This window comes from Micromonospora sp., assembly GCF_048594385.1.
GTDB lineage: Bacteria > Actinomycetota > Actinomycetes > Mycobacteriales > Micromonosporaceae > Micromonospora > Micromonospora wenchangensis.
This window is the reverse complement of the sequence record NZ_JBMDWU010000612.1, coordinates 1-55,926: the sequence shown is the minus strand read 5'-3', so window position 1 is coordinate 55,926 and position 55,926 is coordinate 1. Positions and strand designations below refer to the sequence as shown.

General features: G+C 72.5%; 52 protein-coding genes (1 of these 52 only partly in view). 32 read left to right on the top strand and 20 right to left on the bottom strand.

From position 1 onward, the window contains the following. From ACOJTC_RS32140 to ACOJTC_RS32115, 6 genes are all read left to right on the top strand, one after another. A protein-coding gene (locus ACOJTC_RS32140) for a putative bifunctional diguanylate cyclase/phosphodiesterase (RefSeq protein ID WP_420119705.1) crosses the window boundary here: on the top strand, positions 1-749 show its 3' portion. It extends 1,102 nt beyond the left edge of the window; only the last 749 of its 1,851 coding nucleotides appear in the window; its start codon lies beyond the left edge, outside the window; it ends in the stop codon at positions 747-749. 151 nt (positions 750-900) lie between these two features. After that, complete coding sequence (locus ACOJTC_RS32135; protein WP_420119704.1) at positions 901-1,458, top strand: RNA polymerase sigma factor; 558 nt, start codon at positions 901-903, stop codon at positions 1,456-1,458. Next, entirely contained in the window at positions 1,455-2,258 is an 804-nt protein-coding gene (locus ACOJTC_RS32130; RefSeq protein WP_420119703.1) for a hypothetical protein, read from the top strand. Before ACOJTC_RS32135 ends, ACOJTC_RS32130 begins: the two co-directional genes overlap by 4 nt. An 85-nt stretch (positions 2,259-2,343) precedes the next feature. Next, positions 2,344-3,144, top strand: coding sequence for an ABC transporter ATP-binding protein (locus tag ACOJTC_RS32125; protein ID WP_363654763.1), 801 nt, complete (start codon positions 2,344-2,346; stop codon positions 3,142-3,144). Continuing rightward, complete coding sequence (locus ACOJTC_RS32120; protein WP_420119702.1) at positions 3,141-4,547, top strand: hypothetical protein; 1,407 nt, start codon at positions 3,141-3,143, stop codon at positions 4,545-4,547. The genes ACOJTC_RS32125 and ACOJTC_RS32120 overlap by 4 nt, the downstream gene beginning before the upstream one ends. After that, positions 4,544-5,134 carry a hypothetical protein gene (locus tag ACOJTC_RS32115; protein ID WP_420119701.1) on the top strand — a complete coding sequence of 197 codons (591 nt, stop codon included), beginning with the start codon at positions 4,544-4,546 and terminating at the stop codon, positions 5,132-5,134. The genes ACOJTC_RS32120 and ACOJTC_RS32115 overlap by 4 nt, the downstream gene beginning before the upstream one ends. A 75-nt stretch (positions 5,135-5,209) precedes the next feature. Here ACOJTC_RS32115 and ACOJTC_RS32110 read toward each other — a convergent pair whose 3' ends face one another. After that, positions 5,210-6,910, bottom strand: a complete 1,701-nt coding sequence (locus ACOJTC_RS32110; RefSeq protein ID WP_420119700.1) for an aminotransferase class V-fold PLP-dependent enzyme — start codon at positions 6,908-6,910, stop codon at positions 5,210-5,212. Positions 6,911-7,167: 257 nt separating this feature from the next. Here ACOJTC_RS32110 and ACOJTC_RS32105 point away from each other — a divergent pair, with 257 nt between their 5' ends. Further along, positions 7,168-7,950: an inositol monophosphatase family protein gene (locus ACOJTC_RS32105; protein ID WP_363654755.1), complete on the top strand. Its 783-nt coding sequence runs from the start codon at positions 7,168-7,170 to the stop codon at positions 7,948-7,950. Between the two features lie 31 nt (positions 7,951-7,981). Here the strand turns inward: ACOJTC_RS32105 and ACOJTC_RS32100 are convergent, their stop codons facing one another. Further along, a complete protein-coding gene (locus ACOJTC_RS32100; RefSeq protein WP_420119699.1) occupies positions 7,982-10,594 on the bottom strand; it encodes a CHAT domain-containing protein in 2,613 nt (870 codons plus the stop codon). Between the two features lie 188 nt (positions 10,595-10,782). Between ACOJTC_RS32100 and ACOJTC_RS32095 the strand changes: the two genes are divergently transcribed. From ACOJTC_RS32095 to ACOJTC_RS32085, 3 genes are read left to right on the top strand one after another with little or no spacing between them, the layout of a single operon-like run. Further along, a complete protein-coding gene (locus ACOJTC_RS32095; protein WP_420119698.1) occupies positions 10,783-12,096 on the top strand; it encodes a S8 family peptidase in 1,314 nt (437 codons plus the stop codon). Further along, positions 12,093-12,737, top strand: a complete 645-nt coding sequence (locus ACOJTC_RS32090) for an RNA polymerase sigma factor (protein WP_420119697.1) — start codon at positions 12,093-12,095, stop codon at positions 12,735-12,737. Before ACOJTC_RS32095 ends, ACOJTC_RS32090 begins: the two co-directional genes overlap by 4 nt. A 5-nt stretch (positions 12,738-12,742) precedes the next feature. Next, positions 12,743-13,207, top strand: a complete 465-nt coding sequence (locus tag ACOJTC_RS32085) for a hypothetical protein (protein ID WP_204926693.1) — start codon at positions 12,743-12,745, stop codon at positions 13,205-13,207. Positions 13,208-13,350: 143 nt separating this feature from the next. Here ACOJTC_RS32085 and ACOJTC_RS32080 read toward each other — a convergent pair whose 3' ends face one another. Next, positions 13,351-14,379 (bottom strand): hypothetical protein, encoded by a 1,029-nt coding sequence (locus ACOJTC_RS32080; protein WP_420119696.1) that lies wholly within the window; start codon positions 14,377-14,379, stop codon positions 13,351-13,353. Positions 14,380-14,641: 262 nt separating this feature from the next. On the opposite strand from ACOJTC_RS32080, the gene ACOJTC_RS32075 reads away from it, so the two are divergent. Beyond that, complete coding sequence (locus tag ACOJTC_RS32075) at positions 14,642-15,322, top strand: ABC transporter ATP-binding protein (protein ID WP_204926691.1); 681 nt, start codon at positions 14,642-14,644, stop codon at positions 15,320-15,322. Beyond that, positions 15,319-16,017, top strand: coding sequence for a hypothetical protein (locus ACOJTC_RS32070; RefSeq protein WP_204926690.1), 699 nt, complete (start codon positions 15,319-15,321; stop codon positions 16,015-16,017). Before ACOJTC_RS32075 ends, ACOJTC_RS32070 begins: the two co-directional genes overlap by 4 nt. A 41-nt stretch (positions 16,018-16,058) precedes the next feature. Here ACOJTC_RS32070 and ACOJTC_RS32065 read toward each other — a convergent pair whose 3' ends face one another. Genes ACOJTC_RS32065 through ACOJTC_RS32055 form a run of 3 tightly spaced genes read right to left on the bottom strand, consistent with a single transcriptional unit; the run spans position 16,059 to position 18,920 of the window. After that, positions 16,059-16,856 (bottom strand): glycosyltransferase family 2 protein, encoded by a 798-nt coding sequence (locus ACOJTC_RS32065; protein ID WP_420119695.1) that lies wholly within the window; start codon positions 16,854-16,856, stop codon positions 16,059-16,061. Next, positions 16,856-17,791: an NAD-dependent epimerase/dehydratase family protein gene (locus ACOJTC_RS32060; protein ID WP_204926688.1), complete on the bottom strand. Its 936-nt coding sequence runs from the start codon at positions 17,789-17,791 to the stop codon at positions 16,856-16,858. Before ACOJTC_RS32060 ends, ACOJTC_RS32065 begins: the two co-directional genes overlap by 1 nt. A 43-nt stretch (positions 17,792-17,834) precedes the next feature. Beyond that, positions 17,835-18,920 (bottom strand): polyprenyl synthetase family protein, encoded by a 1,086-nt coding sequence (locus ACOJTC_RS32055; RefSeq protein WP_420119694.1) that lies wholly within the window; start codon positions 18,918-18,920, stop codon positions 17,835-17,837. Positions 18,921-19,265: 345 nt separating this feature from the next. Here ACOJTC_RS32055 and idi point away from each other — a divergent pair, with 345 nt between their 5' ends. From idi to ACOJTC_RS32000, 11 genes are all read left to right on the top strand, one after another. Then, positions 19,266-19,853: an isopentenyl-diphosphate Delta-isomerase gene (gene idi, locus ACOJTC_RS32050; protein ID WP_420119693.1), complete on the top strand. Its 588-nt coding sequence runs from the start codon at positions 19,266-19,268 to the stop codon at positions 19,851-19,853. Positions 19,854-19,857: 4 nt separating this feature from the next. Further along, the gene (locus tag ACOJTC_RS32045) at positions 19,858-21,597 is read left to right on the top strand and encodes an ABC transporter ATP-binding protein (protein ID WP_420119692.1); all 1,740 of its coding nucleotides are present in this window, start codon (positions 19,858-19,860) and stop codon (positions 21,595-21,597) included. Further along, a complete protein-coding gene (locus ACOJTC_RS32040) occupies positions 21,597-23,369 on the top strand; it encodes an ATP-binding cassette domain-containing protein (protein WP_420119691.1) in 1,773 nt (590 codons plus the stop codon). Before ACOJTC_RS32045 ends, ACOJTC_RS32040 begins: the two co-directional genes overlap by 1 nt. Before the next feature lie 18 nt (positions 23,370-23,387). After that, entirely contained in the window at positions 23,388-24,584 is a 1,197-nt protein-coding gene (locus ACOJTC_RS32035) for a glycosyltransferase (protein WP_204926683.1), read from the top strand. Continuing rightward, positions 24,581-25,417, top strand: coding sequence for a radical SAM/SPASM domain-containing protein (locus ACOJTC_RS32030; RefSeq protein WP_204926682.1), 837 nt, complete (start codon positions 24,581-24,583; stop codon positions 25,415-25,417). Before ACOJTC_RS32035 ends, ACOJTC_RS32030 begins: the two co-directional genes overlap by 4 nt. Further along, entirely contained in the window at positions 25,387-27,525 is a 2,139-nt protein-coding gene (locus ACOJTC_RS32025) for a geranylgeranylglyceryl/heptaprenylglyceryl phosphate synthase (RefSeq protein WP_420119690.1), read from the top strand. The genes ACOJTC_RS32030 and ACOJTC_RS32025 overlap by 31 nt, the downstream gene beginning before the upstream one ends. A gap of 28 nt (positions 27,526-27,553) precedes the next feature. Then, positions 27,554-28,822 (top strand): hypothetical protein, encoded by a 1,269-nt coding sequence (locus ACOJTC_RS32020; protein WP_420119689.1) that lies wholly within the window; start codon positions 27,554-27,556, stop codon positions 28,820-28,822. Then, positions 28,807-29,622, top strand: coding sequence for a hypothetical protein (locus tag ACOJTC_RS32015; RefSeq protein ID WP_420119688.1), 816 nt, complete (start codon positions 28,807-28,809; stop codon positions 29,620-29,622). The genes ACOJTC_RS32020 and ACOJTC_RS32015 overlap by 16 nt, the downstream gene beginning before the upstream one ends. Next, on the top strand, positions 29,609-30,415 hold the full coding sequence (locus ACOJTC_RS32010; protein WP_420119687.1) for a hypothetical protein: 807 nt from the start codon (positions 29,609-29,611) through the stop codon (positions 30,413-30,415). The genes ACOJTC_RS32015 and ACOJTC_RS32010 overlap by 14 nt, the downstream gene beginning before the upstream one ends. After that, positions 30,415-31,716, top strand: a complete 1,302-nt coding sequence (locus ACOJTC_RS32005) for an FAD-binding oxidoreductase (protein WP_420119686.1) — start codon at positions 30,415-30,417, stop codon at positions 31,714-31,716. Before ACOJTC_RS32010 ends, ACOJTC_RS32005 begins: the two co-directional genes overlap by 1 nt. 216 nt (positions 31,717-31,932) lie before the next feature. Then, positions 31,933-32,430, top strand: a complete 498-nt coding sequence (locus tag ACOJTC_RS32000; RefSeq protein ID WP_420119685.1) for a cellulose binding domain-containing protein — start codon at positions 31,933-31,935, stop codon at positions 32,428-32,430. Between the two features lie 36 nt (positions 32,431-32,466). Here ACOJTC_RS32000 and ACOJTC_RS31995 read toward each other — a convergent pair whose 3' ends face one another. Further along, on the bottom strand, positions 32,467-33,003 hold the full coding sequence (locus ACOJTC_RS31995) for an AAA family ATPase (RefSeq protein WP_420119684.1): 537 nt from the start codon (positions 33,001-33,003) through the stop codon (positions 32,467-32,469). A gap of 83 nt (positions 33,004-33,086) precedes the next feature. Further along, the gene (locus ACOJTC_RS31990; protein ID WP_420119683.1) at positions 33,087-33,635 is read right to left on the bottom strand and encodes a hypothetical protein; all 549 of its coding nucleotides are present in this window, start codon (positions 33,633-33,635) and stop codon (positions 33,087-33,089) included. Between the two features lie 232 nt (positions 33,636-33,867). On the opposite strand from ACOJTC_RS31990, the gene ACOJTC_RS31985 reads away from it, so the two are divergent. From ACOJTC_RS31985 to ACOJTC_RS31970, 4 genes are all read left to right on the top strand, one after another. Further along, complete coding sequence (locus tag ACOJTC_RS31985) at positions 33,868-35,385, top strand: MFS transporter (protein ID WP_420119682.1); 1,518 nt, start codon at positions 33,868-33,870, stop codon at positions 35,383-35,385. Between the two features lie 182 nt (positions 35,386-35,567). After that, positions 35,568-36,125: a RipA family octameric membrane protein gene (locus ACOJTC_RS31980; RefSeq protein ID WP_420119681.1), complete on the top strand. Its 558-nt coding sequence runs from the start codon at positions 35,568-35,570 to the stop codon at positions 36,123-36,125. 83 nt (positions 36,126-36,208) lie between these two features. Next, positions 36,209-36,628, top strand: coding sequence for a hypothetical protein (locus ACOJTC_RS31975; RefSeq protein ID WP_420119680.1), 420 nt, complete (start codon positions 36,209-36,211; stop codon positions 36,626-36,628). Further along, positions 36,625-37,221 carry a toll/interleukin-1 receptor domain-containing protein gene (locus ACOJTC_RS31970; RefSeq protein WP_420119679.1) on the top strand — a complete coding sequence of 199 codons (597 nt, stop codon included), beginning with the start codon at positions 36,625-36,627 and terminating at the stop codon, positions 37,219-37,221. Before ACOJTC_RS31975 ends, ACOJTC_RS31970 begins: the two co-directional genes overlap by 4 nt. A gap of 132 nt (positions 37,222-37,353) precedes the next feature. Here ACOJTC_RS31970 and ACOJTC_RS31965 read toward each other — a convergent pair whose 3' ends face one another. Together ACOJTC_RS31965 and ACOJTC_RS31960 are read right to left on the bottom strand one after the other, a co-directional pair. Next, positions 37,354-37,959 carry a TetR/AcrR family transcriptional regulator gene (locus ACOJTC_RS31965; protein WP_420119678.1) on the bottom strand — a complete coding sequence of 202 codons (606 nt, stop codon included), beginning with the start codon at positions 37,957-37,959 and terminating at the stop codon, positions 37,354-37,356. Between the two features lie 283 nt (positions 37,960-38,242). Further along, on the bottom strand, positions 38,243-38,977 hold the full coding sequence (locus tag ACOJTC_RS31960) for a DUF2470 domain-containing protein (RefSeq protein ID WP_420119677.1): 735 nt from the start codon (positions 38,975-38,977) through the stop codon (positions 38,243-38,245). Positions 38,978-39,050: 73 nt separating this feature from the next. Here ACOJTC_RS31960 and rpsD point away from each other — a divergent pair, with 73 nt between their 5' ends. Then, positions 39,051-39,659, top strand: coding sequence for a 30S ribosomal protein S4 (gene rpsD, locus ACOJTC_RS31955; protein WP_357930952.1), 609 nt, complete (start codon positions 39,051-39,053; stop codon positions 39,657-39,659). On the opposite strand, the gene ACOJTC_RS31950 is transcribed toward rpsD, so the two are convergent. Together ACOJTC_RS31950 and ACOJTC_RS31945 are read right to left on the bottom strand one after the other, a co-directional pair. Then, positions 39,647-41,500 (bottom strand): ABC transporter ATP-binding protein, encoded by a 1,854-nt coding sequence (locus ACOJTC_RS31950; protein WP_420119676.1) that lies wholly within the window; start codon positions 41,498-41,500, stop codon positions 39,647-39,649. The two genes, rpsD and ACOJTC_RS31950, sit on opposite strands and share 13 nt — an antisense overlap. Further along, positions 41,497-43,185, bottom strand: a complete 1,689-nt coding sequence (locus ACOJTC_RS31945) for an ABC transporter ATP-binding protein (protein ID WP_420119675.1) — start codon at positions 43,183-43,185, stop codon at positions 41,497-41,499. Before ACOJTC_RS31945 ends, ACOJTC_RS31950 begins: the two co-directional genes overlap by 4 nt. A 99-nt stretch (positions 43,186-43,284) precedes the next feature. Between ACOJTC_RS31945 and ACOJTC_RS31940 the strand changes: the two genes are divergently transcribed. From ACOJTC_RS31940 to ACOJTC_RS31925, 4 genes are read left to right on the top strand one after another with little or no spacing between them, the layout of a single operon-like run. Then, positions 43,285-44,328, top strand: coding sequence for an iron-siderophore ABC transporter substrate-binding protein (locus ACOJTC_RS31940; RefSeq protein ID WP_420119674.1), 1,044 nt, complete (start codon positions 43,285-43,287; stop codon positions 44,326-44,328). Beyond that, a complete protein-coding gene (locus ACOJTC_RS31935; RefSeq protein WP_420119673.1) occupies positions 44,328-45,368 on the top strand; it encodes a FecCD family ABC transporter permease in 1,041 nt (346 codons plus the stop codon). Before ACOJTC_RS31940 ends, ACOJTC_RS31935 begins: the two co-directional genes overlap by 1 nt. Then, complete coding sequence (locus ACOJTC_RS31930) at positions 45,365-46,399, top strand: FecCD family ABC transporter permease (protein ID WP_420119672.1); 1,035 nt, start codon at positions 45,365-45,367, stop codon at positions 46,397-46,399. Before ACOJTC_RS31935 ends, ACOJTC_RS31930 begins: the two co-directional genes overlap by 4 nt. Further along, positions 46,396-47,283: an ABC transporter ATP-binding protein gene (locus ACOJTC_RS31925; RefSeq protein ID WP_420119671.1), complete on the top strand. Its 888-nt coding sequence runs from the start codon at positions 46,396-46,398 to the stop codon at positions 47,281-47,283. The genes ACOJTC_RS31930 and ACOJTC_RS31925 overlap by 4 nt, the downstream gene beginning before the upstream one ends. Here the strand turns inward: ACOJTC_RS31925 and ACOJTC_RS31920 are convergent. The 8 genes from ACOJTC_RS31920 to ACOJTC_RS31885 all read right to left on the bottom strand — a co-directional run. Continuing rightward, positions 47,261-48,145 carry a 2-hydroxy-3-oxopropionate reductase gene (locus ACOJTC_RS31920; protein WP_420119670.1) on the bottom strand — a complete coding sequence of 295 codons (885 nt, stop codon included), beginning with the start codon at positions 48,143-48,145 and terminating at the stop codon, positions 47,261-47,263. The genes ACOJTC_RS31925 and ACOJTC_RS31920 overlap by 23 nt on opposite strands. A gap of 29 nt (positions 48,146-48,174) precedes the next feature. Then, complete coding sequence (locus ACOJTC_RS31915) at positions 48,175-49,377, bottom strand: NAD(P)/FAD-dependent oxidoreductase (RefSeq protein ID WP_204926660.1); 1,203 nt, start codon at positions 49,375-49,377, stop codon at positions 48,175-48,177. Further along, complete coding sequence (locus ACOJTC_RS31910) at positions 49,374-50,747, bottom strand: FAD-dependent oxidoreductase (RefSeq protein WP_420119669.1); 1,374 nt, start codon at positions 50,745-50,747, stop codon at positions 49,374-49,376. Before ACOJTC_RS31910 ends, ACOJTC_RS31915 begins: the two co-directional genes overlap by 4 nt. Positions 50,748-50,751: 4 nt before the next feature. Continuing rightward, positions 50,752-52,839: a molybdopterin oxidoreductase family protein gene (locus ACOJTC_RS31905; protein ID WP_420119668.1), complete on the bottom strand. Its 2,088-nt coding sequence runs from the start codon at positions 52,837-52,839 to the stop codon at positions 50,752-50,754. A 256-nt stretch (positions 52,840-53,095) separates the two neighbouring features. Next, the gene (locus tag ACOJTC_RS31900) at positions 53,096-53,917 is read right to left on the bottom strand and encodes a PAS domain-containing protein (protein ID WP_420119667.1); all 822 of its coding nucleotides are present in this window, start codon (positions 53,915-53,917) and stop codon (positions 53,096-53,098) included. 22 nt (positions 53,918-53,939) lie between these two features. Further along, positions 53,940-54,680 (bottom strand): SDR family NAD(P)-dependent oxidoreductase, encoded by a 741-nt coding sequence (locus tag ACOJTC_RS31895; RefSeq protein WP_420119666.1) that lies wholly within the window; start codon positions 54,678-54,680, stop codon positions 53,940-53,942. Then, entirely contained in the window at positions 54,680-54,916 is a 237-nt protein-coding gene (locus tag ACOJTC_RS31890; protein WP_204926655.1) for a phosphopantetheine-binding protein, read from the bottom strand. Before ACOJTC_RS31890 ends, ACOJTC_RS31895 begins: the two co-directional genes overlap by 1 nt. Beyond that, on the bottom strand, positions 54,916-55,926 hold a 1,011-nt coding region (locus ACOJTC_RS31885; RefSeq protein ID WP_420119665.1), incomplete at its 5' end, for a cytochrome P450. The genes ACOJTC_RS31885 and ACOJTC_RS31890, both read right to left, overlap by 1 nt.

Genomic DNA, 55,926 nt, shown 5'->3' with positions numbered 1-55,926 from the left:
GGGTGGAGGCCCTGGCCCGTTGGCGGCATCCCCAGCTCGGCCTGCTGACCGCCGCCCGGTTCATCGACCTCGCCGAACACACCGGTCTCGTGGTGGCGCTCGGCCGCCACCTGCTGGAGCAGGCGTGCCGGCAGGCCGGCGAGTGGCAGCGGATCCAACCCGGGCTGTACGTCAGCGTGAACGTGTCGGTACGCCAACTCCGCCAGAACGGCCTGGCCGGGGAGGTGGCGCAGATCCTCGACCGGACCGGCCTGCCGCCCCACCTGCTCCAGCTGGAGGTCACCGAACAGGCCGTGATCGACCTGACCGGCGTGGTGGCGGAATCCCTGGCGGCGCTGATGACCCTCGGCGTACGGATCGTCATCGACGACTTCGGCATCGGCTACGCGAACCTGGCCAACCTCCGCTCCCTCCCGCTGCACGGTCTCAAGCTCGACGCCAGCCTGACCCGCCCGTCGGCGCAGCCGGTCCGGCGGCCGGGGGCCCGCCGTCCCGGCACGGACGACGACTTCCTGGGTACCGTCGTGTCCCTCGGGCACCGGCTCGGCCTGGTCGTGACCGCCGAGGGCATCGAGACCGCCCAGCAGGCCCACCGGCTGACCGCGACCGGCTGCGACAACGGGCAGGGCTGGCACTTCGGCCGTCCGGTTCCGCCCGACGAGATCACCGCCAGCATCGTCGCGCAGCGTGACCTCGACGCGGTGTCCCGGGACACCGCCCTGCCGGCGTTCCCCGCCCAGCAGCACTGACCTGCACCGGCGCGGCAGGCGGCCCGCCGACCCGCTTCGGGCGGGTGGGTCAGGATGGGGGGAGCCCGACCCGGCGACAGTGTGACGCCGGTCACTCCGATTGGGGACCCGATCCGGTGCGGCCGTCGTCTTACCAGGCGTGAGGACAGACATGGAAGCAGACGACGAGGGTGAACTCGTACGCCGCGTCGCCCGTGGCGACCGCCAGGCGTTCGACGAGCTCTACCGTCGTACTGCCCCGTGGTTGGAGGTGCGCCTGCGGCGCCGCTGCGCCGACCCGGACGTGGTGGCCGAGGTGCTCCAGGACACCTACCTGGCGGTCTGGCGGGCGGCGGGCAGCTTCGCCGGCACCCGGGCCCGCACCGGCGACGAGGCGCAGGGCAGCGCCGTGGGCTGGCTGTGGACCATCGCCGCGCACCGGCTGGTCGACGCGTTCCGCCGCCGCGCCCGCCGCAGTCAGGTGCCGCAGGTGGAGTTGACGCCGGCCACCGCCCCCGCCGCCGAGGACGAGGTGATGGCCGCCCGGATCGGCCAGGAACTGGAGCATGCCCTGCTCACCCTGCCGCCCGCCGTCCGGGCCGCCCTGCGGGCCACGGTCCTCGACGGGCTCTCGGCGCGCGAGGCGTCGGTGCTGCTCGGCGTACCGGAAAACACGGTGAAGTCCCGCGTCCGCCGGGCCCGGGTCGCCCTACGGGAGGCATTGTCATGACCACCCACCCCAACCTGACCCAGATCGACCGCTATGCCACCGGCGACCCCGGTCTCGACGAGGCCAGCGTCTGGGCGATCGAGGTCCACCTCGAAGACTGCGCCGACTGCCGCGCCCGCCTGGCCGGCAGCACCACGGCGGAGAGCCGGACCGTGATCGACCTGGTCGCGACGGCGCTGGACCGGGAGATCGCGGCCACCCCGGCCCCGGCCCGCCGCAGCCGGTCCTGGTCGGTGGCCCGGCACCGCTGGTTCGTCGGCACCCTGCTGCCCTGGCTCGTCATGACGGTGACGGCGCTCGGCTGCGCCGCGCTGCTCGGCGCGCTGTGGGTCGGCCTGCCCTCCGTGGTGCTGCTGATCGCGCCCCTGGCGCCGCTGCCCGGCGTGGCGGTCGCCTGGCACCGTCGGGCCGACCAGGCCTGGGAGCTGATCGCCGCCACGCCCGCCGCCGGCCTGACGATGCTGCTGCGGCGCACGGCCGCGGTGCTGGCGTTCGTCATCCCCGCGCTCGCCGTGGTCGGCGCCGGGACCGGGGCGTCGATGGCGCTGCTGCTGCTGCCCTGCCTGGCGTTCACCGCCGCCACCCTGCTGCTGGGTACCCTCGTCGGCGTACGCCGCGCCGCGCTCGGCCTCATCACGGCCTGGACGCTCGCGGTGATCGCCCCCAGCCTCGTCGCCGCCCGGATGCCGGTGGTGCTGTCGGCGGACAGCGCCCGCACCTGGGCGCTCGTCACGGCCGTCCTGACCGTCGTCGCCCTGCTCCGGGTCGACGGTTTCCGGCGGCTGTCCCACCGCGACTGATCCCCACCCCTGACCTGACGCAGCGGTACGGCCACCGGGCCGGACCGCCACCCTGCCCTGGAAATTACCGAAGGAGACAGCGACGATGCGTGCGGTGAGCGCGGTCGAAACGACCACCACCACCCATCCCTGGGCGATCCACGCCGAGGGCCTCCAGGTCCGGGCCGGCCGGTACCTCGCCGTCAACGGCCTCGACCTGGCCCTGCCCACCGGCGTGCACGGACTGCTCGGCCCCAACGGCGCGGGCAAGACCACGCTGATGCGCGCCCTGGCGACCGTCGTGTCCCCGGCCGGCGGCCGGTTGACCCTGCTCGGACACCCCGTCGACGGCCGCTCCGAGCTGCGGGCGGTCCGCCGCGCCCTGGGCTACCTGCCGCAGCACTTCGGCTACTACCCCCGGTTCACCGTGCGGGAGTTCGTCGGCTACATGGCCTGGCTCAAGGAGATGCCCAAGGCGGGCGTCGCCGAGGCGGTGCAGCGGGCCATCGACCGGGTCGGGCTCACCGCCAAGGCCGACGCCCGGATGAAGACGCTCTCCGGCGGCATGCTGCGCCGGGCGGGCATCGCCCAGGCCATCGTCAACGACCCACGGCTCCTGCTGCTCGACGAGCCGACCGTCGGCCTCGACCCGGAACAACGGCTCGACTTCCGGGAGCTGCTGCGTGACCTCGGCGGCGACACCTGCGTGTTGGTCTCCACCCACCTGGTCGAGGACGTGGTGGCGGCCTGCACCGACGTCGTCCTGGTCAACGAGGGCCGCCTGGTGTGGCGGGGCACGCCCGAGGTGCTGGCCGCGCAGGGCGACGCGGGTCACGCCGGTGACAGCCCGGCCGAGCGGGGCTACTCGGCGCTGCTGCGTCAGCACCGTGCGGAGGCCACCCGATGAGCGGGCGGACCATCGCCGCGCACAGCGCCGCCGCCCGGCGGCCCGACGGGAAGCGGGGTGCCCGGGTGGGCGTCATGGGGATCGAACTGCGCCGCTCCGCCGCGCTCGGAGCCGCGGTGATCACGGTGGTGGTCGGGGTCGGGTCGCTGTACGTGGCGACCGGCCGCTGGTCGACCGGCTGGATGGCCCTGGCCCTGGCCATCCGGGAGTACCTGCTCCTGCTGTGGCCGCTCGCCCTCGCGGCCGGAGCCTGGCAGGGCCGCCGGGAACACCGGGCGAAGGTCGGCGAGTTGTTCGCCACCACCGCCCGCCCCCGTGCCGCCCGGATGCTGCCGGTGCTCGGCACGATGGCCCTCACCCTCGTGGTCGCCTACCTGGTGGTGACCGCGGCGGGCATCGCCTGGATCGTCAACACCGCCTCGTACGTGCCGCTGCTGAACTTCGTCGTCGTCACCGCGGTCGGCGCGCTGTCCCTGGTCGCCGCGGCGTGGCTCGGACTGGGCGTCGGACGGCTGCTGCCCGCCCTGGTGACCGCCCCGGCACTGGCGGTGGGCGGCGTGCTGCTGGTCTTCTTCAGCACCGTCTCGACCCCGGAGCGGCTGGCCGCGGCGATCTCCCCGGCGCACGGCTCCGGCGGCTTCCACGAGTACCAGACCATCGACAGCCGGGTCAGCGGCGCGCTGGCGATCTCGATGACCACGCTCGCCGTCACCGGCCTGCTGCTGTTCGTCGCCGACGGGTGGCGGCTGCGGGCGATGGCGGTGCTGCCGGTGCTGCTCGGGGTCGGGGTGGCGACGGCGATCCTCCCCACCGACCGGGACGTGCTCACCTGGCCGGTCGACCCGGTCGCGCGGGAACTGGTCTGCACCGACGCCACCCCGACGGTGTGCGTCAGCCGGGTCCACGCCAAAGTGCTCGACACGATCACCCCGCGGGCCCGGGAGGGCCTCGCGGCGCTGGCGAAACTACCGGACGCGCCGACCGTCGTGCACGAGGACACCCGCACGATCGGGTACCGCCAGGAGCAGCCGGCCGTCCAGGACGAGGTCGTCACGATCGAGGTCCGGATCGACAGGCGGGGCCGGCTCGCCCACCCCGACCTCGTGGTCCTCGACGTCGTCAGAAGCCTGGGCGTCCCGTACGACTACGACTGCCGGAACCGCAACGAGACGGTCGAGCGGGCGGCGGCGTACTGGCTCATCGGCCGTGAGCCGCGCTCGGACGTCGGGCTGGTTCCCGGCATGATCGAGGAGGACCCGTCGATCACCACCGGGGCGAAGACCCTGTGGCAGGGCCTGCGGGCACTGCCCGAGGCCGAGGCGGTGGCCCGGGTCACGGCCGTCCGCGACGCCGTGCGGGCCTGCCGGGACTCCGAGGGCCTGTTGTCCCGGAGTGCCAGGTGACCGGGACGCTGCTCTACCTGCGTTCACGCCGGGTACCCGTGGCCCTGGCCGCGGCGGTCGGCGGCGCCGCGGTGGTCTGGGCGCTCTACCGGGCCCTGGCCAAGGACCGCGACGCCACCCCGATGCTGGTCGTGCTGACCGTCCTGATGATGGTCGCGGCGTTCGCCCCCACCCTCGTCGGCCCGGACGCGAACCTGGACCGGACGGCATCACTGCGGTGGTCCTGGCGACGCGGCGCGCACCTGCTTGCCGGCGGGGTGATCGTCCTCGCGGTGCTGCTCGCCACGCTGCACACCGGAGCCCGGTTCGGGCCGGCCGCACTGGTGGTCCGCGACGCCGCCGGGCTGCTCGGTCTGACCGCGCTGTGCACGAGCGTGGTCGGCGCCGCCCGGTCCTGGTTCCTGCCGGTGGGCTGGACCACCATCGCGGCCGTGTACCCGCAGGGCGGGACCTGGGGAGCGGTCGCCACCTGGCAGGGCCAGCCGACCGACAGCCGGGCCGCCGCGGTGACCGCGGTGACGTTCGCCCTCGCCGGGCTGGTCGTCTACGCGGTCGCCGGCCCCGTCCGCACCGACCCGGCAGAGTAGCGGCTCAGGCGTCCGGCGGCGGGCAGGAACCGCCGCCGGGCGCGGCGGGGGATGACCGGGCGGCGCGGCGCCCGGTCAGCGCGGTGACGCGGCAGCGGTACAGGCCGGCGGGAGGTGGAACCAGCGCAACGCCTCCACACCGGCCGGTAGGCCGGTGGGTCCCTCGTCGACCTGGTCCCGGCGGCCGGCCAGGATCTCCCGTGCCTCGTGCAGGTAGCCGGCCAGAGCATCCTCCCCGGCCCGACGCCGGTGTGCCGCCGGCTGCTCCCCGCCGGTCACCAGCCGGGCCAGGTCGGCCAGGCCCACCGACCGGCCCGGCCCCCGGTGGTGCTGCCACAGGCCGGTACGGGCGTCGAAGCGGTAGTCGGCCAGCAGCCGGTGCCCCTGCCGGGCGACCAGGTCGACGGCGTCGATCAGGTAGTCGGCGACCTGGTCGGACAGGAAGTAGCCGAAGGTGATCCGGGTCCACCCCGGCTTGATCCCCTCGCACCCCCGGGCGATCTCCACCCGGAACGCCCGGGACCGTTCCTCGTCGATGCCGAGCAGGCGGTGCCCGTACGGGCCCGCGCAGGAGCACCCGCCCCGGGCCTGGATGCCGAACAGGTCGTTGAGCAGCGCCACGACGAAGTTGTGGTGCAGGTGACGGGCACCGTGGCGGATCTGCACCGACACGATGGGCAGCCGCCGCGCCCGGGGGTTGCCCAGGACCACGATCCCCGGGTTCGTCGACCAGCGGCGCAGCGCCCGCGACCACAGCCGTTCCTCACGGCCGGCGATGACGTCGGTGCCGACGGACTGCTTGAGGGCGAACACCAGGCCCGCCCGGATCGACTCGACGATCGCCGGCGTGCCACCCTCCTCCCGGGCCACCGGATCGTCGAGATACCGGTGCCCCACCGGGTCGACGAACGCCACGGTGCCGCCACCGGGCACCACCGGAACCCGGTTGCGCATCAGATCCCGCCGCACCACCAGCACGCCGGGGGTCTGCGGGCCGCCGACGAACTTGTGCGGCGACAGGAACACCGCGTCCTTGCCGTCCGCGGCGCCCGGCACCGACTCGCCCATCCGGATCGGCACGTACGGGCCGGCGGCCGCGTAGTCCCAGCACGACAGCGCCCCGTGGGCGTGCAGCAACGCCGCGACCGTGTCGGTGTCGGACAGGATGCCGGTGACGTTCGAGGCGGCGGAGAAACTGCCGATCCGCAGCGGGCGGTCCGCGTACCGGACCAGGCGCTCGGCCAGCTCGGCCCGGTCGATGTGCCCGTCGGCGTCCGCGCCGATGACGACCACGTCGGCGTACGTCTCCCGCCACGGCAGCTCGTTGGAGTGGTGCTCGTAGGGGCCCACGAAGACCACCGGGCGCTGGTGCGGGGCGATGGCGTCCAGCAGGCCGTGGCGGCGCGTCGGCCCGTCGGGCAGCCGCAGTTCGAGCACGCCCACCAGCTTGTCGACCGCCGCCGTGGCCCCCGCACCGCAGAAGATCACCGCATGGTCGTCGGTGCCGCCGACGGCGTCGAGGATCGTCCGCCGGGCGTCCTCCCGCAGCCGCCCCGTCGCCCGTCCGGTGGCGGAACTCTCGGTGTGGGTGTTGGCGTAGCGGGGGAGCACCCAGTCCCGGACGGTGTCCTCCACGAAGTCCAGCGCCCGACCGGAGGCGGTGTAGTCGGCGTAGGTGATCCGGCGTGGCCCGTACGGGCCGTCCAGCACCTCGCCCTCGCCGATGACCCCGTCGCGGATCCGCGCCAGCAGCCGCTCTGTGTCGACCGTACCCATGTCGCGCTGCCTCCCCACGGCGATGGCGACGGGGCGGGTCGACGGGATGTCGGCGAGCGTCGGTTCCCCGACCGCTGTCCACAGTGTGCCCGACCGGCCGGTCCCGCCGCTCGCCGCCCGGTGTCCGGGGCCCGACGCCGCCACCCGGCCCGGGGCGGCACGGTGTCACCACCGGCGTCCGCCGGGTCGTCTGGTGCCCGCGCCCGTGCGGGTGCGACGATCTCCAACGGCCCTGCCGACGACCCGAGGAGGACGCGATGGCGACCGCTGCCGAGCTGGACGACTGCCGGCGGGTCGCCGAGGAGGCGGCCCGCCTCGGCGGCCGGGAACTGCTGCGGCGCTTCGGCGACCACGGCCGCGTCGACTACAAGACCGCCCCCACCGACCTGGTCAGCGAGGCGGACCGGGCCAGTGAGACGCGCATCGTCGAGCTGCTGCGTGCCCGCCGTCCCGGCGACGGCATCCTCGCCGAGGAGGGCAGCGACCACGTCGGCGACTCCGGGCTGCGCTGGGTCCTCGACCCCCTCGACGGCACCGTCAACTACGTCTCGGGGATACCGTTCTGGTGCGTCAGCATCGCCTGCGAGCAGCAGACCCCGCACGGCTGGCGGCCCGTCGTCGGGGTGGTCCACGACCCGGTCCACGACGAGACGTTCTGCGGCGTCCGGGGTGGCGGCGCGGCCCTGAACGGCACACCGCTGACCCGGCGCGCCGGTGTCACCCTCGGCGAGGTCGTCCTCGCCGCCGGCTACGCCTACGACGTCGCCCACCGCCGGGTGCAGGCGGCCGTGGTCACCGACCTGGCCGGTGACGTTCGCGGGGTGCGGATGCTGGGCTCGACGGCGCTGGCGTTGGCCTGGATCGCGGCGGGCCGCTGCGACGCCTACGTCGAGGACCGCACGTTCCGCTGGGACTGGGCGGCCGGTCAGGTGATCGCCGTCGAGGCCGGCGTCGCGGTCGAGGTGAGCGGCAGCCGGGTGCTCGCCGCGCCACCGGAGCTGATCGACGGCCTGCGTCCCCGGGTCGCGGCGCTGGGGTGACCCCGCACCGGCCGCGCCGACGGTCGGGACGTCACCCGGCGCCGAGACAGACGAACGCCGCCGCCGTGGCCCCGGCGGTGCCGTCGCCGGAGGCGACGAAGGCCCGTTGGGCGTCGGCGAGCGCCTGCGCCGGTCGCAGCCCCGCCCGCATCCGTCGGTGCAGGTCGAGCATCAGCGCGGTGGTGGGGTCGGCCGGCACCGGCAGCACGGTGGCGACCAGGCACCGGGCACCCAGTCCGAGCAGCACGGCGGTGAAACCCATGACCTCGTCGCCGGGGCGGACCCCGGTCAGCCCCGAGTCGCACGCGGACAGCACCACACAGCCGGGCGGACGGGTGACCCGCTCCCACTCGTAGGCGAACAGCGGTCCGTCGGCCAGCTCCAGGGTGGAGAACTGCGGATTGTCGGCGCGGAAGGTGCCGTGGGCGGCGATGTGGACCAGGCCGGCCCCGTCGAGCGCCGCGGTCAACGCGTCGGCGGTGGCGTCCGCGCCGGTGAGCAGGGTCGCCCCCGGCAGTACCTGCGCGAGCCTGCCCACCTCGGCCTGACCCGCCGGCAGGCGCGGCCCGCAGGCCAGCACCGACGGCCCGGCCGAGGGTTCGCCGTCGTCCGCCCGCAGCCAGGCCGTGGCCGACGGGGCGACCGTCACGGCGCGACCGGCGCAGGTCGGCAGACCCGACCACGCCACCGCGTGCAGGGCCCCGACCGGCACGATCACCAGGGGACGGTCGCCGAGGTGCCGGCGCAGCGGATCGAAGAGCTGCCGGTCCAGTGCGGCGGCGGCGTGCCCGGCCCCGGCCCGCGCGGTCGCCGTGTCGCCGGTGGTGACCAGCCGGCGCAGCGCGAACCGGTGCCACCGGGTCAGGTGCACCGCCTCGGCCAGCGGACCGAGGTCGTGCAGGCTGGCCCGGCCGTCGCGGACCAGCACCGCGCGCAGCCGGTCGCCGTGGGCGACCAGCTCGACCAGCACCCGGGTACCGAGTCGACCGGCGAGCACGCCCACGCCGGGCGGGTTCACCACACCGGTCCCACCGGGCACCCGGCGGGCCAGGTCCCGGATGCGCTGCTCCAGCCGCGCCTGCCGACCCCGCAGGGCGTGCGCCGGCCGGCCCGCCAGCACCTCGTCCTCCAGCAGGCTGCTGACGAGCCGCAGTTCGGTGAGCGCCGCGAACAGGTCCGGGTCGTCCGGGGGCAGCGCCGGACGCATCCGCAGGGTGTTGGCCCGCCAGCGTTCGGCCCAGGCCAGGGTGCGGGCCGGGGAGCCGGCCCGCACCGCGATGTCGAGGCCCTCGGCGGCCAGTTCCCGACCGTACGTGCCGCTGTGGGCGCGCAGCTCCGTGGCGCCGAGGGACGTGCGGTGCCGGTCCAGCACGGCCAGCCCCCGCCGCAGCGCCCGGGCCGCCCCGGCGTCGTCACCGGTGAGCCGACGCGAACGGGCCAGCGCGTACCAGCCCTGGGCGCGGCGGGAGGCGGTGCCCCGACGGCGGGCCTGCGCGGCCACGTCGAGCAGGGTCACGGCCCGGTCGACCCGGCCCGAGGCGGCGGCCAGCAGGCCGGCTTCGAGGCGGGTGGTCAGCGCCGGCCCCGGCCACCCGGTGGCGTCGAGTTCGTCGGCCGTCCGCACCATCGCGGTGAGCAGGGCCGCCGTCCGGGTGCCCCGGCGGAACTCCGCGCGCAGTTCGACGTGCCGGGCGAAGGCGGCCCAGGTGCGCCGGCCCTGACGCCGGAACCTGACCCGGGCCTGGGCTGCGGCCGCGGTCGCGGTGTCCAGGTCGTCGGCGAGCAGCGCGGCGCGGGCCTGGGCCAGCAGCGCCTCGGCGAGGTCCGAGGCCATGCCCCGGCGGTGCAGTTCCCGTACCGCGGCGGCGGCCACCCCGACCGCCTCGTCGAGCAGCGGCACCGACAGCAGCAGCTCGAACCGGTCCAGCAGCAGCGCCGGACGCGGGACGGCGAGTCGCCGGTACTCCTCGTCGACGTCGGCGAAGCAGCGCAGCGCGACGGCGATCTCGCCGCGTTGCCCGGCGGCGATGCCGCTGTTCCACCGGGCGTCGGCCGCGGCGAGGTCGAGCCCGAGCCGGTGGAAGACCGCCGCCGCCCGGGAGAGGTCGTCGCCGGGGCCACCGGAGGAACCCCGGTGCGCGTTGAGCAGTCCCCGGTTGTTGCGGGCGCGCGCCTCCAGCAGCGGATCGTTCTCGCGTTGGGCGATGTCGATGGCGATGCCGTAGTCGCGCACCGCCTCGGCGTAGCGCCCGCGGTAGTGCAGCACCACCCCCCGCTGCATCCGGGCCCGGCCGGCGTCGGCACCGGTGAGCTGGGGCAGCGCGGCGGTCACCGCCCGCAGCGCGGCAGCGGTACGACCGGCGTTGGCCAGCACGTACCCGAGGCTCATCCGGGCCAGCGCCCGGGTACGCGGGGTGCCGGACACCCGTACCGCCCGGCGCAGGTGGCGCAGCGCGCCGGGCAGGTCGTTGAGTTCGCGCAGGGCCAGCCCGATGGCCCGCTCGGCGGTGGAGCGCTCGTCGTCGTCGGCGGTCTGGCTGGCGAGCACCCGCTGGGCGATGCTGATCGCCTCGGGTGGGTATCGCTGGACGGCGTCGAGCGCCGCCTGGGCCGCCGCGGCACCGCAACCGGTGCTGTCGGGCATGCCCTAGAGAGTCCACGACGAACAGCCGCGAGTCAACGTCGAGAATCCATCGCGGGAATGTCGTCAATGGGTGTCCTGCTCGGTTGCCCCTAATTGACAAGCGGCGATGGTGCGGAATAATTGGCGGTCGGGGAATTCACCGCGCCCGCCCTGGGTGGGCACGCTTCTTTCACCAGCATGGAGGATCCGTGCCGCCGTCTGACCACCCCACCGTGCCGGGTCCGGGCGGCCCACTGTCCCGACGGCGGATCCTGACGCTGTCCGCGCTGGCGGTGGCGGCGCCGTTCGGTGTGCTGCCGCGGCCGGCCCCGGCCGCCGCCGGCGACGCGGACGCCGCCGCCTACCAGAGGGCGTTCGAGGCCGCCCTGGCCGCCGACCAGAACGTACGCCGGTACACCGCCCCCGGCCGGGAGATCCTCTACCGCCCCCGGCAACTGCTCGCCGCCGACGCCGACGCCAAACGGGTCGCCACCTGGCTGCGCGCCCACGATTATCCGGCGACCGTCGGCGCCGGATTCGCCGGCGTCACCCGGCTGCTGTTCGACCGGGAGACCGACATCCCCGGCGTCGTGCGAAAACTGCGCGACCCCCAGCAGTGGCCCGGCCAACCGGTGCCGGCGGTGCAACCCCACCACGTGTTGCTCGGGCTGGGCAACATCATGGGGAACCCGGGCACCCCGCCCCGCCCCGCCCCGGCGCTGCCGCCCCCCGACCCGACCCGGCTCGGTGAGGGCGCCGGCGTCACCGTCGGCATCTGCGACACCGGGATCTGGCAGCAGGCCGGCGCGTGCCACCCGCAGTGGCTCGGCGGCGCGTACCTGCCGCAACTCGACGACGAGGACCCGCTCTACGTCCACACCGACGTGCTCGCCCCGCAGGGCGGGCACGGCACCTTCGTCGCGGGCGTGGTCCGGCAGGCGGCCCCGGGCGTACGCGTCGACCCGGAACTGGCCCTGGACCCGACCGGGGTGGGCGACGAGTCGACGGTGGTGGCCGCCCTGAGCCGGCTCGCGCCGCAGGTCGCCGTGTTCAACCTCTCGCTGGGCGGCTACACCCTGGACGATCAGCCGTCGCTGCCACTGGCCAACGCGGTGGCGGCGTTGCCGGCAACGAGCGCCGTGGTCGCGGCGGCCGGCAACGCCGGCACCAGCCGACCACTCTGGCCGGCCGCCCTGGACCGGGTGGTGGCGGTCGCGGCGGTCAGCCAGACGACCGGCGGCCCGGTGCCGGCGGCCGACAGCTGCTACGGGCCCTGGGTGGACGCCTGCGCCCTCGGCGAGCGGCACAGCACCTACGTCGAGGGGCAGCTCCCCCTGCCCGGCAGGCCGGCACGGCAGTTCCACGGGTTCGCCGTCTGGGCCGGCACCTCGTTCGCCACCGGGCACGTCTCCGGGCGACTCGCCGCGATGATGACCGCCGGGGGCCTCAGCGCGGACGCGGCGCGTGCGAGCCTGCTCGCCGCCCCCCGCTGGCATCCCGACTACGGGGTGCTCGTCGGATGAGCCGCGTCGACGCCCCGGGCGGTGACCCGGCGACCGGTGCCAGCGCGACCAGCCTGCTGTCCGCCGCCGCCCGCGGCGACGAGTCGGCCTGGGCCGAGCTGGTCCGCCGGTACACCCCGATCGTGTACGCGGTCATCCGCGCCTACGACCTCAGCCGCTCCGACGCGGCCGACGTCAACCAGACCGTCTGGCTGCGCCTGGTGGAGCAGTTGGGTCGGGTACGCGAACCCGAGGCGCTACCGGGCTGGCTGGCCACCACGACCCGCCGGGAGTGCTACCGGCTGTCCCGGGTGAGCCGCCGCTCCCACCCCGTCGACCCGTACGACCAGACGCTGGAGCTCCAGCACGGGCTCTCCCGGGAGTTGGCCGCGATGGCACCCGCACCGGACGACGAGTTGCTGCGCGCGGAGCGCCGGCAGGCGTTGCGGGCGGGTTTCGTGCAGCTCCCGTCGCGCTGCCAGGCGTTGCTGTCGCTGCTGACGGCCGACCCGCCGGTGAGCTACCGGGAGGTCGCCGAACGGCTGGGCGTGCCGATCGGCAGCATCGGCCCGACCCAGGCACGATGCCTGCGTAGGCTGCGGGAGTGCCCGGCGATCGTCGAGTTTCTCGGAGCTTCCACCATCGGTACGAAACGGGGGTGAACCGGATGGAGCCGTGGCCGCCTGCGGATGACGAGGCGCTGACGACGGAGCTGGGTGCGGCCCTGTGGGACACCGGGCCGGTCTCGGAGGCGTACCTGAGCGCGGCCCTGGCCGCGTTCACCTGGCGGACCGCCGACGCGGAACTGGCCGTCGCCGAGCTGACGTTCGACTCGGCGGTCGACGCCGAGCTGGCCGGCATGACCCGTTCCGTGGCGTCCGCGCGGACGCTGTCGTTCCGGACCGGGTCGGTGCTGGTGGAGATCGAGGTGACCGACGCCGGGATCGTCGGCCAGCTCTCCCCGTCCGGTGGCGGGCGGGTCAGTGCCCGGACGGCCGCCGGCACCTACGACGAGGCGTCGGTGGACGCCGTGGGCTTCTTCTCGCTGGGTGTCCCACCGCCGGGCCCGGTCCAGCTGTGCGCGCGCACCGTCGGGTACGCGGTGTCCACCGCCTGGGTCTGTCTGCGCTGACCTCGGTCCGGTGGCGGTGCGCCGCCCTCTCGACGGCGTCCGAGCGTGCCGTCGGCGTCCCGGGCCCGGTCGTGGCCGCGACCCACGACGGTGGGGCGCCGGCCGCACGGCCCGCGCCCCACCGTCCTGCGGTGGTGACGGCGTTACCCCCGCTGCTCGCCCGCCAGCAGGTACTGCACCCCGCCGAGGTCGGCCCGTTCGGTGCCGTCCGCGTCGGGCCCGAACTGGGTCACGTTGAGCGCGGTCTCCTTGGCCAGGGTGGTGTCGGCCGAGAAGGACAGGGAGAACTCGATGCGCTCACCGGGCTTCAACAGCAGCCCGCTGATGCTGGCCCGCCCCGGATCGACGATCTCCAGTTCGGTCTTGCCGACCTGGCGGACTCCCGTGGCGACCTTGCCGGTGGCCTGCCAACGCTCGAACAGGGTCGGGCCGAGGTCGACGAAGACCCGGGCGCCCTGGGCCTGCTCGGCCGGCTGGGTGAAGACCAGGTCGTTCTTGGTCTCCGCGGCGGTCACGTTGCCGATGGCGAACGGCCGGACGACCCGGGGCCCGCCCGAGACGAGTCGGACCGAGTCGACGTTGCGCCAGGCGACGTTGTTGTTGTACTGGGTGTTGACGCTGGTGCTCGGCCCCTCGAAGGTCATCGGGTCGGTGGGCGAGACCCAGCGCGCCAGCAGGCAGAAGTGCCCCGGTCCGGGCACCCCGGTCCACGGGATCGTCACGGTGGTGACGCCCGGGTAGACGGGCACGCTGACCGCGCCGATCTGGGTCCAGTGGGTCGGCCAGGTGGCGCCGCCGCCCGGGGTCGTCCGGTAGACACGCAGCACCCCGTTGTCGATGCCCGAGCCGTACGGTCCGTTGTTGCGCAGCTTGATGAAGAGGTAGTTGGTGACCCCGACCCTCGGGTTCTGGCTGGTGGAGCACTCCACGGCCGTCGGGCAGACCTTGATGTCGGGGCTGGCCCACAGCGGGCTGTACGAGTGCGGCTGGATGCCGGTGTCGGCGGTGACGTCCTTCATGTAGACGTCGGTGCGGGCCGCCGCGGCGGCCTTGCCCTGCGGTGCCTCGCCGGGTGCCGCGGCGGCGGCGGTGACCGCCAGCAGCCCGGCCAGCGCCGCGCCCGTGAGGACGGCCAGCGTCGAGCGGCGGACGCGCTTTCCTACCTTGCCCATGACAGGTTTTCTCCCATCGGCGGGGGACGTCGAGTCCGGCGTGTTGCGATGCCGTGTCGACGCGATGACGTCGTTGAAGAGCCGTGAACGTGCCGGGAAATACCGTCGCGGGGTCGGCCGTCAGATGACGCCAGGACCGGCAAATAAGACACTCATCGATGTCTAACGCGCATGTGCCCCGGCCGGGTGCCACCGGAACGACACGGTCATCCGGGCGTGATCGCGACCACTGCCGGACGTAAGGGTGTACTAGGGTGCTCCCATGGATCTGAGTGACAGCGCCTCACCGGTGACAGCCACCCGGCACGGTCCAACGGAGGGCGACTCGTCGACACCGATCCGGCTCCGTGCGGCGAACATTCACAAGCGGTACGGCAAGAACCATGTCCTGAATGGCGTCGACCTGACGGTCCGTGCCGGCGAGGTGGTCGCCATTATCGGCGCCAATGGCTGCGGAAAGTCGACGCTCATGAGGATCTGCGCCGGTCTGGTCAGCCCGTCCAGTGGTGTGGTGGAGGTCGACGAGAGCATGGCCTACTGCCCTCAGCAGGCAGGACTCATGGGGTACCTGACCGCCGACGAGCATTTCGCGTTGTTCGGTGCCGGGCACGGAATGGGTCGGAGCGAGGCCCAGGCCACCGGCCGGCAGCTCGCGAAAAGCCTGGCCTGGGACGGCGGCATGGCAACGCAGGCCAGGCATCTCTCCGGCGGCACCCAGCAGAAACTCAACCTTATTCTCGCCGCGCTGACCGATCCCGACATCCTGCTGCTCGACGAGCCCTACCAGGGTTTCGACCGGGGCAGCTACATCGATTTCTGGGACTGGGTTCTGCAGCGCCGCGACGCCGGAAAGTCGACGCTCGTCATCACCCACATGTTGAATTCCCTCGATCGGGTCGACGCCGTTCTCGACCTCGGAGCGAAGGCGGCCGCCGACTCATGACCAAGCTGCTCACCGTCGCGGAGATGATGGGTCGGGATCTCGCCCGGCGGCGGGTGGCCCTCGCGCTGCTCGCATTCGTTCCCCTGCTGTTCTACATGGCCCGGCACGACGGCAATCCCGAGAAGGCGATCCGCTTCGCCGGTCTCGGCCTGGCCTGGGCGGTGAGTACGGCCGGCCTCTTCCTGAGCAACACCACGAAAGCCGTGGAGCGGCGGCTGCGCCAGATCGGCTACCGGCCGGCGCACCTCTACCTCGGCACGCTCACCGCGCTGCTGGCCCTGGGTGCCGTACTCGCCACGGTCTACTGGGTGCTCATCTATCTCGACCAGGACAACCTGGCCCGGCCCGGCGCGGTCGCCATCGAGTTCGGGCTCACGGTGGTGGTCGCCGCCCCGCTGGGCCTGCTGATCAGCGCCGTCGCCCCCCACGATCTGGAGGGCACCCTCGTCCTGATCTCGATCACCGGGTTGCAGTTCCTCGTCGAGCCGGACCAGAAACTCGGCAAGGCCCTGCCGTTCTGGTCGACCCAACAGGTCGGGACCTTCGGTCTCGACGGCGGCGACCCGGAGTACCTCCGCAAGGGACTCCTGCACGGCGCCCTGTACTGCGTGGGCCTCATTCTGGTCACGGCGGTGCTGGCCAGCGTGCGGCTACGGCAGCGCAGGCACCTGCGGATCCGGGCGGCCGTCCGGTAGGAGCAGCCGGGCGGGTGTGGCGCGCCGCGCCCGCCCGGCGCTCACTCCACCTCCTGCAGGGCGAACGACACGTCGTTCGGCGGTGCGACCAGCAACGGCAGCCGTTCTGCGGGGGTGCGGGCCTGCCGGCGGCGTTGCTCCAGCTCGGCCATGCGTCGCATGCACGCGGCACGAGCGGGTGACCCGAAGCCGGTCTCCGGCGCCGCGGTCAGCGAGGCCGCCCAGGCCCGGTAGCGGTAGAGCGGCCGACGCAGGTTGCGGATGCGGTACAGCCAGGCGACCCGCAGTTGGAAGTCCGTGTCGGAACCGAAGGCCGCGGTGCCGTCGAAGCCGTTGAGCCGGGTGAAGACCTCCCGCCGGACGACCGTCGCCGGGTGCAGCGCGACCGTCTTACGGCCGAACCGGTGCACCAGGTTCCCGTTGCGCGGCATGTGCCGTACGCCCTGAGGGTTGCCCGACGCGTCGATGACGCGGTACCCGCAGCCGACGAGATCGGCCCGGCCCCGTTCGAGCACGGCCAGTTGACGGGCGAAGCGGTCGGGCTCGCTGACGTCGTCGGCGTCCTGGAAGCCGATGTACTTCGTGGACACCGATGCGACCACCGCGTTCTTCAGCCGCAGCGGCCCGACGTTGCGGGACGCGCGCAGCAGCGTGAGCCGTGGGTCGTCCCGCCAGGGTGCGAGCGCGGTGATCCAGTCGTCGTCCGGCGAGTGGTCGTCCGCGACCACGAGCCGCAGGTCCCGATGGGTCTGCCCGAGTACGGAGGCGACCGACTCCGGCAGGTAGGTGGCGCAGCGGAAGTGCGGCACGATGACGGTCAGCAGGGGTTGCCCACCCATCAGGCGCCGACCGGCATCGACTCGCTGCGTACCGCGTCGATGTGCGCCCGCAGCCCCTCCCGCAGGGAGACCGACGCGCGGAAGCCCAGCGCCTCGGCCGTGCGGGTGACGTCGGCGCGGGTGGACACCACGTCGCCCGCCCGGTGGGGCTCGACACGGACGTTCGCCGGGCGTCCCATCAGCTCACTGATCAGGTCGATGATCCCGGTGACCGAGATCTGCTCACCGGTGCCGACATTGCACACCCGGCTCGGACCCGGCGCGTCGACGGCCGCCGCCACGGCGCGTACCGCGTCCTTGACGAAGACGAAGTCGCGACGCTGCGAGCCGTCGCCGAAGACCCGGATCTCCCGGCCGTCGCGGACCGCGGAGATGATCCGGGAGATCAGCATGTCGGGTCGTTGCCGTGGGCCGTACACCGTGAAGAACCGCAGGGCCACACTGGTCAGCACGGAGGCGGGACGCGCCGCGTAGGCCAGCGCGAGGTGCTCGGCCGCCAGTTTGGTGACCGCGTACGGGGAGATCGGCGCGGGCGGTTGGTCCTCGTTCATCGCCCCGTCGCGCTGGTTGCCGTAGACGCTGGACGACGAGGCGATCACCAGTCGTCGTAGTCCGGTCTGCACCCCTGCCTCCAGGAGCCGCCGGGTGACGATCACGTTCGACTCGACGTAGTCGTCGAAGCGGTCCCACGAGGGCCGGACCCCGGGCAGCGCGGCGAGATGGACCACCGCGGACACCCCGTCGAGCAACGGACGGATGTCCGTGGTGCGCAGATCGGCGACGACGTGCCTGCCGGCCGCGCCGGCCGGCCGGGGCCGCAGGTCGACACCGATCACCGGCTGGCCACGGTCGGCCAGGTGCTCCACCAGGTGTCGCCCGATGAACCCGGCGGCACCGGTCACCAGCACCGTACGCCGTGGGTCGTGAACCGTCATTTCCGTGCCCTCCCTGGTCTGGGACGTGCCTGGCGGTGGACTCTCAGCTGCGCCGGACCGACAGCGTGTGGGCCAGGTCGGTCAGCGCCGTGCGCACCTGCGCGGCGATGGGCAGGGAGTCGAGCGCCGCCACCGCCTGCTCGGTGCGGGCGTGGATCATCTCTTCGACCGTCCGCAACGCGCCGGTGTCCCGCACGATGTGCCGCAGCCGCAGTGCCTCCCGCTCGCCGAGGCGCGGGTTGCCGTGCCACCGGGATATCTCGGCGGCCTGGGTGGCATCCGCCCGTTGCCTGGTCAGTGCCATGAGCACGGTGGACTTCCCGCTGCGCAGATCGCTCAGGGTCGACTTGCCGGTGACCGCGTCGTCGCCGAACACGCCGAGGATGTCGTCACGCAGCTGGAACGCCTCACCGATCGGAACACCGAACCGGGAGAGCCGGTCCACCTCCGCCCGGGGCGCGCCGGCCAGCATCGCGCCGATCTGCAGCGGACGCTCCACGGTGTACTTCGCCGACTTGTAGAGCAGGATCGTCAGGCAGTCGGCCAGGTCGGCCCGGACGGCCTCGCCACGGACGTCGAGATACTGCCCGAGCAGCACCTCGACGCGCATGCTCTGGAGCAGTCCGGCCGCCGCCGACACCCGCTCGGCAGGCAGGCCGCAACCGTGGAACGCCTCGTCGGACCAGGTCAGACAGAGGTCGCCCCAGAGGATCGCCGCGTTGCGACCGTAGTGTTCGGGGTCGCCGCGCCAACCGAGCCGGCGGTGCGCCTGGGCCATGGTGACGTGCATGGTCGGATTGCCCCGCCGGACGTCGCTGTCGTCCATGATGTCGTCGTGCACCAGGGCGAAGAGGTGGAACAGTTCCAGCGCCGTGGCGGCCATGATGATGCCGGGATCCTCGTCACCGCCGAACGCGCGCCAACCCAGGCAGCAGAACGTCGGCCGGGTGCGTTTGCCCCCGGCGAGTGCCAGGGCGCGTAGGGCGTCGACTCCGTCGCGCCACTCGGGGTTGGCGTTCATGTCCCGTCGGGCGGTCAGGAAACTGTCGATCGTGCGTTCCACCTCGACCCTGAGCGCGGGCCCGGGGAGGCCGGGCGCGCCTCGGGCGGTCTCGCTGGTGGCGGTCATCTGTCCCCCGTCCGGTCGCAGGCGATGTCGACGGCAGGTAACCGGTGTCCGGTCCCGCCGGGGTGAACGATCGCGCAGGCTGAATGCGGCAGAGCGGGGCCGACCCTCGATGTGAAGGGATCACGGTCAGTGACGGCCTGGGTGGGGTGGCCTGCGCTTACGTGACCCCTCGTGGCTGGCTGGGTATCCACTGTAGCCGATCGATGGGCATCCGGAACCCCCTACTTTGCTTATCCGCAATTTCCCGTGTGGGCGTTTTGTTCTTGTAGGGGGGTTGACTGGAGTCGATTTACCGTGGATTGTTGTGCGAGCGAAATTGACCGATCCGGATGGCGGGGGAGCGGTATGGAGCAGGTCGTGCTACTCGACCAGGATGGCCAAGTCGTTGGTGAGCAGGACAAATACGCCGTCCATGATGGAGGCACCCCGCTTCACCTAGCATTCTCTTGTTACGTGTTCAGCAATAGTGGGTATTTCTTGATGTCGCGCCGATCGTTGCGGAAAAAGACGTGGCCAGGTATATGGACCAACAGCTTCTGTGGCCATCCCGCCCCAGGTGAGGCGATGACCGACGCCGTTCACCGACGGGCGTCCGCTGAGCTGGGCCTCACGCTGAGCAACCTTCGTCTGGTGCTGCCCCGTTTCCGCTACCGCGCCGAACTCGACGGTGTGGTCGAGAACGAGATGTGCCCGGTGTACGTGGCCCGCGCGGTGGGCGACCCGGTGCCGAACCCGGACGAGGTCGACCGGGTCGACTGGGTCGACTGGGACTCGTTCCGGGAGCGGGCCCGAACCGACCCGGCCCTGTCCCCGTGGTGCCGGTTGCAGGTCGACGAACTGGCGGGGCTCGGCCCCGTGGCGGGTGACTGGCCCACCGGCGACGCCGCCGAACTGCCTCCCGCAGCCAGGGTCGCGGTCGCCGGGCACGGCTGACCAGATGGCGTCTCACGAGCCGCGGACGGCTGCGACGAACTGGTCACGCTATGTGGCCTACGTCGGCGGCCACCGCCGCTGGTTCCTGCTCCTGGCCGCGCTCATCCCGCTCGACGTCGGCACCCAGTTGGTGGCGCCGCAGGTCGTACGTCGGTTCATCGACGCGGCGGTGGGCGGCCGGTCGCAGACCGAGCTGGCCGGGTACGCCGTGGTCTTCGTGGCGCTCGCGGTCGTCCGGCAGGTGCTGTCGACAGGCACCGGCTGGGTCTCCGGCCGGGTCGCCTGGCGTACGACCAACGAGGTGCGTCGTGACCTGCTCGCGCACGTCCTGCGGCAGGGGCCGACGTTCTTCCTCCGACACCCGCCCGGGGAACTGGTCGACCGGATGGACGGCGACGTCACCCGGTTGGCCAAGCTGCTGTCCGAACTGGTGCTCGACATCGCCGTCCAACTGCTGATGATCATCGGGATCGTCGTGGCGCTGTTCCTGCTCGACTGGCGGTACGGCGCGCTCTTCACCCCGCTCGCCCTGGTGATGCTGCTGCTCCTGCGGCGGCTGCTCGGCCGCGCGGTGCCGCTCATCGCCGACCGGCAACGGGCGGAGGCGGGCCTGCTCGGTTACCTCGAGGAGAACCTGACCGGGCGGGAGGACCTGAACGCCAACGGCGGGACGACCCACGCCCTTCAGACGGCCTGGGACCGGATCACGCACCACTACCGGCTCGCCCGGCGGGCCGCCCGCGTCACGGTCACCTGGCCGGCGGCCGTCCAGGTGCTCACCGCCGTCAACCTCTGCGCGGCACTGGCCACCGGTGTGTGGCTCAGCCAGAACCGGGGAGTCAGCGTCGGCACCGTCTTCGCCGGGCTGTCGTACGCGATCCTGCTGCGGATGCCCCTGGTCAGCATCACCTCGCGGTTCCAGGACGTGCAGAACGTCCTGGGCAGCGTCCGCCGCGTCGAGGAACTGTTCGGCGAGGCCCACATCGTCCCCGACGGCGGCGGCACCCTCGCGCCCGGACGCGGCTCGGTGAGCTTCACCGGCGTCACCTTCGCCTACGAGGACCGTCCGGTGCTGTCGGACGTCTCGTTCACGATCCCGGCCGGCCGACGGGTGGCGCTGGTCGGACGCAGTGGCGGCGGGAAGTCGACCATCCTGCGGATGCTGTTCCGCCAGTACGACCCGCAGGCCGGGACGGTGTCGGTCGGTGGGGTGGACGTCCGGCGGTTGGACGTCGGCGCGCTGCGCTCCCGCATCACGCTCGTCACCCAGGACGTGCACGTCATCGCCGGCACGCTGCGCGACAACCTGACCTTCTACGACGACCGGTGGCCCGACGAGCAACTGCTCCGCTCGGTGGAGGAGGTCGGGCTGGGCACCTGGTACGCCGCCCTGCCCGACGGCCTCGACACCCGGCTCGGGCCGGGTGCAGCCGGGCTGTCGGCCGGTGAGGAGCAACTGCTCGCGCTGGCCCGCGCACTGCTGACCGACCCCGACATCGTGCTCCTCGACGAGCCGTCGGCCCGCCTGGACCCGCATGCGGAGCGGCGGCTGCGCCGCACGATGGAGCGGTTCATCGAGGGCCGTACGGCGCTCGTCATCGCCCACCGGCCCGAGACGCTCACCATCGTCGACGACGTGATGGTGGTCGAGGAGGGCCGGGTCGTGAGCCTGACGCCCCGCCCCGACCCGACCGACGGCACCGACGGGCCGGTCGACCAGCGGTTCTTCGTAGGGCGGTCCTGATGACCACGACGAGCGGCGGCCGGGCACGCCTGTTGTTGGCCGGTCGCGGACGCCGGTACGCCGTGCTCGCCGCCGTCTGGGCGGTCCTGCGCCTGGGCATGCTCGCCCTGGGACTGTTGATGCAGACGGCGTTCGACTCCCTCAGCGGCGAGTCGGCCGCCGGCCTGAACCTGTGGAGTGTCGTCGCCCTCGTCGCCGGCATCGAGGCCGCGCGCATCTCGCTGCAGTTCAGCACGGTCGTGCCCTGGCTCGAACCGCGCATGCAGTACCACACGGTCGGCGCGTTGCGGATGTCGCTGTTCGAGTCGCTGCTCGAACCGCCACCGCAGGCCGGAGGCGGCAGCGTGGGCGAGGCGGTCGCGACCGTCGGCACCGACGCCGCCGACGCCGGCTTCTTCGTGGTGTGGTCACCGATCAACATCGCCCGCTGGCTCTTCGCGGTCGCCGCGATCACCATCATGATGCGCATCGACGTGCTCATCACCCTGAGCATCCTCGGGCTCTTCGTGCTGATCGTGGCGCTGATGCGCCTGGTGCACGGGCGGATGGTGGCCTACCGCGAGCAGAGTCGCGCCCAGACCGCACGGGTCACCGAGGCGCTGCGCGAGGTGACGGGCGCGGCGCTGGGCGTACAGGCCGCGCGGGCCGAGGAGGCGGTCACCCGGCACCTCGACCGGCTCAACGCCGACCGGGCCAGGATCGCCATCGCCGAGGAACTCGCCGTCGCCGTGCAGCGCAGCACCCTGCTGAACGCCGCTCCGCTCGGCACCGGGATCGTGCTGCTGATCGCCGCGCCGGCCATCAGCAGCAACGAACTGTCCATCGGCGACATGGTGCTGTTCACGTTCTACCTGCAACTGCTCGTCGACACGCTCGCCTCCCTCGGCGTGCTGACCGTCCAGTTGCAGCGCGTGCTCGTCGCGCTGCGCCGGATGACGGCGATCACGGGCGGTCGGCTGCAGCCCCGGCACGGGATGGACCTCGACCGCGGCCGACCCGGTGCGATGACGGGCGTCCCACCGCGGCAGCCGCCCCCGCCGCCCGCCCCGGGTCCGCCCACGATCACGGTCACGGACCTCACCGCCCGGCACGACGGCGCGGCCCACGGACTGGTCGGCGTCGGCTTCACGATGCCGGCCGGGCAACTGACGGTGGTGATGGGTCAGGTCGGCTCGGGCAAGACCACCCTGCTGCGCACCCTGCTCGGCCAGGTGCCGGGGGCGACCGGTGAGGTGCGCTGGGACGACGTCCCGCTGCCCGCCGACCGCCGCGCGGTGCTCGTGCCGCCCCGGTGCGCGTACACGCCGCAGGTGCCGCGACTGTTCACCGGCACGATCCGGGAGAACATCCTGCTCGGGCTGCCGGAGGACCGGGTGGCCGTGGGGGTGTCCCGGTCGGCGCTCGACCCCTACCTCACGACGATGCCCGACGGGCTCGACACGGTGATCGGGCCGCGCGGCCTACGCCTCTCCGGTGGCCAGGCACAACGGGTGGCCGTGGCGCGGATGCTCGTGCGCCGCACCCCGTTGGTGCTGTGCGACGACGTCTCCAGCGCCCTCGATCCCGAGACGAGCGACGCCCTGTGGGAGGGGATCCTCCGCGACGGCGGGAGCACGGTCCTCGCGGTGTCCCACCGGCCCGAGGTGCTCCGTCGGGCCGCCCTCGTCGTCGTCCTGCACGACGGCCGGCTGACGGCGGTCGGGGCCCCGGCGGACCTGCTCGACAGCTCCGACGAGATACGCCGGCTCTGGTCCGCCGTGGCCCACGACTGACCCCATGCGGAGGCACCGATGTTCGAGCTAGTGACCCGGCCCGTCCGGTGGGCGATCCGGCGCGGCTACCAGCCCGCCGAGGGTGATCCACCGCCCACCGGGTGCCTCGTGGTCCGCCCCGGACCGACAGTCGTGCGGTCCGGAATCCCGGTCCGGGATGTCGCCGCGACGCTCGGCGACGGCTTCGCCGGTGGGCTGGCCCTGGTCCTGCCGACCTACGTGGGTCGCGCACCGCTGTCGAGCCACCGCGAGAGCGTCGAGGAACTCGTCAGCCAGCTCACCGACCTCCCCCCGACGGTCGCCGCCCGCCCGTTGGTGCTGGTCGTAGGCATGCAGTACCGCGACGACCAGCACGACGAGGCGGTCGAGCGGCTGCGCCGGCTCAGCGAGGTCGCCGCCTCCCCGGGCGGGCCGACCTTCGTCGGCATCGCGATGCCCCAGGCCGGGAAGAGCCGCATGCTCAACGCCGCCTTCGCCATGGCCACCGGCCTCGGCCTGGCCGGCGTGGCGTGGGTCGACGACGACGTCACGTTCAGCACCGGCTGCATCGGCCGGCTGTTCGAGGACTTCCTCGACCGTGGCGCCCGGGGCTCGGTCGGGGCGAGCAAGGTCCCCCAACCCAACCCGTACGCGGCGGCCCGGTTGCTGCACCGGGGCAAGGGGATCACCAAGACGCCGAAGTTCAGCTACCCGCACGGGTGCTGCATGGTGGTCGACGCCGACCTGGCCGCCCGGGGCATCCCCGACCGCTACACCTGCGAGGACGACTACTTCTGCTTCGCGCTGCTCGACCCACGCGACGAGAACCCGCTGCACCGTACGCACATCGTCGCGGACGCCGTGAGCTACCACCTGACCGGCGGCCCGGCGGGCGAGATCAGACAGCGCGTCAACCGTTCGCTGCTGACCGCGGCGGTGCTGATGGCCGACTTTCCCGCCGACGTCGCCGGGCGGTACTGGCGCATGTACTTCTACGGACTGTGGCCGCTGGCCCCCGCCGCCCGGGGCCAGGGTTTCCGCTTCGCGGCGAAGAAGTGGCTGCTCAAGTCGGTCCACTTCGGCTGGTTCTCGACGGTGGCGCTGGGGCTGGCCGTACGCGGCGTCGCCGGTCGGCCCCGCCGCGAGATCCCCTGGTCGGCATACACGAAGCACGCCAAGCCAACGGCCTCGTCGGTCCCGTTGTCTCCCACGATCTCCGGAGGGGAACGCGCATGACAGACATCGCGAAATACATCAAACAGCGTGCACAGGGCAAAGGCGTCCTGAACGTGCTCAGCGGGGTGTCCCGCACCTACCTCAACGGCACCGGAACCAAGACGCTCAGCGACGCCGCCTGGCTCAAGCAGAAGTCCAGCCGCACGCCACCGCAGTTCAGCATGATCGCGATCGAGACGATGAGCGGCTGCAACTACCGCTGCTCGTTCTGCCCGATCGGCACCATCAAGATGCCGTCCGGCCGGATGTCGATGGAACTCTACGAGTCGCTGCTCGACCAGCTCGCCGACTTCACCGGCGTCATCCACCCGTACCTGTTCAACGAGCCGTTGCTGGACCGGCGGCTGCCCGAGATGGTGCGGATGGCCAAGGAGCGCACCAGGGCGTCGATCTCCATCCAGACCAACGGCTCCAAGCTCACCGAGGAACTGGCCGACGAACTGACGAAGTACGCCACCGTCGTCGTCAACGACTACACCACCGACCTGTCGGTGCTGGAGAAGGTCCGTCGGTATCCGGCACGACCCGAGCTGGTGCTGGTCGACCGCGACCCGGACGCCACCCTCACCAACCGGGCCGGCAACGTGCTGGGGCGGCCGACCGTGCTGCTCAACCAGTTCTGCGTACGGCCGTTCAACGAGTTCTACATCACCCATGACGGCCGCGTCGTCCTGTGCTGCCAGGACTGGAGCGTGCAGGAGGTCATGGGCAACGTCAACGACAACACCATCGAGGAGATCTGGAACAACGAGAAGTACACCGCCCGCCGCGCGAGCCTGCTGCGAAAGGAGCGGACCGACCTATGCGCGAAGTGCGACTTTCCGGGAATCTGAGCACGGTCCCGGCTACCGCCCCGGTGCTGACGGCGCTGCGGGCGCAGGCCCCCGGGCTCCTGCACGTCGTGGACCCGTACAAGGTGCCGCTGGCCGAGGCGGTCGAGAAGGCACGGGCGATGGCCGATCTCGGTCATCCCGCGCTGCTGGTCGGCAGCACCGACAACCCCGCGTTCGACCAGCAGGTCGCCCCCTACGTCGCCGAGCTGCGCGAGCGGACCGACCTGCCGCTCATCCTGCACTTCCCGTCGATACCCGGGCGGGGCGCCCCGCTGTGTCCGGGCGCCGACGCCGTGCTCGTGCACGCGGTGCTGAACTCGGTGCGGTCCTTCTTCGTCACCGGTGGTCTGGCCGCCACCGCCCGCACCGCGACCGCGCTCGGGCAGCACGGACCCGAGCTGCTGCGCTCGGCGTCGTTCGCCTTCGGCACCGACGGCAAGACCCACGAGGCGGTCGGCGCCCGGCCGGCGGCCGAGGACGGCCTGGAACTGCCCCGGCTGGTGGCCGAGGTCGCCGCCGCCGACTTCGACCTCGCCTATCTGCTCTACCGGCACGGCCGGGTCCCCGACCGGGTCCTGCGTGCCTACCGGCGTGGCCTGGCACCCCAGCAGTTGCTCTTCGTCGGCGGCGGGGTCAGCTCGTACCGTCAGGTCCGCGAGTACCACGACTGCGGCGTCGACTGGGTCGTCGTCGGCAACGGGCTGGAGACCGCCGACTGGCGGGACACCCTGCGCGGCATGTCCGGTCGTCCGGGTGGACGGCCCGGCGGCGTCGGCGACCCCGCCGTCCCCCCGGGGATCGCCGCCGAGTTGCAGCGCGGGCTGCGCCGGCCCGTACGGTCCGATCCGGCCGGTCGGGCGGCGTACGCCACGAACGTCGGCCGGTTGCACCACCTGCTGCCGGCCGTGGTGACCCCGGTGACCTCGGCGGAGGAGGTCGCGCACGTCCTGCGGACCACCCGGGCGGCCGGTACACCCGTCGCGGTGCGGGGCAGTGGACACTCGTTCGGCCGGCAGGGCCTGTCCGACGGCGGGGTGCTGATCGTCGGCGAGCCGGGGGACCCCGCCGTCCGGGTGCTCGACGACGGCACCGCCGAGGTGTCCGCCCGGGCTCCCTGGTACGCCGCCGAGCTGGCCCTGAACGCCCAGGGACGCAGCATCCCGGTGCTGACCAACCACCTGACGGTCTCGATCGGCGGCACCCTGTCGGTCGGCGGCTACGGCGAGGGCACGATCACCCACGGCGGCCAGGTCGACCTGGTCGAACGGTTCCGGCTGGTCCTGCCCGACGGGCAGCCGCGGTGGTGCTCGCCCACCGAGTCGCCGGAGCTGTTCCGCTACGGCATCGGCGCGCTCGGCACCCTGGGCGTGCTGGACCGGGTGGTGCTGCGCACGGTCGAGCACCAACGGCTCACCACCATCGCCACGCAGCGGCATCCGTCCCTGACCGCCCTGGTGGCGGAGGTCGGGTGGCTGGCACAGGAGCAGCGCTCGCCGGTCGACCTCTTCTCCGCCCAGCACTACGAGGGAGGTTTCGTCGCCACGTACGGGATGCGCGGTGGTGGCCCGCTGCCGCAGCGGCTGGCGGGGCGGGCCGAGACCCGGGTCGAGGCCGACTGGCCGCTGCGGTCCATGCGCGAGTCCCGGCGCAACCCGGCCGACCCGTCGGTGCACTTCATCTGGGCCGACTACTGCCTGTCGTTGCCGGCCGCGGCCGAGTTCGCCCGTTTCCTCGACGTCGAGATTTTGGCGAGCACCGGCTACCGGGAGGGCGGTGGCCGGCTGCTCATGCTCGGCGTGCACCGGCCCGAGCAACGTCCGGGCGTGCCGTTCACCCCGGCGGCCGGCCTGCGGGGCCTGGCGCTCGGCTTCGGGCTGTACTTCAGCGTCCCGCGCGGGGACCGGCCCGCCGTCGACCGGGTGCAGGGCCTGCACCGTCGGGTGCTGGCGCAGTGCCTCGCGCTCGGCGGACGGCCCTACCTCGCCGGCTGGTACGACCTGACCGAGGCGGACCTGCAGTCGATGTACGGCGACGACCTCACCGCCCTGCGCCGGCTCCGCCGGGAGCTGGACCCGCAGGGTCTGTTCAACCCGGGACTGCTGGCATGACACCGCGAGCGCGACGGAGGGAGTGGGCATGACCCGCAGCGTGCAGGTCATCTCGATGCGCACCTGGGGAGAGCTGGGGAACCTCCTGGCCGGCCGGACACTCGCCGCGACCCTGGCCGCCGGCCTCGACGACGTCGACGTCACCGTCGTCGAGGCCGAGACGATCTTCCCGCAGTTCGCCGAGGCCGGGGCCGCCATCCGTGAGCTGGTGGCGGCCCGGTTGCCCGCCGACGAGGTCCGGGCCGGCTACCTGAGCCTGATGGCCGACTTCACCGGCCGGCTGCCGGGCGGCCTGGACGACGACCCGGTGCCGGCGGCGACCGCCGACCGGCTGGCCGCCGTCGTCGAGCACTTCGCCACGACGAAGCCGGACCTGGTGATCGGCACCAAGGGGGTCATCTCCCGGCTGAGCCGTGCCGCGCTGCGGATCGCGGACCTGCCGACCCCGGTGGTCAACTACGTGACGAACGAGGGGCTGCTCCGGCTGCCGGTGCACCGGGCACCCCACCTGCCCGTCCACCTGGTGCAGTTCGACCGGGCCCGGGACTATCTCGTCCGCGAGCACGGCTACCGCCCCGAGCGGGTCGTACCGGTCGGCCGGTTGCTCGCGCAGGCCCAGGCCGCCCAGGTCTTCGAGGGTGCCGGTCAGGGTGACCGCATCGGCGGCACCGACGCCGACGCCATGGACTCGGCACTGGCCGAGGCGCGTACCCGGGTCCTGATCCTGTCCAACCGGGGCGGTCGGGAGTATCTCGCCGCCGTCGAGCGGATCGCCACCGCCCATCCGGACGCGGCGCTGGTCTTCATCGCGTACAACAATCCGGCGCTCGCCACCGAGGCCGCCGAGCTGCTGACCGAGTTGAAGGTGCCGGCCTGGCAGACCTTCGACCGGCTGGCGCAGGGCGACTACCTGCGGTATCTGTCCTGGCTCCACGCCGCCGACGCGCCACTGTTCATCTCCAAGACCGGACCGAACTCGATGCTGGAGGGGCTCTACTTCGGCATCCCGCAGCTACTGGTGCGCTCCGGCCTGCCGATGGAGGAGTGGGTCGGTCCGTTCCTCGCCGAGCACGGCGTCGGCCAGGGCTTCGACCGGATGGAGGATCTGGTCGACGTCGCCGTGCGCTGGCTGGGCGACCCCGACGAGCTGCCCCGACGCCGCCACCTGGCCACCACCCTGGCCCGTACGCTGCTCGACCCGGACCGGGCCCGGCGGCGAACCGTGGCCGCCGTCGCCGCGGTGCTCGACGGCGGGCCGGCGCGGATCGACGAGGAGGCCCCGTGCTCTCCGGAGTGAGCGGCCTGGACGACGAGTGGGCGGTCGCGCAGCGCGTCCTGCTGGAGCGGGTCACCGACCGGCTCGCCGGGACCGGCATGACGCCGCAGGGGCTGGAGTACGTCCGGCAGATGAAGGGCTATCCACGGATCCCCTACTTCGCCGCACTCTGGGTGCCGGACGCGGCACTGCGGCAGGAGTTGGGCATCGCGATCTGCACCCACGCGATGGGGATCAAGCTCGTCGACGACCTGATGGACGGCGACCAGCCGATCCGGCCCTGGGACCAGATCCTCGGCATGTTCCTCACCCAGAGCAGCACGGCGACCTTCGGCGCCCACCACCGGCCGGCCGAGGTGCTGCGCGTCTTCGACGAGGACTACGGGGTGATCTGGCGGGAGCAGATCAACGAGGCGGAACGCCCGGCACACGACCTGGACAGCTGGATCCACTACGCCAGCATCAAGTCGGGTCGGATGATGATGTGCTACGCCTCCGCCGCCTGCCTCGCCGCCGACGTCGTGGACCGGCTGCCCGCCGCGCGCGCCTTCTGCGAGGCGTTCGGCGTCCTGTTCATGATCGGTGACGACATCCGCGACCACCGCGACCTCGGAGAGGCCGGTGGCAATCTGTGCCACCTGATCCGTAGCGGGCGGGTGAGCCGCGACGCGGCCGTCGCGGCAACCCGCTGGTGGCGCGCGGAGGCGCTGCGCGCCCTGGCGGAGTTCCCACCCGAGTTCCCGATCGCCGGCTTCATGGCCGACTTCGCCGACCGTCTGATCACCTTTCTTCTGGAGGACGACCGTGTTGACGTTTCCTGAGTTCAAGGCCGAGATGGACGCCAGCCAGGCGCGGGTGGTCCAGCGGTGTCTCACCGAACTCACCAGCCTGGGCATGTCCCGACAGGGGCTGGATTTCGTGCGCGACCTGCCCGGCTACCCGCGTACGCCGTACTACACGACGCTGTGGGTGCACGACCCGCAGGTGCGCGCCGACCTCGGCGCGGGGGTGTCGATCCACGCGGTCGGCGTGAAGCTGATCGACGACCTCATCGACGACGACCAGCCGCTCTCACCGCGCGACCAGATCTTCGGCGTGCAGTTGCTCTCGGTCGGCACGACGCTGCTGGCCAGCCACCACCGCCCGGTCGAGGTGCTGAAGACCCTCGAGGACGACTACCGGGACATCTGGCGGCAGGAGATCGTCGAGGTCGCCGCGCCCCGGCCGACCACTGTCGAGTCGTGGATCGCGGCGGCCCGGATCAAGGCCGGGGTGATGCTCGCCAACTACGCCGCCGTCAACTGCCTCGCGGGCGGGGTTCCCGAGCTGGTGGGGCCGGCCCGGGAGTTCGGTGAGGCACTGGGCGTGCTCTACATGATCGGCGACGACGCGGTCGACTTCGACGAGATCCAGGAGCGCGACGGGAACCTCGCCCACCTGGTCGCCTCGGGCGCGGTCGACCTCACCGACGTCGCCGCCGCGATCGACGAGTGGCGCGACCGGGCCGTCGCGGCGGTGCGGCAGGGCGACCCGGTGTGCGACCTGGTGCCGTTCTTCGACCACTTCGCGGTGAAGCTCAAGGGCCTGCTCAGCCGGCCGGCGGCGACCGTCTGATGACGCCGCACCAACCGCTCGCCCGGCTGCTCGCCGGGAAACTGGTGGGTCCGGCACCCGAGGGCTGTCAGCGGGACTTCGGCCGGCTGCACTGCCGGCAGCCACAGGCGGTCGTCTTCCCCGCAGGTGTCGCCGACGTGCAGGAGACGGTGCGGTACGCCCTCGCCGGCGGGCTGGCGGTCGTCGCACGGGGTAACGGGTGCAGCAGCAACGGGCAGAGCCTCACCGACAGCCTGCAACTGGACACCGCCGCGTTGGACCGGATCGAACTTCTCGGGGCGGCGACGGTGCGCGTCGAGTCGGGGGTGCGCTGGGGAACCCTGCACCGCTGGCTGCACGAGCACGGCCTCGCCCTGCCGGTGGTGACCAGCAACGAGCACGCCACGGTCGGCGGGACGCTGTCGGTCGGCGGGTTCGGGCCGACGTCGCCCTTCGTCGGCTCGGTCGTCGACCAGGTGACGGCGCTGGACGTCGTCACGGGTGACGGCACGCTCGTGCACGCGACCGCCGACGGGCCGCACTCGGAGTTGTTCCGGTACGCGCTCTGCGGCCTCGGCCAGGTGGCCGTGATCGTCCGGGCCGATCTGCGGGTGGTCCCGGCGGAACCGGCCGTCCTGGTCCGCCGGCTCGGTGCCGACGACCTCGCCACGGTGGCGGAGCAGGTATGGGGCGACGAGCGGCTGCGGATCTGTCGCACGGTGTACTCCACCGCCGCCGGCCGGTGGAAGGTCGAGGTCGGCCGGGCGGCGGGTGACGCGGCGGCCGGGTCGGACGAGACCCTGGTCGCCGACTACCACCAGCGGCTGTTCGAGGCCGAGGCGGGATTCTCCGTCGGCATCGCCCGCGCCCAGGTCGCCGCGGGTCTGCTGGCCGACGACGCCGAGGCGCGCCGGCTGTGGAGCGACTTCTTCCTGCCGATGGAGAAGGCTGACGCCTTCTTCGCCGCCGTCCGCGACAGGTTCGCCGACCCCGCCGTGATCCCGGTGGTCAACGGCACGTTCCTGCGCCCCGGGGACCGGCCCCGTCCACCGCTGAGCCCGCTGCCCGACGCCGACCGGGTACGCACGTTCGGCTTCTACTGCATCGTGCCCCCGGAACGGGTGGACGCCTACCGGGAGCACTTCGACGCGGCGGGGGCGCTCTGTCACGACCTCGGCGGCCGGGTCTACCTGCACGGCTACCACCGGGTGGAGCGGGACTTCTACCGGGCCCAGTTCGGTGGGCCGACCGTCGACAGGTGGCGGGAGGTGAAGCGCCGCTACGATCCGGGAACCGTGCTCGGCCCCCGGCTTCCGATCTGATCCGTCCCGTGGCCCGGCCCGCCGGCCCGCGTCCGCCCGCGCGGTGCCGGCCGGGCCGAACCGGCTCGGGTCGAGGGCGTCGGTCCGATCCGCCGCGCGAACGATTCCGATCGACTATTGTCAATTCTCGTGAGGTGCGCCGACACCCGGTGCCGACCGGCGTCCCCGCTCCGCCCGCGCAGCCGCGCGCCGTCCCCCGGAGGAACCGCCACCGCCATGAGACCGACGAGCAGTCTTCTCGGCGTCGCCGCGGCGGCCCTGACACTGGCCGCCGCCCGGGCCGGGGTCAGCGCACCCGGCACCGCCTCGGCCGGCACGACCCCGCCCTCAAACAGCGCGGTGCCGGCCGGCCCGCCGTCCGGTAGCCCCGTGCCGAGCAGCCCGCCGCCGAGCGGGGCCGCCTGCACCGTCCGGTACTCGGCCTACACCTGGGACACCTACCTGACGAGCAGCATCACCATCACCAATACCGGCGTCACCACGATCACCTCCTGGCGGCTGACGTTCCCGCTGCCTCCCGGGCAACGCATCACCACCGGCTGGAACGCGGTGTACTCGCCGTCGAGTGGCACCGTCACGGCCCGTGGCCACGACGACCACGTCACCATCGGGCCGGGCGGGGCGATCGCCATCGGGTTCGTGGCCGACCACACCGGTGACACCGGCAGCCCGTCCTCGTTCACCCTCAACGGGACACCCTGCGCGCTCGGCTGAGCCGGCGGTCAGGCGGGCGGGGCCGATCCGCAGGTCTCAGTGGGCCGACGGCGGCCAGCGGTGCGTGCGCCACGCGTGCCAGGTCGGGAATCCCGCCGGGGGAGCATCGATGGGTTCACTGCCGTCGAGTTCCCCCGGCGTGGGGACGTCGAGGCGGGCGGCCCACTCGGCGAGTTCCTCATCCGCCATGGGCCAGGTCGTGTGCGGCGCGTCGGCCTGGCGTCGGTCACGCCGTCTGCGCTGCTCGGCCGGGGTGAGGGTGAAGTAGTGCAGCTCCACCCTCGCGCCGAGGTCCGCTGCGGCCCGGCGCAGGGCGGAACGCTCGTCGCGGCTCCACAGGCCGTAGTCGATCACCACGTTGGTGCCGAGTTCGAGAGCGCGCAGTCCGATCCCGATGAGCCGCCCCTCGATGACGGCCCCCGCCAGGGAAGGGTTCCCGGGCCCGTAGAGCGCCTTCACCCACTCGTCCTTCGTCAGGCGAAGGGCGTTGTGTTCGACCTCGATACGCCGCGCCGCCGTCGTCTTCCCGGTGCAGGGGAGTCCCACGGTCAGGAACAGTGTCGGTCGCCCCATCGTCACCCTCCGGTCGGCGCGCGCCCCATCATCGCTCATCTCCGCGCCTGCCGCTCGCGGTTCGGAGGGTGGGAGCCGGCCGCTCAGGTCGCAGCGTCATCATCCGACGCAGCGGTGCGGCGCAGTTCGCGCAGGACGCCGTGGCGGCGCAGGGCCCAGGCGAGGCGGGGCACGCTCGGGTGCCGGATGAACAGCACGGCGGCCCGGCGGACCAGGCCGACCCGGTCGGCGTCCACCTGGTTCTCGACCACCTGCCAGACCAGTTCGCGCACCCGGGCGTCGTCCAGCACCGCGCGTACCTCACGCCGCACCCGGGGGTCCTCGGCCGCCGAGGTGACGGCGGCCGCCAGACCCGGCCGGTCGACACGCGGTCGCACCACCGCCGCGAGGAGCGGCCGGCGTACCTCGTCGCGTTCCAGCAGCAGCAACACCGCTTCCCGGATCTCGGTGGTGTCCAGGCTGGACCGCAGCAGCCGCAGCAGGCTGCGTTCCACCTCGCGGTCGTGGTCCGGGACGGAGAGCGCGGCCAGCAGCAGCGCCACCTCGTCGAGGTCGACGACGTGGCGCACCCCGTCGCGGAACTCCGGTAGGCCCCAGGCGGCCTGCAAGGCCGTCACGAGATCGCGGTTCACGGCCCTCCGCTACCCGCAACGGGCAACGGGCGAAACCCCAGGGCCAGTCCGCCTCGTCGGCCGTTGCCTCCGCTGGTCCTACCGGACACCGTCGGTCGGGCCGCCGGGTGACGGGGTCGACCACGCAGCCGGCCGACGTCGCGGCGGCTAAGGGGTGGCGGTAGTCCCACCGCGTGGCGCATAGTTATCGTACGCGTATAGTTTATGTGTAAGAAAACGATGAGGAGTACGCATGGCCCAGCTGGAGCCGAGCAGGCGTGGCGCACTGATCGCGGTGGCCCTGGCGCAGTTCATGGTCACCCTGGACATGACAATCGTGAATGTCGCCCTGCCGTCGCTCGATGCCGAGCTCGGTTTCGGAGAGGCTCAGCTGCCCTGGGTCGTCAACATCTACGCCCTGCTGTTCGGCGGTTTCCTCATGCTCGGCGGACGTGCGGCGGATCTGTTCGGCCAGCGCCGCCTGCTGCTGAGTGGCACGGTGCTCTTCGCGTTCGCGTCGCTGGTAGGTGGACTGGCGCAGGCACCGTGGCAGCTGATCGTGGCCCGGGCCCTGCAGGGTGTGGGCGCCGCCATGATGGCGCCGGCCGCGCTCGCCGTGCTCACGCTGACCCAGCGCGAGGGCCGGGAACGCATCCGTGCCCTGGGCGTCTACGCCGCGGTCTCGGCTGTGGGCGGTGCGGCCGGGGTGCTCAGTGGCGGTCTGCTCACCCAGTACGCGGGTTGGCGATGGGTGATGCTGGTCAACGTTCCGATGGCCGCCTGTGTTGTCCTGCTCGCCCTGGTGAGCGTGCCGGGCGGGCTGCTCAGCGCTCCGCTCGGTCGGAAGCTGGACGTCGGTGGCGCGGTTCTGGTCACCGGTGGTGTGGGCACCCTGGTGCTCGGGCTCGTCGGCACCGAACAGCAGGGCTGGGGTTCGACCACGACCCTGCTCACCCTCGGTGCGGCAGTGCTGCTGCTCGTGCTTTTCGTACTGTGGGAGACCCGAGGCGTCAAGGGCGACCCGCTCGTACGCCTCGCCCTGCTCACCAAGCGCAATGTCGCCGGTGCCAACCTCTTCATCCTGCTGCTCTGCGCGGGTCAGTTCGCGGCCTTCTACTTCATCTCGCTCTATCTGCAGGAGGTGCTGCGCTTCGACGCGGCGCGCGCCGGGGTCGCCTTCCTGCCGCTGACGCTCACCGTGGTGGTGGCGATCAACATCTCGACCCGGCTCCTTCCCCGGACCGGCCCCAGGGTGCTGCTGGTGGCCGGCGGCCTGCTCGCCGCGGTGGGCTTCGCCTGGTTCGGGGCGCTCGACGTCGACGGCAGCTTCGTGGTCGACCTGCTGGGCCCCTCGATCCTCACCGGCCTGGGCATGGGCATCTCGTTCGTGCCGCTGACCGGAGCCGCAGTCGGTGGTCTGCCCCGGCACGAGGCCGGCATGGCCTCGGCCGTACTCAACAGCTCCCGTCAGATCGGCGGTGCTCTCGGCCTGGCCGCCCTGGTCACCGCGCAGGCCACGTACACGGCCCACCGCCGTGCCGCCGGTGACCCGCCCCTGGACGCGCTGACCGATGGATTCGGCGTCGGCCTGACGCTGTCGGGCGCGCTGCTGTTCGTCGCCGCCCTCGTGGCACTGTTCGTCCTCCCCGGTAAGTGGGCCGCCGGACCGATAGCCCGGCGCGGTGCGGGATCGCCTTCCTCCAGGACGACGACCGCGCCCGCCGAGCCGCGCCCGGACCGTGCTGCCCCGCCCCTCCGCGAATCGAGGTGACGACCCTGATGGCTGGGCAGCCCCGGCTGTGGCAGCTACTGCGCCCCCAGTACTACCGATACGCCTCTGCCCACCTGGTCAGGCCCCTTGGTCACGTGGAGATGGCTCAGTGTCGAGATCGCGACAGCGCGGCATCGTCCACAGTGGTTCCCCAACCGGCAGGTGTTGTCGATAATCGAACGATGATTGTCGGCGCGGCGCGACGATACCTTGGGCGCAGCCAAGCGGAGTTCGACGACATTCGTTCTGCGCTGTGGACGAACGAGATTGGCGCTGACGCCTATGCCGGGGCGGGCGAGAAATACCAGGCGGCTATACTTGAGCAGTACCGGATATGCGTTGAGATGGCGGACCGGGTCAGCGCCCGCCGCAGTGTGGCCAACACCTTCTTCTTAACCGCGAACACCGCTGTCTTCACTGCGGTCAATGTCGCGTGGTCGTTGAGCAGTCAATCGTCCCGGTGGGTGTTGCTCCTACCGTTGGTTGTACTGATTGTTCAATGCGTCGCCTGGTTCTGGATGCTGCGGTCCTACCGGCAGCTTTCCTCGGCCAAATTTCGTGTCGTTGGCGCGATGGAGGAGCGCCTCCCTGCCTCCCCCTACTGGCGGGCGGAGTGGAAGGGGCTGGGTTCTGGCCTGGATCGCTCTCTCTACTGGCCAATGGCGCAGCTTGAGCAGTGGGTGCCCAGCACCTTCGCGCTCGCCTATCTCTTGGTGCTTATAACGATTTTGGTGGGCTGAAAGTGTATGAAACTCTCTTTCGTTGCACCTGACAACGATGGCGCGCAACTGATCTTACATCGCCTCTCCCCGGGAGTTGCTGGATGAGAACCAATGAAGATGGATTCACGGTCAACGTGAAGGCCAAGTCCGGGGCGTCGATTAAGGGTGTAGTTCCGCCGGGGTTCGCCGAGTTGACCGACAGCGGGATCGTGACCTCCTTCACTCTTCTTGCGGACGGCTACCCCCTCGGGCGTCACTTCGCCCTCGACAAGAAACACAACGCGCGCGAGGAGCGCGTCCGCGGGATCCTCGCGCATCTGGCGAGCGCCGGCCTGGCCGTTGCCGCCAACGGCGTGCTTTATCGCAGGACGGGGCAACGATTGAACATGCCGACGATGTTCGTGTTCAAAGGAATCAGCAAACGCCTGATCAGCCTGCTGCCGCATGTCACTGACGCAGAGCTCGGCTACTATGACCATACTGGCCAGATCGTAATCGAAGGAACGATCCGCCTGTCATGAGTGGCCCGGCGGGAATTAGGATTTTCATCTCGTACAACAAAGCCGACCTCGGGTGGGCGCGCTGGATCGCCGAGGTGATAAAGGAGTCGGGCAACACGGCAGTGTTCCAGGAGTTGGATTCTCCACCAGGAGAGAACTTCCCGCTGTGGATTTCGCGTGAGCTCGACCGGGCTGACATCGTGCTGCCCATATTTTCGAGGCACTATTACGTGTCACCGTGGTGCACTACCGAGTGGACAAGCGCTCTGAATCGCCGCAGAATGGTGCCCGTGCAGGTTGAACCGTGCGACATACCTATCATTCTGAGGAGCATCACTCGCGTCAACCTCGCTGGAAAATCGAAGACGGCTTGCCGTGACTTGCTACTCCGTGGGTTGCGTGATCCCGCCGCCGGCACCGAAATTCCGGCAACGCACGTGGACCAACTCGCGCAACGGATGCTTGGTCGATGGAAACGCGTGGCGATCGGTGCTGCCATTCTTGGCATCTTCACCAGCGGTGTCTTCATTCCGGATCCTGGTGGAAACGGTCAAGACGGTGGCGAAGGGGCCGGCAACGACCTCATCGGAGGGGGTGACGGAAGCTTCTTCTGAACGTGTGCCCTCCGCATGCTGAGGACCGGTTGGTTGCGACGTACCGCAGAACGAGGATGGCTTGCACGATCAGGGTTGCCGACGTGACAACCTGCTGAGGGCGATCGAGGCGACCGTGGGAGGTCAGCCGGGTCAGCCCACGGTCTGCCTCAGCAACCCGTCGATGACCGCGATCAGCCCCGACCGGTGCGTGTCGCGTGCGGTGAGTGTCGGCCACCGGCCGGCGAGGGCGAACAGCCGCGGGAACTGCGCGGGGTCGAGGTTGGCGAACGCCTTCTCCCGGTGTGCTCCCGCGTCCGGCCGGGAGTAGTGCTCCCCGCGGGAAGCCCGCAGCATCAGCTCACCGGCGGTGTAGTACCAGATCACCCGGTAGGCGTAGACGGCCTGCTCGGGAGTCATGCCACAGCGGACGGCGCCGTCGACGATGTTCTCGACGATCCACAGGGCGGAGACCGCCATCAGGTCGTCGGAGGCGAGTACCTCGACGATCCACGGGCACTCGGCCAGGATGTCGTGCAGCAGCTGGGCCGCCTTGGTCAGCTGGTCCCGGGGCTCGGGCGGCAGGTCCGGGCGTGGGAACTGCGCGGCGTGCTCCTCCAGCAGCAGGAGCAGCAGCTCGTCCTTGTCCTTCACGTGGTGGTAGAGCGCCATCGGCGTGCTGTCCAGATCCTTGGCGAGGCGACGCATCGACAGGCTCCCGACGCCCTCCGCGCCGAGGATCCGTCGGGCCGCCGCCACGATGGCTTCCCTGGACAGGCGTGCGGGGCGTCCCATCCGACCGCCCTGCGACGAGGAAGACTGCATAACGGCTCCGGACCCTCACTGGTACAGGGAGCCTCGACCTGCGGCGTTGCGCCTTCGCGCAGGGGACGTTCCCGGTGAACCGCACCACCGTATCCGGCGGACCGGGTTGACCGCGCGCCAGGAGCCGTCGCGTCGGCGACGTCCGGGGGTACCGGACCCCGGCCGGATCCGGCCGGCAGTCAGGGTGGCAGCGGGCGTCAGCGCCGTCGCGGCGGGTTCAGGCCGCCGCCTGCCGGGGGCAGAGCATCGGGTGCAGCAGCAGGGACAGCTCGTCGACGTCGGCGACGGGTCGTCCGAAGCTCACCCTCGCCCGTCGGACCGCACCGGGCCGACCGTACGCGACCGTCAGGCCGTACCTGTCGATCCGGACCACCCGTGGCGACTCGGCACCGGAGAGCTTCAACTGCCGGCGCAGGTGGGCCGTGACCTGCTCGGCGTGGTGGTCGGCGAGGTCGGCCACCAGGTCCGCCTCGGCCGCGTGCAACGGGTCGGGCTCGGCCTGCGCGTACGCCTGCGGGTCGATCGGGCGCATGCCGTCGGTGCGTTCCCAGCGGGCCTCGGTCACCGCGAACCGGTGCAGCTGGAACCTGCTGCCCACGTCGAGCAGGTCGCCGGTGGGCCGGGTGGCGGCGAAGTCCATCGCGGCCTGTCGCGCCGTGTCGCCGTCGAGGCGTTCGGCCCAGCCGGAGACCCAGGCCCGGCCGAGCGATGGGGCGTCGGCGGTGGGTGGCAGGTCGAGCACGTCGAGGACGGTGGCGACGTCGGTGTCCCCGGCCGGCGGCGCGAGTGCCGTGGCGAGGTCGCCGGACGCCGGCACCAGCAGCAGCACCCGGCCGGCCGGGTCGGTGGCGTGCCTGACCTGGTGCGGGCCGGTGCTGCCGGCCAGGTGGGCGAGGGCGGGCAGTCGTCCCGCGACGAGGGTGCGCACGATCTCCGCCGGGCTGGGTCGCATGATCCCTATCTCCTCAACATAGGTTAGCCTTACCTAACTCGCAGGCTAGACCATCCGATCGGAGACGTCGAACGTGAACCACCCCCGTCCCAAGGCCCGGCTCTCCCGTGCCCTCGGCATTCCGCTGACCCGCAAGTGCGTGCGCTACTTCGAGCGGCGTCCCTACCCGCCGGGCGTGCACGGCCGCAACCGGCGCAAGACCTCCGACTACCAGGTACGGCTGCTGGAGAAGCAGCGGCTGCGCCATCAGTACAACGTCAGCGAGGCCCAGTTGCGCCGCACGTTCGACGAGGCCGCCCGGGGCGTCGGGAAGACCGGCGAGTCGCTGGTCGCCCTCCTGGAACGGCGACTCGACGCGCTGGTGCTCCGGGCCGGGCTGGCCCGCAGCATCTACCAGGCGCGCCAGCTCGTCGGGCACGGCCACTTCACGGTGGACGGACGCAAGGTCGACCGGCCCTCGTACCGGCTGCGGCCCGGCCAGGTGGTCGCGGTACGCGAGCGCAGCCGCACCCTGCCACCGTTCCAGCTCGCCGCCGCCGGCGCGCACGCCGACGACCGACCCCGGCCGTACCTGTCGGTGGAGCTGACCGGGCTGCGCGCCACGCTGCTGCGCGAGCCCGCCCGGCACGAGGTGCCGGTGATCTGCGACGAGCAGCTCGTGGTGGAGTTCTACTCCCGCTGAGCGGTCAGCGGCGGCCCGGTCCACCGCCCGTGCCGTGGTCGCGGTACGGGCGGGTCGCCGCCGACCACCGCGGATCCCGGCGCGTCGCCGGCCCGGGTCGGCGTGCCGTCGGCGCGGGCGGTCCACGCCGCCCACAGCCGGGCGTAGCTGCCGTCCGCCCCGATCAGCTCGGCGTGCGGGCCACTCTCGACGATCTCGCCACGGTCCATGACGACGATGTGGTCCGCGGTCACGGCCTGGGTGAGGCGGTGGGCGACGACCAGGGCGGTGCGTCCCGCCAACGCCGCGGCGGCGGCCTGTTCGAGGTCCCGCGCCCCCGCGCTGCCGGCTTCCGCGGTCGCCTCGTCCAGCACCACGACCGCCGGATCGAGCAGGACCACCCGGGCGAGCGCCAACTGCTGCGCCTGCGCGGCGGTCAGTGGGTGGCCGCCCTCGCCGACCACGGTGTCCAGCCCGTCGGGGAGGGCGAGCGCCCAGGTCAGGGCTCCGACCCGGGCCAGGGCCGCGGTGAGTTCCTCCGGCGGGGCCTGCGGCCGGGCCAACCGCAGGTCCTCGGCGAGCGGCCCGGCGAACACGTGGGTCTCCTGGCTGACCAGGGCGATCGTCCGGGCGGGCAGCTCGGGGACGGGAACGCCGCCCAGGGTGGCCACGCCGTTGCCGGGGCGCAGCACCCCGGCGGCGATCGACGCGACGGTGGTCTTCCCGGCACCGGTGGAGCCGACCAGCGCGACCACCCGGCCCGCCCCGACCCGCAGCGAGACGTCGCGCAGCACCGGCGTCACCCCGTCGTAGCTGAAGCTGACGCCGTCCAGCACGAGGTCGTGCGTCGCGGGCTTGGTGCCGCCCGCGCGACGGTCCGGGTCCGTGCTCAGCACCCCGACGAGGCGGGCCAGGCTGGCCCCCGCGTCCTGGGCCTTGTCGAAGGTGACCATCAGTTGCAGGACCGGGCCGAACAGCCGGTGCAGCAGCAACGCGGCCGCCGACACCTCGCCGAGGGTGACGGCTTCCCTGCGTACGAGCAGGAACCCCACCACCAGCACCGCGCCGAGCCCGGCCAGCTCCGCTGCGTTGATCCGTCCCACGAACCGGGTGTAGAGGGCGAACACGCTCGTCGAGAGGTCCCGGGCGCGGGCGGAGGCGTCCGCGATGCCGCCGAGGTGCCGGTCCTCCAGCCGGTAGGCGTGCACCGTGCTGATGCCCTGCACGCTCTCGACGAACCGTTGGGACCGCTGGGCGATGGCGACCCGCTCGGCCGCGTAGGCCGGCGCGGCCCGGGGGAGATACCACCGCGCACCGAGCACGTAGAGCGGGACGGCGACCGCGCCGGCCAGCCCGAGCCGCCAGTCGATGCCGACGATCGTGCCGAGGCTGATCGCCGCCAGCAACAGGGCCGAGACCAGGGTGGGCAGGACCTCGGTGACGGCCCGATCGATGGCGCTGACGTCCGCGCCGACCCGCGAGACCAGGTCGCCGCGGCCCGCCCGGTCGAGCACCGCCACGGGCAACCGCAACGCGACGTCCAGGGCGCGTTCGCGCAGGTCGGCGAGGATGCCCGCACCCAACCGGCGGATCAGGTGGGCGCTGACGCCGGTGGCCGCACCACCGACGACGGCGGCGGTCGCGATGAGCACGGCGACCGGGACGAGCACCTCGGTGCCGCCGCCGGCGCGGACCCGGTCGACCAGCAGGCCGAAGGCGTAGGCGGGGACGATCGCGGTGGCGGCGGCGAGCAGCCCGACGACCAGCGTGCCGGAGGCGGCCCCCCGGCGGGCCCGCAGTTGCGCGCCGAGCCACGCCCTGCTCTCGCGCGGGCTGGCCACGGGCAGGGTCGGGGACGTCACCGCAGCACCGCCCGGCGGTAGCTGTCGTCGTCGGCGACGAGTTCGGCGTGTGTCCCCTCGGCGGCGACGACCCCGTCGGCGACGAACACGACCCGGTCGGTGGCGGCGAGCAACGTCGGACTGCTGGTGATGACGACGGTGCCGTAACCGCCGTCCGACCCGTGCCGCAGCGTCCGGATGCCGTCGGCGACGGCCTGTTCGGTGACCGCGTCGACGGCGGTGGTCGGGTCGTGCAGGACCAGCAGCGGCGGCCCGGCGAGCAGCGCGCGGGCGAGCGCGACGCGTTGCCGTTGGCCGCCGGAGAGGTTCGCGCCGCGTTCGGTGACCGGCATCCGCAGGCCCGCCGGATGCAGGTGCGCCACCTCGTCGGCGGCAGCGGCGCGCAGGGCCTCGTCGAGCCGTCCGTCGCCGTCGCCGTGCAGGGTGACGTTCGTGGCGAGGGTGCCGGTGAACAGGTCGGTGCGGTGCGGTTCGCTGTGCAGCAGGTGGCGCGCCCGGTCCCGGTCGACGGTCTCCAGCCGTTCGCCGCCGAGCAGGACGTCACCCGTATGGCCGTCGGGCACCGCCAGCAGCCGCGCCAGCGCCTCGGCGTCCGCCGACCGGGGAGCCACCACGCCGACGAACTCCCCGGCGCGCACGTGCAGGTGCAGGCCGGCCAGCGGGCCGTACGTCACGTCGGTCAGGCGCAGCTCGCACCCGTCGGGCACGGCGGTGCCCGGCGGCAGGACCACGTCGGCCCGCAGGACGGCGGCGACCCGGTCGGCCGCCGCGCGGGCGGCAGCCGTCCAGCCGGGTACGACCGCGAGCACGCCGAACGGTTCGACGAGGAACTGCGCGGAGCCGATCACCGTGATGAACTGACCGACGGTGATGCGGCCGGTCAGTGCGAACCAGCCCGCCATCAGTGCGATGCCCCCGGCCAGCAGGCTGCTCAGCATGGTGGACGCGCCCAGGTACGCGTTCTGGGTCCGGGAGGCGCGCAGGGTGGCGGCCAGGCTGTGGCGGCTCACCCGGCGGTACCGCCCGGTCCCGGCGTCCTGCGCGCCGATGCCGCGCAGCGGGCGTAGCCCGGTGACCAGGTCGGTGGCGAGCGCGCTGGCCCGACCGGCCTGGTCCTGCTGGTCCTTGACGCGCCTGGCGATCAGCGGAGCGGTGAGGGTGAGGACCGCCAGCACGACCGGGATGGCGATCAGCACGGTCAGCCCGAGTGGCGTCGAGATCAGCAGCAGCGCGACCGCGCTGACCGTGACCGCCACCAGGGCGCTGGTGACCCGTGGGATGTGGTCGAGCAGGTAGGAGGTGTACTCGGCGTCGGTGGTGGTGACCGCGAGCAGGTCGCCGGTGTGCCGGCCGGTGCGCAGCACCCGTGGGTGGAGGATCTTCGCCGCCAGTTCGACCCGTAGCTGGTGGCCCTCCTCGGCGATGGCCCGTTGCAGGTTGCGCGCGCCGAAGCGGTACGTCACCACCAGGACGAGATAGACCAGCGCCAGGGTCGCGGTCCAGGCGAGCAGCGCGGTCACCGCACCGGTGGCGACGGCCCGGTCGACGATGACGCCGACGAGGATCGGCACCAGGGCCGCGCAGAGTTGGTAGACGCCGGCCAGCGCCGTGCCGGTCCAGAGGCGTCGCCCGTTGCGGGCGACCGCCCGGCGCAGGACCGCAGAGCCGGTACTGACCTTGCTCACTACGTAGTACCCCCTGGTCAACGGCTCAGGAACGGGGAGTACTTTACCGATCAAGTTTTAGGTAAGCCTGTCCTTACTATGTGAGTTGGAGTACTCCGTATGCGTCCCACCCGGCTGCTCACCGGAATCGTCGCGGTCGCCACCACGCTCGCCCTCGCCGCCTGCGGCGGGTCCTCCGGCGTCGACGAGAAGCCCGCCGCGTCCGGGTCCGGGTCCGCGACGGCGACCTTCCCGCTGACCGTCACCCACGCGCTGGGCACCACCACGATCGCGAAGAAGCCCGAGCGGGTCGCCACCGTCAACTGGGCCAACCACGAGGTCCCCCTCGCCCTGGGCGTCGTCCCGGTCGGCTACGCCAAGGCCAACTTCGGCGACGAGGACGGCGACGGACTGCTGCCCTGGGACGCCGCGCGGCTCAAGGAACTCGGCGCGTCGACCCCGGTGCTGTTCGACGAGACCGACGGCATCGACTTCGAGGCGGTGGCGAACACCAGGCCGGACATCATCCTGGCCGCCTACTCCGGGCTGACCAAGCAGGACTACGACACCCTCACCAAGATCGCACCGGTCGTCGCGTACCCGCAGGCACCCTGGGCCACGTCCTGGCGTGACAGCATCACGCTGGAGAGCAAGGCCCTCGGCCTGGCCGCCGAGGGCGACGCGCTGATCGCGAAGATCGAGAAGCAGATGAAGGACGAGGCCGCCCGCTACCCGAAACTGGCCGGCCGGTCGGCGATGTTCCTGACCCACCTCGACCCGACCGACCTCAGCAAGATCAGCTTCTACACCACGAACGACACCCGGGCCCAGTTCTTCACCGACCTCGGCATGACGCACCCGGAGAGCATCGCGAAGGCCTCCGCGACGACCAAGGAGTTCAGCCTCACCCAGAGCGCCGAGCAGGTGCAGAACCTCAGCGACGTGGACATCATCGTGACCTACGGTGACGCCGATGGCACCACCCTGGCCACCCTCCAGAAGGACCCGCTGCTGTCCAAGATCCCCGCGATCAAGCGCGGCTCCTTCGTCTCCCTGCCCGGCAGCACCCCCGTCGCCACCGCCGCCAACCCGACGCCGCTCGGCGTGTCGTACGTCCTCAAGGACTACGTCGACCTGCTCGGCAAAGCCGCCGACAAGCTCTGATGACCGCTCTGACGACATCCGGGCCGGACGTCGCCCCGCGGCGACGCCCGGCCCGGACGCGGCTGACCTGGCTCCTGGTCGTCCTCGCCGCGCTGGCCCTGACCCTGGTCGCGTCGGTGGCCTTCGGTTCCCGGATCGTCGGCTGGGCCGACATCACCGCCGCGCTCGGCGGCACCCAGGACACCCTCGACCAGGCGGCCGTGGTCAAACGCCTGCCCCGCACGGTGCTCGCCGCCCTGGTCGGCGCGGCCCTGGCCCTGTCCGGCGCGGTGATGCAGGGCGTCACCCGCAACCCGCTCGCCGACCCGGGCATCCTCGGGGTGAACATGGGCGCGATGCTGGCCATCGCGGTCGGCCTGGCCACCGTCGGCCTGTACACCGCCACCGCGTACATCTGGGTCGCCATCGCCGGGGCGGCGGTGTCCGCGCTGTTCGTCTACGCGGTCGGCTCACTCGGTCGCGGCGGCGCGACCCCGCTCAAGATCGCCCTGGCCGGGGCGGCCACCTCCGCCGCCCTCGCGTCGCTGGTGGCCGCCGTCGTGCTGCCGCGCGGCGACATCGCCGAGAACTTCCAGTCCTGGCAGGTCGGCGGCGTCGGCGGGGCCAGCTGGGACAGCATCGGCCAGGTCCTGCCGTTCCTGGCCGCCGGGCTGGCCGTCTGCCTGCTGTGCGCCCGGGCCCTGAACTCCCTCGCGCTCGGCGACGACCTCGCCGCCGGCCTCGGCGAACGCGTCGCCCTGGTGCGGGGGATCGCCGCCGCCGGTGCGGTGGTGCTCTGCGGCGCGGCCACCGCGGTCGCCGGACCGATCGCCTTCGTCGGCCTGATCGTGCCGCACCTGTGCCGACTGCTCGTCGGGCTCGACCACCGCTGGCTGCTGCCGTTCGTGACCCTGGTCGGCGCGGCGCTGCTGACCGTCGCGGACGTCGCCGGACGGGTGGTGAACCGCCCCGACGAGATCGAGGCCGGCATCATCACCGCCCTGATCGGCGCCCCCTTCTTCATCTACATCGTCCGCCGGCAGAAGGTACGCGAACTGTGAGCACCACGACCCTGGAGGCCGTCACCCGCGGCCGGGTCCGGCGCAACCGCCGACGCCGCGCCGTGCTCGCCGCGCTCACCCTGGCGGTGGCCGCCATGGTCGTCGTCTCGCTGATGGTCGGGCGGACCTTCTACCCGGCCGGCGACGTGCTGCGGGTGATCCTCGGCGAGACCGTGCCCGGCGCGTCGTTCACCGTGGGTGAACTCCGGCTGCCCCGCACGGTCCTGGCCCTGGCGACCGGCCTCTGCTTCGGCATGGGCGGGGTCACCTTCCAGACCATGATGCGCAACCCGCTCGCCAGCCCCGACATCATCGGCATCAGCTCGGCGGCGAGCGCCGCCGCGGCCTTCGCCATCATCGTGCTCGGCCTGGACGAGACCGGCGTCGCGGTCTTCGCCATCGTCGCCGCGCTCGGCGTCGCCGTGCTCATCTACCTGCTGTCGTTCAAAGATGGCGTGGCCGGCACCCGGCTGGTGCTGATCGGCATCGGCATCGCCGCCATGCTCAACAGCGCCACCGCGTACATCCTCAACCAGGCCGGCCAGTGGGACCTGCAGGCGGCGACCCGCTGGCTCAACGGCAGCCTCAACGGCTCCACCTGGGACGAGACGGTGCCGGTGCTGGTCGCGCTGGCCCTGTTCGGTCCGGTGCTGCTGAGTCAGGCCCGCAGCCTGACCATGCTGCAACTCGGCGACGACACCGCGGCGGCGCTGGGCACCCGGCTGGAACGTACCCGGCTGGTCTCGATCGTCGCGGCCGTCGGTCTGATCGCCTTCGCCACCTCGGCCACCGGGCCGATCGCGTTCGTGGCCTTCCTGGCCGGGCCGATCGCCGCCCGGCTCGTCGGGGCCGGCGGCTCGCCGCTGCTGCCGGCCGCCCTCGTCGGCGCGCTGCTGGTGCTGGTCGCCGACTTCATCGGCCAGTTCGCCTTCGACATCCGCTTCCCGGTGGGGGTGATCACCGGGGTGCTCGGCGCCCCGTACCTCATCTACCTGCTCGTCCGCACGAACCGCGCCGGAGGATCGTTGTGACCACCGACCACGCACTGACGACCGACAAACTGACAGTCGGCTACGGCGACCGCGTCGTCATCGAATCGCTCGACCTGCTCGTGCCGCCCGGCCGGATCACCGCGATCGTCGGGGCCAACGCCTGCGGGAAGTCGACGCTGCTGCGGTCGATGTCGCGGCTGCTCGCCCCGCGCACCGGTCACGTGATGCTCGACGGCCGACAGGTGCACCGGACGCCGGCCAAGGAACTGGCCCGCACCCTCGGCCTGCTGCCCCAGTCACCTGTCGCGCCGGAGGGCATCACCGTGGCTGACCTGGTGGGCCGGGGCCGCAACCCGCACCAGCGGCTGCTGTCCCGCTGGAGCCGGGACGACGACCGCGCGGTCGCCGCCGCCCTCGACGCCACCCCCCCCGCCGACCGGGCCGACCGGTCGGTCGACGAACTCTCCGGCGGCCAGCGCCAACGGGTGTGGATCGCGATGGCGCTGGCCCAGCAGACCGACCTGCTGCTGCTCGACGAGCCGACCACCTTCCTCGACGTCAGCCACCAGGTCGAGGTGCTGGACCTGCTCACCGACCTGAACGCCACGCGCGGCACCACCATCGTGATGGTGCTGCACGACCTGAACATGGCGGCCCGCTACGCGGGCCACCTCATCGCGCTCGCCGACGGCGGCCTGCACGCGGCCGGACCGCCGGCCGAGGTGCTGACCGAGGACTGCGTCCGCGCCGTCTTCGGCCTGGACAGCCGGGTCATCGTCGACCCGGTCTCCGGCCGGCCGCTGATGCTGCCGATCGGCCGCCACCACGTCTCGGTCGAGCGCGCCCGGCCGCATGGCGAACCCGGGTCGGCGATTCCCGGTACGGGTCGGGGGACGTTCCCTACCCACGGTCGTAGCCGCTGAGCAGCTCGACGCCCCGGAGCAGGGCCGAGTGGTCGAGGCCCGCCTCGCCCCGGGCCACCGCCGACGCCACGAGCTGCGCGGCGATTCCCCCGAGGGGGAGGGCGACGCCGACGGCGCGTGCGGTGTCGACGACGATGCCCATGTCCTTGTGGTGCAGACCCATTGTGAAGCTGGGCGTGTAGTCGCGCCGCAGGAAGTTCGGCTTCTTACGGGTGAGCACGTTGGAGCCGGCGAGACCACCGCTGAGCACGTCGAGCGCGGCTTCGAGATCCACACCCGCCTTCTCGAGGAAGACCACGGCCTCCGCGCACGCCTGCATGTTGATCGCGAGGACCAGCTGGTTGGCGGCCTTCACGGTCTGGCCGAGACCGTGGGTTCCGCAGTGCGTGACGGTCCTGCCGAGGGCCTCGAAGACGGGCCGCGCCTCCTCGACGTCGCCGGTGTCCCCACCAACCATGATCGACAGGATGCCGTCGACCGCTCCGGCCTCACCGCCGGCCACCGGAGCGTCCAGGACACGGATGCCGTGCTCGGCGGCGACGCGGGCCAGCGTGATCGAGCTGTGCGGGGCGATGGTGGACATGTCGATCAGCAGGCTCCCCCGACGGGCATGGGCCAGGACACCGTCGGGGCCGTAGGCGATCTCCTCGACCTGGGGGGCGTCCGGGAGCATGGTGATCACCACGTCGGCGTCCCGGACCGCGTCGGGCATCGACGCCGCGGACCGGCCGCCCGCCGCGAGCAGCGGCTCCGCCTTTCCGGCGCTGCGGTTCCAGCCGTACACGGTGAACCCTGCCTTGCACAGGTTGACAGCCATCGGGCTGCCCATGGTGCCGAGGCCGAGAAAGGCGATGGTCTGCATAGCGGTGTTCCTTTCCTTGGCGGGAGGACTCAGGGCAGGAGCAGTTGCTCCAGGTCGGCGGGTGGCGGGCGGCCGACGAAGGACCGGACCGCCGCACAGGAGCCGGTGTCGCCGGCGAGGATTCCGCCCAGCAGGTGGCCGCCGTCCGGGCTCAGCAGCACCTTGGCGTAGCGGTCGGCCCCCTCCGCGAAGACGACCTCCACCACGGCACCGCCGTCGGTGCCCGTGGCGCCGAAGGCGGCGACCCGCACACCGAGAAGCTTGAGGGTGGTCGCGGTGCCGGCGTCGTCGAACGGCTCGGGGTGCTCTCCGGTCAGCTGGCGGGCCACACTGTCGGCCATCCGGTAACCGGGGGCGGCCAGGCCGTAGCAGCGTCCGCGCACGGCCGCGCAGTCACCGACGGCCCAGACCCGCTCGTCACCGGTACGACAGAGGCCGTCGACGAGGATGCCGCCGCGTCCGCCGCGTTCGAGGCCCATGGCCTCGGCCAGCTCGTCCCGTGGCCGGACACCCGCCGCGAAGACCACCAGCGCCGCATCCAGCACGGTTCCGTCCGACAGCGTGACGCTGGCGACCGTGCCGTCGGCCCCGGCGTCGATCGACGTGGTGGCGGTGGCACAGTGCACCCGCAGGCCGAGCCCGGTGACGTGGCGGTGGAGGACCCCGGCGGCACCCGGGTCGAGTTGCGCCGGCATCAGGTGCGGGGCGGTCTCCACGACGTGCGGGCGCATGCCGAGCAGCCGCAGGGCGTTCGCCGCCTCCAGCCCGAGCAGCCCGCCCCCGACGACGACACCGGCGCGGCCGGGGCGTGCCGCGGCGCGCAGGGCGTCGAGGTCGTCGAAGGTGCGGTACACGAAGCAGCCGGGCAGGTCGTGGCCGGGAACCGGAGGGACGAACGGGCGGGACCCGGTGGCCAGCACCAGGGCGTCGTAGCCGATCCGGTCGCCCCGGCCCGTCGACACCGCACGGGCGGCCCGGTCCACCGCGACGGCGGGGCAGCCCAGCAGGAGGTCCATCCGGGGGTCGTTGCGGAAGTCGACCCCCGGGAGGGTGAGGTCACTCCTGCTCTTGCCGTCCAGGTAGGACGAGAGGCTCACCCGGTCGTAGGCGGGGTGGTGCTCCTCGGCCAGGACGACGACGCGCCAGCGCCGCCCGCCGTCGAGAACCCCGAGTCGTTCGACGAGCCGGTGACCGACCATGCCGTGCCCGACGACGACGAGCGTCCGCGTCATGACGCCCGCTCCCAGACGCCGCAGAGTTCCGCCACGGCCCGGCCGCAGCCGCCGCACCCGGTGGTCGCCCGGGTCGCCTCGGCGAGCGCCGCCACCGTGCGGGAACCCGCCCGCCACGCCCGCAACAGCGTCCGCTCCCGGACGTCGTTGCAGAGACAGACCGGCCCGTCCACGTCCGCCGGGGCACCGTCCGAGGCCGGTCGGGGCGGCAGGCCCAGCAGTAGACCGAGCCGGTCCGAGGGAAGGGGCTGTCCGCGTCGGTGCAGGAACCCGATCGTGGCGATGGCCTGCGGCAGGCCGAGCAGCACGGCGGCGACGACGTGCCCGTCACGCAGGGCCAGCCGCGCATAGCGTCGGCGCGGCCGGTCGTTGAGGCCGACCAGACGGGTGCCGGGCCGGCGCAGCTCGGCGGGGGAGCCGATCGTGGCCACGTCCACCAGGTCGGTACGCAGGCGCAGTGCCCGCGGGCGGGGCAGGTAACGGGCGGTGCGGCCGGTGAGGATCTCGGCCAGGGCCTCGGCCTGCTCCCAGGTGTCGACGGGGTTGTCCACGACGTGGCCGTCGTGTTCGGTGCCGTCCCCGAAGGCGTGGATCAGCGGGTCGCTGGTCCGCAGCCGGTCGTCGACCACGATCCCGGTGTGGACGTCCAGCCGGGCCCGTCGGGCGAGCGCGGTGTCGGGGGTGGTGCCGGCGGCGACGACGAGCGGGTCGGCACGCAGGGTGGTCCCGTCGGCCAACCGGAGCCGGCCCGCCGAGCGGCCCACCACGGTCGCCCCACCGACCACCGTGATCCCGGCCCGTTCCAGCTCCTCGGCGAGCATGGCGCTGCAGGTTGCGCCCAGCTGTCCGTGGAGCGGGTGGGGGGTGGTGCAGACCAGGGTGGTGGCGGTGCCCCGGGCGGTCAGGGCGCTCGCGGTCTCCACTGCGGACGGACCGTCGCCGAGGACGACCACGGTGTCCCCGGTGGCCCCGGCCACGGTGGCGGCCGGACCCGGTGCGACGACGCCCTCCGCCGGACCTCCGTCGACGCCGACCAGGCCCGCGACGTCGGGGATCAGCGGTCGGGCGGGCGTGGCGAGGACCAGAACGTCGTACGGGTACGCAGTTTCCGTCCCGGCGGCGTACGCCAGCACCCGGCGGCGGACCCGATCGATGCGGCGCACCCCGGCGACCCGGCCCCGGACCGTGAACGGGGACGGCGGGCCCGTCCCGTCGGCGTCCTCGGTGTCCCGGGCACCGAACGGCGACGGAGGCCGACCGTCCGGTGTGCTCCCCAGCAGGGTGAGGGTTCCCACGAAACCGTGGTGGCGCAGGCGCTCCACGAGCCGGTGGGCCGACGGTCCGGCACCGACCACGACGACGTCGCTCATCCTGTCACTCCTTCCGAGGGGTGATCCGTACGGCGCACACCTTGAACTCGGGCATGCCGCTGCGGGGGTCCAGGGCCGGATGGGTGAACCGGTTCGCCCGCCCGTCGCCGGGAAAGTGGAAGGGCACGAACACGGTGTCCGGGCGCATCGTCGGGTCCAGCCTGACCCGGGCCGTCATGCTGCCGCGCGCGGAGCTGACCACGGCGAGACCACGCTCGACCAGCCCGCACCGCGCCGCGCTGTCGGGATGGATCTGCAGGAACGGCTCGGGAACCGCCTCGGTGAGTTCCCGGACCCGGCGGGTCTGCGCGCCCGACTGGTAGTGCGAGAGAACCCTGCCCGTCGTGGCGTAGAAGGGGTAGGCGGCACTGGTCTCCTCTGCCGGCCCCCGGTGGTCCACCGCCACGAACCGGGCCCGGCCGTCGGGGTGCGCGAACCGGTCGAGGAAGAGCCGTGGGGTGCCCGGGTGGGCGTCCGACGTGTCCGGGCACGGCCAGTGCAGGGCCTCCCCGGCGTCCAGCCGCTGGTAGGAGATGCCCGAGTAGTCGGCCCGGCCGCCACGGGAGGCGACCCGCAGTTCCTCGAACACCTCCCGCGGATCGTCCGGGTAGCGGCCCGCCGGCTCGCCCAGACGTACGGCGAGGTCGCGCAGCACCCGGAGGTCGCTGCGGGCCTGCGCGGGAGGGGAGAGCAGGCGTCGACGGCGCAGCACCCGCCCTTCGAGGTTGGTCAGGGTGCCCTCCTCCTCGGCCCACTGGGTCACCGGCAGGACCACGTCGGCCAGTCGGGCCGTCTCCGAGGGGACGAAGTCCGCCACGACCAGGAGGTCGAGGGAGGCGAGCCGCCCGGTCACGTGCGCTGCGTGTGGTGCGGAGACCGCGGGGTTCGAGCCGAAGACGAACAGCCCCCGGGGGCCCTGTTCGGTGCCCAGCGCGTCCAGGAGTTCGTAGGCGCTGCGGCCGGGGCCGGGCAGGTCGTCGGGCGTCACGCCCCACACCCGGGCGACGTGGGCGCGCGCCGCGGGGTCCGTGATGGACCGGTAGCCGGGCAACTGGTCGGCCTTCTGCCCGTGCTCCCGGCCGCCCTGGCCGTTGCCCTGCCCGGTCAGGCACCCGTAGCCGCTGCCCGCCCGGCCCGGCAGACCGAGGGCGAGCGCCAGGTTGATGAACCCGGAGACGGTGTCGGTGCCCGTGCTGTGCTGCTCGACCCCCCGACCGGTGAGCAGGTACGTCCCGCCGGCGCGGGCGAGCATCCGGACCGCACGACGCTGTGCGCCCGCCGGGACCCCGGTGACCTCCTCGACCCGCTCCGGCCACCACGCCGTCGCCCGCTGCGCCGCCGGGTCGAAGCCGCGCGTGCGTTCGCGGACGTAGGCCTGGTCGACCAGTCCCTCCACGAGGGCGACGTGCAGCAGGCCGAGCGCCAGCGCGAGGTCGGTGCCCGGTGCGGGTTGCAGGTGCAGCGCCGCGCGCTGTGCCGTGGCGGTGCGTCGGGGGTCCATGACGATCAGTTCGGCCCGGTCGAGGTGCTGGAGCAACGGCGGCATGGTCTCGGCGACGTTCGCCCCTGCCAGCAGCACGGTCCGCGCGGTGCGCAGATCGGTGACGGGGAAGGGCAGCCCCCGGTCCAGCCCGAACGCCGCGTTGCCGGCCGCCGCCGCGGACGACATGCAGAACCGGCCGTTGTAGTCGATGTGGCTGGTGCGCAGGGCGACGCGGGCGAACTTGCCCAGCAGGTACGCCTTCTCGTTGGTTAGGCCACCGCCGCCGAAGACCGCCACGGCGTCCCGGCCGTGCCTGGCGTGGATCCGACGCACGCCCGCCGCCGCGGCGTCCAGCGCGGTGTCCCAGGAGGCTTCCCGGAGCCGGCCGTCCGCACCGCGGACGAGCGGCCGGGACAGCCGGTCGGTGGCCCGCAGGACCTCGGCCGCGGTCCAGCCCTTCTGGCAGAGCCGACCCTGGTTGACCGGGAAGCCGGTCGGCCGCACCGTGACCCGGGCGGGGGAATCACCGTGCAGCCGGGTGCCGCACTGCAGGGAACAGTACGGGCAGTGGGTGTCCACCCCGGATCGCGGCGCGGGCGTTTCAGACACGGTCGGTCTCCTTCACGAGGGCTGCGGACGTCCAGACCGCGCTCGGGGTCCGGTGTGGGTACCCGGCGCGGATCACGTCCGGACACAGCAGGTGGTGGGCCGGTGGGCCGACCGCCGTGGCGGGCAGGGGTGCGGGCCGTGTTCCCCGGGCACGGGACGGCGTACGAGGGGGTCGGTGGGCGTGACCGGGCCCCGGCGGGGGTCGCCCGCCGGGCCCGGCGTCCCGGTGCGCACCGCCGTGACGTGCGGCGTCGACTCAGAAGTCGAGGTCCAGCACCGTGACCCTGTCCCGCTTGAGGTGCGGGTGGCTGTCGGGGAAGACGAAGCAGCGGGTGTTCTTCAGCTTGTCGTCCTCGACCTTGGCCGTGGAGAAGATCACCACCGGGACCCGCTTCCCGCCGTTGAGGAAGTCCGCCCGGAAGTCGATGATCGGGGCGTCCTCGCCCCAGCGGCCGAGGAAGTCGTCGACGACGTCCTGGTCGGCGTAGATGCGGCGGATGTGGTGGCCGACGTAGGCGTCGGGTTGCGCGCTCGCCCCGACGATCGCGATGTCCTTCCAGTTGGCGTAGGCGACCGTGCCGTCCTCCTCGATCAGGTGGATGGCGACCGGGCAGTTGTCGTAGTACGCCTGGAGGAACGGGACGGCCTCCGCGTCGACCGGCACGTACGACTCGCGGGACCGGTTCACCTGGTCGATCCACGCCTGGGCGGTGGAGGACCCTTCCGCCGGAGCGGGGGAGGGCGTCGGATGGGTGGTGACCGGCCGCAGGGCCCAGAAGCCGTAGGTCCGGCCGTCGACCTGACCGAAGCCGAGGTTGGCGTAACCGGAGGCGAAGTCGGGGTTCGCGAAGGTGGCCTCCCGGTTCTCCACCGGCGTCCCGGCCGTCAGGAGCGCGGCGTAGTCGGGCACGCCCAGTGCGGTGGCGACCACGGTGCCGGCTGCGGCGTCGTTCCTCAGCAGTTCGGTGGCGGCCTTGTTGGCCAGCACCACGGCGCCGTTCGCATCGGTGACCAGCATGCCGGGAGAGGCCCAGTTGAACAGGTCGAGGAGCTGCTCGGAAGCAGGGTGGTGCGACATGGCTGCCTGCCTTTCGGGTGGGTTACAGCACCTTGCGGCTGTAGTTGAAGACCTGACCGGTGGGTCCGTTGGACGGGAACTCGGCGAGGGCGACGATCCACTGCGCCACGGTGCGCGCGGACTTGAGCCAGTCCGTGCCGAATCCCGCGTTGACGGCGCGGAGGATCTGTTCGTTCACCTCGGCGTCCAGCCCGGTCATCGTCATGGCGGTCGCCACCGGGCCGGGACGGACCTCGTTCGCCACGATGCCGTCGTCGGCGAACTCGACGGAGCACGCCCGCATCAGGGTGGTCAGCGCGGCCTTGCTGGCCGCGTAGGCCCAGCGGTCCGGCTGGTAGCCGTTCGCCAGGCTCGCCCCGACGAACGTCAGGGAGCCACCGCCGCCGCGGGCGAGCAACGGTGCCGTTTCCTGGACGAGGTTCAGTGCCGTGCGGATGTTGGTCTCGTAGGTGTCGGCCACCACCTGCCATTCGGTCTTGATCAGATCGACCGGGTCCGGTGCGACTCCGGCGTTGAGGACCACGGCCCTGACCCCGTGCGCGGTGACGTCGGCGACGGAGCGGAGCGCGGCCCGCACGGCGTCGGGGTCACGCAGGTCGGCGACCCGGTCGAGGTAGCCGCTGTGCTCCGCGAGCCCGGGGTTGCCGCGTCGGGACAGCCCGACGACGGTGTAACCCCGGCGCAGGAACTCCGCCGCCACGGCCGCGCCGATCCCGGACGACGTGCCCGAGACCACTGCCGCCCGGGTGGGTTCCGCTGCCATCAGGCAGCCTGGAAGACGGCCGTGTCGATGGCCTTGAGGGTGCGCATCGACTCGATGGTGATCACACCCGGGTCGAGCTTGCGCCCGTGCAGACGCTCGATCTCGATCACCATCTGGACGAACTGGAGGCTGGTCACCGCCCCCGACTGGATCAGGTCGGTGTCGTCCTGGATGTCGAACGGCTCCTCGTGCAGACCGTCGAGCCACCTGCGCAGCGAGGCGAGCTTGCTTTCCACTATGACCTCTTTCCCTGTCTCGTCCTGAACTCGATGGAGAAGTCGGTGGGGTGCGAGAACGACTGGCTCTCCATGCCGAGGCGGTCGCGGGTGATGACCACGTCCGAGCAGCGCTCGACGATCTCCGCGACGAGCAGGGAGAACTCCGTCTTCGCGAGCATGGCCCCCGGGCAGGCGTGCGCTCCCACCGCGAAGGGGAGCGAACCCCGCATGGGTCTGCCGGTCTGGAACCGGTCGGGGTGGTCGAAGACCCGCGGATCCCGGTTGGCGCCGGCGATCGAGGCCAGCACCGCCGAGTGCCGCGGCACTCGCACCCCCTGGATGGTCAGGTCGTCACCGGCGAACCTGACGATCGTCTGCACGGGCGGGTAGAGCCTGAGGACCTCCTCGAGGTAGTCGTCGCGGACCGTGTCGTCGCGCAGCTCGTCCAGGCCGAAGAGGCCACGCCCCAGGCAGTACACGAGCGACGTGATGAACGCGCTGCTGGTCTCGGTGCCGGCCAGGAAGAACAGCAGTGCCGTCGAGCGCACCTCGTCGTCGGTCAGCGAGATGCCCTTGCGGTCCCGGGTCCGCTCGATCGTCTCCAGCAGGGACTGCTCGCCGCTGGTTCCCGCCGCTCGCTGCTCCTCGATCAGCCGCAGCAGCTCGGCGACGTTGGCGTGGGTCTCGTCGGTCTCCCGGGTGGGGTAGTCCAGCAGCCGTGCCAGCGGACGGGTCAGCTCGTGGAACCGGTCCACCAGAGCGACGTCGATCCCGAGGATCGTGCAGACGATCCCGTACGGCACCCGGTGGGCGAAGGAGTTGTAGAAGTCGTCGGTCTCGACGCCGACGATGCTGTCGACGAGTTCCCGGATGAGTCCGGGCATCAGCGACGTCCGGTACTCCGCGATCCGCCCGGCGGACAGGATCGGTGCGAGGAGGGCGCGGAATGCCCGGTGGCTGGGCCCGTCGGCGTCGAGCACGTTGGGACCGAAGGCCCGCGCGCTGGCCTTGAGCGGGTGTTCGGCCAC

Excerpts from the sequence above, each read along its gene's own strand:
- ACOJTC_RS32135 (WP_420119704.1), top strand. The coding sequence starts at position 901 with ATGGAAGCAGACGACGAGGGTGAACTCGTACGCCGCGTCGCCCGTGGC.
- ACOJTC_RS32130 (WP_420119703.1), top strand. The coding sequence starts at position 1,455 with ATGACCACCCACCCCAACCTGACCCAGATCGACCGCTATGCCACCGGC.
- ACOJTC_RS32125 (WP_363654763.1), top strand. The coding sequence starts at position 2,344 with ATGCGTGCGGTGAGCGCGGTCGAAACGACCACCACCACCCATCCCTGG.
- ACOJTC_RS32120 (WP_420119702.1), top strand. The coding sequence starts at position 3,141 with ATGAGCGGGCGGACCATCGCCGCGCACAGCGCCGCCGCCCGGCGGCCC.
- ACOJTC_RS32110 (WP_420119700.1), bottom strand. The coding sequence starts at position 6,910 with ATGGGTACGGTCGACACAGAGCGGCTGCTGGCGCGGATCCGCGACGGG.
- ACOJTC_RS32105 (WP_363654755.1), top strand. The coding sequence starts at position 7,168 with ATGGCGACCGCTGCCGAGCTGGACGACTGCCGGCGGGTCGCCGAGGAG.
- ACOJTC_RS32100 (WP_420119699.1), bottom strand. The coding sequence starts at position 10,594 with ATGCCCGACAGCACCGGTTGCGGTGCCGCGGCGGCCCAGGCGGCGCTC.
- ACOJTC_RS32090 (WP_420119697.1), top strand. The coding sequence starts at position 12,093 with ATGAGCCGCGTCGACGCCCCGGGCGGTGACCCGGCGACCGGTGCCAGC.
- ACOJTC_RS32085 (WP_204926693.1), top strand. The coding sequence starts at position 12,743 with ATGGAGCCGTGGCCGCCTGCGGATGACGAGGCGCTGACGACGGAGCTG.
- ACOJTC_RS32080 (WP_420119696.1), bottom strand. The coding sequence starts at position 14,379 with ATGGGCAAGGTAGGAAAGCGCGTCCGCCGCTCGACGCTGGCCGTCCTC.
- ACOJTC_RS32075 (WP_204926691.1), top strand. The coding sequence starts at position 14,642 with ATGGATCTGAGTGACAGCGCCTCACCGGTGACAGCCACCCGGCACGGT.
- ACOJTC_RS32070 (WP_204926690.1), top strand. The coding sequence starts at position 15,319 with ATGACCAAGCTGCTCACCGTCGCGGAGATGATGGGTCGGGATCTCGCC.
- ACOJTC_RS32065 (WP_420119695.1), bottom strand. The coding sequence starts at position 16,856 with ATGGGTGGGCAACCCCTGCTGACCGTCATCGTGCCGCACTTCCGCTGC.
- ACOJTC_RS32060 (WP_204926688.1), bottom strand. The coding sequence starts at position 17,791 with ATGACGGTTCACGACCCACGGCGTACGGTGCTGGTGACCGGTGCCGCC.
- ACOJTC_RS32055 (WP_420119694.1), bottom strand. The coding sequence starts at position 18,920 with ATGACCGCCACCAGCGAGACCGCCCGAGGCGCGCCCGGCCTCCCCGGG.
- idi (WP_420119693.1), top strand. The coding sequence starts at position 19,266 with ATGGAGCAGGTCGTGCTACTCGACCAGGATGGCCAAGTCGTTGGTGAG.
- ACOJTC_RS32045 (WP_420119692.1), top strand. The coding sequence starts at position 19,858 with ATGGCGTCTCACGAGCCGCGGACGGCTGCGACGAACTGGTCACGCTAT.
- ACOJTC_RS32040 (WP_420119691.1), top strand. The coding sequence starts at position 21,597 with ATGACCACGACGAGCGGCGGCCGGGCACGCCTGTTGTTGGCCGGTCGC.
- ACOJTC_RS32035 (WP_204926683.1), top strand. The coding sequence starts at position 23,388 with ATGTTCGAGCTAGTGACCCGGCCCGTCCGGTGGGCGATCCGGCGCGGC.
- ACOJTC_RS32030 (WP_204926682.1), top strand. The coding sequence starts at position 24,581 with ATGACAGACATCGCGAAATACATCAAACAGCGTGCACAGGGCAAAGGC.
- ACOJTC_RS32025 (WP_420119690.1), top strand. The coding sequence starts at position 25,387 with ATGCGCGAAGTGCGACTTTCCGGGAATCTGAGCACGGTCCCGGCTACC.
- ACOJTC_RS32020 (WP_420119689.1), top strand. The coding sequence starts at position 27,554 with ATGACCCGCAGCGTGCAGGTCATCTCGATGCGCACCTGGGGAGAGCTG.
- ACOJTC_RS32005 (WP_420119686.1), top strand. The coding sequence starts at position 30,415 with ATGACGCCGCACCAACCGCTCGCCCGGCTGCTCGCCGGGAAACTGGTG.
- ACOJTC_RS32000 (WP_420119685.1), top strand. The coding sequence starts at position 31,933 with ATGAGACCGACGAGCAGTCTTCTCGGCGTCGCCGCGGCGGCCCTGACA.
- ACOJTC_RS31995 (WP_420119684.1), bottom strand. The coding sequence starts at position 33,003 with ATGGGGCGACCGACACTGTTCCTGACCGTGGGACTCCCCTGCACCGGG.
- ACOJTC_RS31985 (WP_420119682.1), top strand. The coding sequence starts at position 33,868 with ATGGCCCAGCTGGAGCCGAGCAGGCGTGGCGCACTGATCGCGGTGGCC.
- ACOJTC_RS31980 (WP_420119681.1), top strand. The coding sequence starts at position 35,568 with ATGATTGTCGGCGCGGCGCGACGATACCTTGGGCGCAGCCAAGCGGAG.
- ACOJTC_RS31975 (WP_420119680.1), top strand. The coding sequence starts at position 36,209 with ATGAGAACCAATGAAGATGGATTCACGGTCAACGTGAAGGCCAAGTCC.
- ACOJTC_RS31970 (WP_420119679.1), top strand. The coding sequence starts at position 36,625 with ATGAGTGGCCCGGCGGGAATTAGGATTTTCATCTCGTACAACAAAGCC.
- ACOJTC_RS31960 (WP_420119677.1), bottom strand. The coding sequence starts at position 38,977 with ATGCGACCCAGCCCGGCGGAGATCGTGCGCACCCTCGTCGCGGGACGA.
- ACOJTC_RS31940 (WP_420119674.1), top strand. The coding sequence starts at position 43,285 with ATGCGTCCCACCCGGCTGCTCACCGGAATCGTCGCGGTCGCCACCACG.
- ACOJTC_RS31935 (WP_420119673.1), top strand. The coding sequence starts at position 44,328 with ATGACCGCTCTGACGACATCCGGGCCGGACGTCGCCCCGCGGCGACGC.
- ACOJTC_RS31920 (WP_420119670.1), bottom strand. The coding sequence starts at position 48,145 with ATGCAGACCATCGCCTTTCTCGGCCTCGGCACCATGGGCAGCCCGATG.
- ACOJTC_RS31915 (WP_204926660.1), bottom strand. The coding sequence starts at position 49,377 with ATGACGCGGACGCTCGTCGTCGTCGGGCACGGCATGGTCGGTCACCGG.
- ACOJTC_RS31910 (WP_420119669.1), bottom strand. The coding sequence starts at position 50,747 with ATGAGCGACGTCGTCGTGGTCGGTGCCGGACCGTCGGCCCACCGGCTC.
- ACOJTC_RS31900 (WP_420119667.1), bottom strand. The coding sequence starts at position 53,917 with ATGTCGCACCACCCTGCTTCCGAGCAGCTCCTCGACCTGTTCAACTGG.
- ACOJTC_RS31895 (WP_420119666.1), bottom strand. The coding sequence starts at position 54,680 with ATGGCAGCGGAACCCACCCGGGCGGCAGTGGTCTCGGGCACGTCGTCC.